Source organism: Rathayibacter sp. AY2B3, from assembly GCF_002931755.1.
In the GTDB taxonomy this organism is placed as follows: Bacteria; Actinomycetota; Actinomycetes; order Actinomycetales; family Microbacteriaceae; genus Rathayibacter.
In genome coordinates this window covers 1-41,152 of the sequence record NZ_PSUG01000034.1, presented here as the reverse complement: position 1 = coordinate 41,152, position 41,152 = coordinate 1, and the positions used below count along the sequence as shown (strand labels likewise).

Here is a 41,152-nt window from a genome sequence, read left to right as displayed (position 1 = left end):
CCTGCAGACGGCACACTCCCCTACGAATCGCGCACACCGCCCGTAGCGCACCCCTGCGAATCACACGGGCCACCTGCGAACCGCACGCCGCCCTGCGAATCGCGCGCGCATTCCCTGCGAACCGCACACCGCCCTGCGAACCACGCGCTCACTCCCCCTGACAACCGCGCACCCCCGGCGAACCGCAGACCGCCCCGCGCACCGCACGCGCACCGCATACCCCCTGCGAACCGCAGACCGCCCGGCGAACCGCACGCAGACCCCTGCGAACCGCACGCGCACCGCACAACCCCCTGCGCACAGCACGCCGCCCCGCGAACCGCACGCACACCCCTGCGAACCGCACGCGCACCGCACACCCCCCTGCGAACCGCACGCCGCCCCTGCGAACCGCACGCGCACCGCACCACCCCGCGCACCGCAGCCGCCGCGGACTGCCAGCCGCCTCCGGGCGTCCGCGCATCCCGCGTCGGTCATGCTGGAGGACCCGTCCCCGACACCGGCAGGAGTTCCGCGTGGGTGCATCCGTGATCGTCGACGTCATCGTCGTGCTGAGCCTCATCGGCGCGCTCGTCGACGGCCTGCGGCGCGGCCTGCTCCGGACCCTCGGCGGTCTCGCCGGGATCGTCGCGGGCGCGATCGGCGCCTCGTTCGCCGTGCCCGCCGTCTCGTCGTGGACGGCCGGCAGCGAGTGGCGCCTGCTCGCCGTGATCGGCACCGCCGTGCTGCTGCTGGGCGTCGGCTACGCGATCGGAGCGACGCTCGGCGCGGTCATCGGCCGGGGGGCCGACAGGGTCAAGCTCGGCCTGCTCGACCGGCTCGCGGGCGGCGTCGCCGGCGTCGCGATCTCCGGCCTGGTCTGGATCGCCGTCACCTCGGCCGTCTCCCTCCTCGGCGTCCCCCTCGTCACGACCTCGGTCGCCGGCTCGACCGTCATCCGCACGATCGACGACCTCACCCCCTCCCCCGTCCGCGCCTTCCTCGCGCAGCTGCAGTCGACGGTGGTCGACGAGGGCACCTCCTGGGTCGTCGAGGCGCTCGACGCTCCGACCCGGGCGCCCGCGATCCCGGACGTCTCGACCGACGACCCCGAGGTGGCCGCCGCCACCCGCTCGGTCGTGCGCGTCTCCGGCACGGCCTGGGCCTGCGACGTCGGAGTGACGGGCAGCGGCTTCGTCGTCTCGGACGACCGCGTGATCACCAACGCCCATGTGGTCGGCGGAGTCTCGCAGCCGGTCGTCGAGGCGCCGGGCGAAGCCCCGCGCACCGGCCGCGTCGTCTACCTGGATCCGGCCGCCGACCTCGCGGTGATCGCCGTCGACGGGCTCGACGCCTCCCCGCTCCCGCTCGACGACGCCGTCGCCGCCGGGGACGGCGCCGTGGTCGCGGGCTACCCCTTCGGCGGCCCGCTGACGCTCGGCTCGGCCGAGATCTCCTCCGACGCCACGGTCTCGCTGATGGTCGACGGAGCGCCGACCTCGCGCGAGGTGCTGACCCTCGCCGCCGTCGTCAACCAGGGCAACTCGGGGGGCCCGCTGCTCTCTCTCGAGGGGACCGTGTCGGGCGTCGTCTTCGGCAAGGCCGCCTCCGTCGACAACGTCGGCTACGCCATCCCGCTCTCGGTCCTCACTCCCGTGGTCGAGCAGGCCGCGTCGCTGACGGACGCCGTGGATCCGGGGGCCTGCCGCTCGAAGTGAGCGGTCACGGGAGCGGCCCGTCGACCAGCACGAGGGTGAGGTCGTCGAGCCGCACCGTCTCGGGCCGCGCCGACTCGAGATAGGCGGACACGCGCGGATCGACGGGGAAGCGCGCCGACCGCTCGATCGCGATGGCGACGATCCCGGCGGACGACGGATCGGTCGTCACCCGGTCGCCGATGTAGGGCACGTAGACGCCCGAGGACATGCCCTGAGCGAGGACCAGGCCGCCGTCGAGGCCGCGCTCGCGCAGCACGTCGGCCACCCGCGCGATCCCGGTCGGCCGCTCCTGGGCGATCCCCGCCGAGGTGGCGGTCGCGATCACGAGGGACGCGGCCAGCAGCACGGCGCCGGCGCCGCGGGCGAGGGGCGCGGGCAGCACGATCCCGCCGCGCAGCGCCTCCGCGATGCCGATGCCCGCCAGCGCGCAGAGCAGCCAGGCCCACGCCGCGTAGTAGTGCGGCAGCGCGACCGAGCTGATCGCCAGGTGGAACACGAGGAGGAGCAGCGTCGCGGCGCCCAGGTAGAGCACCAGCGCGCGGCGCCGCGGAGCGAGCAGGGCCAGCAGGGTCCCGAGGAGCAGCACGGCGAGCGCCGCCGGCCCGATGCCGACGAGCATGAACCACAGGTTCGCCCACCACGGCGGGAAGACGTACGCGGTCCCGGCGACCTCGATCAGGTGGCCGTCGGCGTTGTGCTCGGACTGGAACTCGAGCAGGTACCGGATCGCCTCGACCGGATGCACCGGCAGGTAGGCGAGCACCCCGGTGACGACGAACGCGACGGAGAGGGCGAGGCCGCCCCGCAGAGCCCGGGCCCTGCTCCCCGACCACAGCAGCGGCAGGAGGAGTACCGGCGCGAGGACCGCCGTGGTCAGCTTCGAGGTGACCGACAGCGCCAGCAGCGCCCCGGCCAGCGCGATCAGCCAACCGCTCCGCCTGCCCGGGGAGGCGCGCGACCAGGTCCACGCCGCGGCCATCGCCGCGACGGCGAAGAGCACCATGAACGGCTCCAGGAGCGCGAGGCGGTCGATCCGCGTGCCGGCTCCCACGGCGGTGCGCGGGAGGAGGAGGAACAGGCCGGCCGGGACGAGGGCGAGCGTCGGGCCGAGCTCGCGCCGGAACCAGAGCCAGAGCACCACCCCGGTGAGGAACGCGGCCGCGCCGGCGGCGATCCTGCCCGCGAGCAGCCCCTCGCCGAGCAGCACCTGCGCGAGCCCGATCAGGTACTTCGCCGTCGGCGGATGCTCGAGGTTCGCGCTCACGTCGCCGTGCAGGTAGTCCCACCCGGCGGCGAGGTACACGGGCTCGTCCGACGAGATGTTCGCCGCTCCGAGGTTCCCGAAGCACTGGTAGAGCCCCCACAGCACGGTCCCGATCAGAGCCGCCCGCTTCACCCGCCCGATCCTAGGCGCCGGTGCCCGCACCGCTCCACAGGATGGCCCGGGCCGCGGCGACGGCGGCGGGTAGGATCGACGCGCATCCCGTCCCCCTCCCCTGGAGCCTCCAGCACATGGCAGACAGCCGCACCGCCGTTCCCGACACCACTGCGAACGCGGAGGCGACGCCCGAGCGGGAGCAGCCCTACGCGGCCCTCGGACTCAAGCCCGACGAGTACGCGAGCATCCGCGAGATCCTCGGCCGCCGCCCCACGAGCGGCGAGCTCGCGATGTACTCGGTGATGTGGAGCGAGCACTGCTCCTACAAGTCGTCGAAGATGTACCTCCGCCAGTTCGGGCAGAAGGTCTCGCCCGCCATGAAGAAGAACCTCATGGTCGGCATGGGCGAGAACGCCGGAGTGGTCGACGTCGGCGAGGGCTGGGCCGTCACCTTCAAGATCGAGAGCCACAACCACCCGAGCTACATCGAGCCCTTCCAGGGCGCGGCGACGGGAGTGGGCGGCATCGTCCGCGACATCATCTCGATGGGCGCGCGGCCGGTCGCGGTCATGGACGCGCTGCGCTTCGGGGCGATCGACGACCCCGACACCGCGCGCGTCGTGCACGGAGTCGTCGCCGGCATCTCCTTCTACGGAAACTGCCTCGGCCTGCCGAACATCGGCGGCGAGACCTACTTCGACTCGGTCTACCAGGGCAACCCTCTCGTGAACGCGCTGGCCGTCGGCGTCCTCCGCCACGAGGACCTGCACCTCGCGAACGCCCGCGGCGTCGGCAACAAGGTCGTGCTCTTCGGGGCGCGCACCGGAGGCGACGGCATCGGCGGCGCGTCGATCCTCGCCTCCGACACCTTCGCCGACGGCGGACCGACCAAGCGCCCCGCGGTGCAGGTCGGCGACCCGTTCGCCGAGAAGGTGCTCATCGAGTGCTGTCTCGAGCTCTTCCGCAAGGACCTCGTCGAGGGCATCCAGGATCTGGGCGCCGCGGGCATCTCGTGCGCCACCTCGGAGCTGGCCTCCAACGGCGACGGCGGCATGTTCATCGAGCTCGACTCGGTGCTGCTGCGCGACCCCTCGCTCACGGCGGAGGAGATCCTCATGTCGGAGTCGCAGGAGCGGATGATGGCCGTCGTCACGCCCGAGAAGCTCGACGCGTTCCTCGAGGTCGTCGGCAAGTGGGACGTCGAGACCAGCGTCCTCGGCGAGGTCACCGACTCCGGCCGCCTGATCATCCACTGGCACGGCGAGGAGATCGTCAACGTCGACCCGCGCACCGTCGCGGTCGACGGCCCGGTCTACGAGCGCCCGATCGAGTACCCCTCCTGGCTCGACGCGCTGCAGGCCGACTCCTCCTCCCGCCTGCCCCGCTCGACCGGGGGCGACGCGCTGCGCGCCGAGACCCTGGCGCTCCTGGGCTCGGCGAACCTCGCGGACAAGAGCTGGATCACCTCGCAGTACGACCGCTACGTGCTCGGCAACACCGCCCTCAGCTACCCCGACGACGGCGGCATGGTCCGCGTCGACGAGGAGTCGGGCCTCGGCTTCGCGGTCGCGACCGACGCGAACGGCCGCTGGTGCCAGCTCGACCCGGCGCAGGGCGCCCGCCTGGCGCTGGCGGAGGCGTTCCGCAACGTCGCCGTCACCGGAGCGACCCCGGTCGCCGTCTCGGACTGCCTCAACTTCGGCAGCCCCGAGAACCCCGAGGTGATGTGGCAGTTCCGCGAGGCCGTGGGCGCGCTCGCCGACGCCTGCCTCGAGCTCGAGATCCCCGTCACCGGCGGCAACGTCTCGTTCTACAACCAGACCGGCGACGTGCCGATCTTCCCGACCCCCGTCGTCGGCGTCCTCGGCGTGATCGACGACGTCGCGCGCCGCATCCCCTCCGGCTGGCAGGACGAGGGCGACAACCTCTACCTCCTCGGCACCACCCGCGACGAGCTCGACGGCTCCGCGTGGGCCGGCACGATCCACGACCACCTCGGCGGGCTGCCCCCGCAGCTCGACCTGGCCGCCGAGCGCGCACTGGCCGAGCTGATCTCGGCGGGCGCGAAGGAGTCGCTCATCGCCTCCGCCCACGACCTCGCCGACGGCGGGCTCGTGGTGGCGCTGGCCGAGTCGGCCCTGCGCTTCGGTGTCGGGGCGCGCATCTGGCTCGACGAGCTGATGGAGCGCGACGGCGTCGACGCGACGGCCGCGCTGTTCTCGGAGTCGACCGGCCGCGTGCTCGTGTCGGTGCCGCGCGAGGACGACGTGAAGTTCCGCGGGCTCTGCGAGGGCCGGGGCTACCCGGTGCTGCGCATCGGCGTGACCGACGCGGCGACCCCCGCGGTCGAGGTGCAGGGCCTGTTCACGCTGCCGCTGGACGAGCTGCGCTCGGTGAACGGTGCCGTGCTGCCGCGCCACTTCGGCTGAGCCTCCGCACATCCCGAGACCGCAGGAGTCGCGGTGGTCGAGCCGGACCACCGCGACTCCTGCGTTCCCGGCGACGATCGCCGTTCGTGGAGTTCCGTGATTACGGAATGTTTGCAATAGTGGAGCATGACCTCCTCCCGAGACCTCGCCGGCGAGGTCGACGAGCTCCGAGCGCGGCTGGACCGCCTCGAGCGCGCTGACGCCCCCGCCGCGCCCGCCGCCGACGATCCGCTCTGGGCCCTGACCGCTCTCCGCGAGCGCCTGCCCTCTCCCGGCGGAGTCGTCTTCGCCGGCTCGGTCGCCACTCCGGCCGGCCCCGTCGAGTGGCAGTACGGCCTCAGCACCGATGCGTTCTTCGAGCGCGACTGGGGAGCGAGCCCCGGGCCGACCGCGCTCGCCGCCCTGGGAAGCCCTGTGCGCCTGCGGTTCCTGCAGGCGGTGGCCGGCGGAGTCGAGACCGTCGCCCAGCTCGCCGAGAGCGAGGGCGCGGGCACCACCGGGCAGGTCTACCACCACGTCAACCAGCTGGTCGCCGCCGGCTGGCTGGAGGCGCGCGGCCGCGGCCGCTACGGCATCCCGCCGGAGCGCCTCGTCCCCCTGCTCGTGATCCTGCTCGCCTCCGGAGGACCCCGATGATCCGCCGCCGCCTCGCCCTCGCCGCCGCCTCCGCCGCGGCCGTCGTCCTGCTCGGCGGAGTGCTGCTCCGCCCCTCCGCTCCCACCCTCTCGACCGAGGCGACCGGCGACGCCGAGATCGCCGAGTGGCTCCGGACGGATGTCGGGGACGGGGCTCGGAACCACCTCGTCGCCGCCGTGGTCACGCCCGACGGCGTGCGCTACGGCGGACTCGGAGCCGACGAGCGGACCGAGGTCGAGATCGGATCGGTCACCAAGACGATGACCGCGCTCCTCCTCGCCCGGAGCGCCGCCGAGGGGACGGTCGGGCTCGAGGACCCCGCCGCGGACCACGCCGACGTCGGCGGCTTCACCGGGACGCTCGAGGAGCTGGCGACCCACCGCTCCGGCCTGCCGCGCCTCCCCGCCGGTATCGGCGACCTCGCCTCGACGCTCGTCGCCCAGCTGCGCGGCACCGACCCCTACGCGGGCTGGTCGGCCGACGACGTCCTTCGGCAGGCCGCCGACGCGGACCAGGGCGAGCACGTGCACGCCTACTCGAACCTCGGCGCGGCGGTGCTCGGCCAGACGCTCGCCCGCGCCGAGGGCCGCGACTACGCCGACCTCCTCCGCGAGCGCGTCCTCGATCCGCTCGGGATGACCGCGACCTCCGCCACGGAGACCGCGGACGCCCTCCCCGCCGACGCGCCGACCGGCTTCTCGGCGAGCGGGCGGCCCGTCGACGCGTGGACGATGGCGGGCTACGCGCCCGCGGGCGGCGTCCGCTCCACGGCGGCGGACATGGCCCGCTACGCGCAGGCCCTCCTCACCGACGACCCCGCGCTAGGAGTGCCCGCGGCGAGCGTCCTGGATCCGCGGTTCGACGCCGACGGGGCGCGGATCGGCCTCGGCTGGTTCACCTCGGAGTCGGAGGACGGCGGATCCGTCACCTGGCACAACGGAGGGACCTCCGGCTACTCGACGATGCTCGCGATGGACCGCGAGCGCGGCGTCGCGGTGTTCGTCAACGGGGACACGGCGAGCTCGGTCGACGAGCTCGGCCTGCGCCTGCTGGAGCGCGCCGGGGAGGAGTCGTGATGATCGCCTCGGTCCTCGTCCTGCTCGTCGTCGCGTTCACCGTCGGCCGCTTCGCCCTGGGGAGCGTCCCCCGGCGCCGGGCGGCCGGGCTCCTCGACCGCGACCGCGTCCGGACACTCGCCCGCGGCGTCGAGGCCGTCGCCGTGCTGCTGCTCGGGCGGGCGCTCGTCGACTGGTCGTCGCTGACGCTGCTCCCCTGGGCCGCGCTCGTGGCCCTCACTGCGGCCGGGGCGGCCGGCGCGGTGCTGCGCTGGGGCGGGCTGCCGTGGTTCGAGGATCCGGCGCGCCGCCGCTCGCGGACGACCGGGCTCGCGGCGACCGTCGCCGTGTCGGCGGTCCTGATCGGCGTCCTGGGCTGAGCGCCGGCGCCGTCCGGTCCACGCCCTGCGGTGGTGGTCGCGTGCTGCGGTGACGTCGGAGGAGTGGGGTCCGCCCGGGAGGGAGCGGCGTCAGCCGATCTGCGCGGGGAGGTCGTCGGGCTCGGCGTTGTCGAGGACGCGGCCGTTCTGGTCGCCGACGCTCAGGACGGTCGTCGGGCGGAGGTTGAGGGTGTCGCCGCCGTAGAGGCTGTCGATGTCGACGCCGTCGCGGCGCACCGAGTTCAGCGCGGAGAGGTAGTCGGAGGTGATGCAGAACCGGTCCGCGATGCGCTCGCTGATGTCGCCGGCCGCCACCAGGTAGGAGGCAGGGGCGCCGTCGGAGGCGGTGCTCGCCGTTCCGGTCGCGCCGGCACGAGAGCCGCGGTCGCGTACGCGCTCGAGATCGACGCCGTCGAGCGTCCCCTCGTCGAGCGCCTGGACGACGCACTCGCCGGAGACGTCCTCGACGGGCGCGGGAGTGGTCGAGACGCTCGGCACCGGCCGCGGCGTGGACTCCGCTCCGGCGGCGGGCGGCGCCGTGGAGGCGGTCGGCTCGGCGGGTGCGGCGGCGGGGCTCGTCGCCTCCGCCGTGCAGCCGGCGAGCAGGACCGCGGCGGAGAGGGCGATCACGAGGCGCTGCGTCGTCCGGACCATTCCGCGACTCTAACCCGGCGCCCGCGCGGCCGGGTGCCACCGCGCCCAGCGGGGTGCGGGCGATCCCGCCGAGACCGGAGCAGCCGACCGGCGGGCAGCCCCGACCGAGGCGCGGCTCGGACGGCCCCTGGACAGCGCGCCCCCGATTGACCTCCCCCGTCGATCGGACCCATGCCGAGCACCTGTTGGACACGCGGCGGGAACCGGAGTCGACTGGGACCATGCAGTACACGCACCTCGGCCGCACCGGCCTGTCCGTCTCCCGCACCGTCCTCGGCACCATGAACTTCGGCATGCAGACCGAGGAGTCCGACTCGTTCGCGATCATGGACCGGGCGCACGAGCTCGGCGTCAACTTCTTCGACACGGCCGACGTGTACGGAGGCGAGGCCGGCCGCGGTGCCACCGAGGAGATCGTGGGCCGCTGGTTCGCGCAGGGCGGCGAGCGCCGCGAGCGCACCGTCCTCGCGACCAAGGTCTTCGGCGACATGGGCGAGTTCGCCGCTCCCGGAGCCGAGCGCGGCCGCGACTCCTGGCCCAACGGCGGCCGGCTCTCGGCGCTCACCCTGCGCCGCGCGCTCGACGAGAGCCTCCGCCGCCTGCAGACCGACCACATCGACCTGTACCAGTTCCACCACGTCGACCGGACGACGCCCTGGGACGAGATCTGGCAGGCGATGGAGGTCGCCGTGCAGCAGGGCAAGGTCCTCTACGTCGGCTCCAGCAACTTCGCCGGCTGGCACCTCGCCCAGGCGCAGGAGGCGGCGCGCGCCCGCCACTTCACCGGCCTCGCCTCCGAGCAGTCGATCTACAACCTGCTCGTCCGCGACGTCGAGCGCGAGGTCCTGCCCGCGGCGCTGCACTACGGACTCGGCGTCATCCCCTGGTCGCCGCTGCAGGGCGGGCTGCTGGGCGGCGTGCTCGAGAAGACCGCGGAGGGCGGGCGACGCTCCTCCGAGCGCACTCTCGCCGCGATCGAGGAGCACCGCCCCGCGCTGGAGCAGTGGGAGGCGTTCGCCCGCGAGCGCGGCGAGGCGCCCGGCGAGCTGGCGCTGGCGTGGCTCCTCCACCAGCCCGCCGTCACCGGTCCGATCACCGGGCCGCGGACGCTCGAGCAGCTCGAGAGCGCCGTCGCCGCCGTCGACATCACCCTCGACTCCGAGGCCCTCGCGCGCCTCGACGAGATCTTCCCCGGCCACCGGACCGCCCCCGAGGACTACGCCTGGTGACCACCCACCCCACTGCGAAGGAGCATTCATGAAGCAGCGCACTCTCGGCGACCTCCAGGTCGGCGCGATCGGACTCGGCGGCATGCCGATGTCGATCGAGGGCCGCCCGGACCGCGAGCGCTCGATCGCCACGATCCACGCGGCCCTCGACGCCGGCGTGACCCTGATCGACACGGCCGACGCCTACCACCTCGCCACCCAGGACGACCTCGGCCACAACGAACTGCTCATCGCGGAGGCGCTGCGCAGCTACGGCGGCGACACCTCCGCCGTGCTCGTCGCCACCAAGGGCGGACACCTGCGGCGCGAGCCCGGCCCCTGGGACCAGGACGGCCGCCCCGAGTACCTCAAGGAGGCGGCTCGTGCGTCCGCGAAGCGCCTGGGCGTCGACGCGATCGGCCTCTACCAGTACCACCGGCCCGACCCGGCGGTCCCCTACGCCGACTCGATCGGCGCGCTGGCCGAGCTGCTCGACGAGGGCGTCGTCCTGCGCGCGGGCATCTCGAACGCCGACCCGGATCAGATCCGCGAGGCGCACGGCATCCTCGGCGAGCGCCTGGTCTCGGTGCAGAACCAGTTCTCGCCGTCGTTCCGCTCCAGCGAGCCGGAGCTCGAGCTCTGCGCCGAGCTGGGACTGGCGTTCCTGCCGTGGAGCCCGCTCGGCGGCATCTCCTCGGCGGGCGAGCTCGGCTCGCGCTACTCCGCGTTCGCGGCGGTCGCCGAGGCCCGCGGAGTGACGCCGCAGGTCGTCTGCCTCGCCTGGGAGCTGGCGAAGGCCCCGGTCGTGCTGCCGATCCCGGGCGCCTCCCGCCCCGAGAGCATCCGCGACTCCGCCACGGCGGCCGACCTGGAGCTCACGGCCGAGGAGCTGGCCTCGCTCGACTGATTCCGTTCGCAACGGAGGAAGGATCGTGCCTCGGTACCCGTCCGACGCGGATCGCGGGGGCCCGGCGCCGATCCTTCCTCCGTGACGAACACGATCCGGCTCAGACCGCGTCCTGCAGCGGCTGCGGGAGGGCCGAGACGAACGCCCGGGCCGCGGCGCTCGGCCGCTCCGGCACCGCCACCATCGTCCGCCACACCAGCAGCGGATCGGCGAGCGCCACCGCCCGCAGCCCGGCCGGGCGCTTCTCGGCGAAGTGCGCCGGCACGACCGCGATCCCCATGCCGTACTCGACCAGGTCGAGCAGCGTGTGCACGTCGTTCACCTCGAGCTCGACCTCGAACGCGAAACCGTGCGCCGCGAACGCCCGCGCCGCGAGGTGGCTCGCCGCCCAGTGCTCCTGCAGCCCCACGATCGTCTCGCCCGCCAGGTCCGGGATGCGGCAGCCGACGCGGCTCGCGAGCGGGTGACCCGGGCGCACGAGCACCGCGAATCCCTCGCTCGCCAGCGGCATCGTCCGCACGCCGCCCGGCACTGCTCCGATGTCGGCCACCAGCGCCAGGTCGAGGCGGCCGGCGGCGACGGAGTCGAGCAGCGTGCCGGACCCCTCGTGGATCAGCCGCAGCGCGACTCCCGGGTGCTGCTCGCGGAAGGTCGCGAGCTCGCGCGGCAGGTGCACGCCGCCGAGGCACTCCTCCGTGCCCACCGCGAGGCTCCCGCGGAGCACCCCCTGGACGGCGAGCACCGCGTCGCGGGCGGCGAGCGCGCTGGCGACCGAGCGCTCCGACTCCGCGAGCATCGCCCGGCCGGCCGGCGTCAGCTCGACCCGGCGCGTGCTGCGGGTGAAGAGGGGGCTGCCCAGCTCGCTCTCGAGCGCGCGGATCGACGCCGAGAGCCCCGACTGCGAGATCTGCAGGGCGCTCGCGGCGCGGGTGAAGTGCTGCTCCTTCGCGACGGCGAGGAAGTGTTCGAGCTGACGCAGTTCCATGGGTCCATCCTCGTCGCGCGGGCGGAGGAGCGGGGACCGGACGCGGCAGTCCGCAGCGGCTGCTCGGCCGCCGGGTGCGGAGGCGTCCGGCGGGCACGGCGGCAGCAGGAGGGAGCCGCCGGCTCGGCTCAGGCGTCGGCGGACGAGATCGCGAGGACGATCGCCGTCAGCGTCGTCCGGAGGCGCTCGAGCGACTCGGCCTCCGATTCGTCCTCGAGGATCGACTGCTTGACCGCGTCGTCGTAGCCCGCGACCAGCAGGCGCACGGCCGTCGTCGGCTCGAGCGAGAACTCGCGGCGCACCTGGCGCAGCGCCCCGTGCACGATCTGGACGAGCGAGGCGTCGAAGCCGGCCCGGAAGTCGCGGTACTGCGGAGCGATCCGCGGGTCGCGCAGCGCGAGCAGCTCGAACTCCGACTCGACCACGCACCAGCGGCGGTTGTCGGTGGCCGGCCCCTGGAGGAAGTCGAGGATGACCACGGCCAGCGTCTCGGCCGTCAGCGGCTCGTCGGCCGAGACGACGCGCGGGATCGTGCGGTCCATCTGCTCGACGAGGGCGGTCACCCGGGCGCCGTTCTCCCGCTCCATCAGCGCGAAGAACAGCTCCTCCTTGGTGGAGAAGTTGGAGTAGAAGGCGCCGCGCGAGAAGCCGGCGCGCTCGCAGATCTGCTCGACGGACGCGCTGTGCACGCCCGTCTCGGCGAAGACGTCGTAGGCCGCGTCGAGCAGGCGCTCGCGGGTGCGGCCGCGGCGGGAGGTCTCGGGAGGGGTGGAGTCGATCGCCGTCATCGCCAGCCTCCTGCCCGTCCTGTCAACACCTTCGACGCTGTTCACCTTATCCGATACATTCACGTATCGAATACGGTCCTGTATCGGATACGCTCGTGTATCGGAGCCCGGCTCCGCCCTGGTACAGAGACGTATCGCCATCCTCCCCACCCATCGTCAGGAGACCGCGTGTCGTCGCTGCTCTACCGTCTCGGTCGTCGCGTGTACCGCGCCCACCGCCTCGTCGCCGTCCTGTGGCTGCTGATCGTGGTGGCGGGCGGAGGAGGAGCGCTGCTGCTCAACCAGGGCACCGACAACACGTTCTCCATCCCGGGCACGCAGTCGCAGACCGCCCTCGACCAGCTCGAGCGCACCTTCCCCCAGGTCAGCGGCACGTCCGCGCGGTACGTGGTCGTCGCGCCCGACGGAGGCAGCGTCCAGGACGCCGACGTGAAGGGCCCGGTCGCCGACGCGGTCGCCGCGCTCGGCGACGTCGACGAGGTCGCGGCCGTCACCGACCCCTACTCCGACAGCGTCTCCGGCACGATCTCCGACGCCGGGAACGCCCTCGTCATCACCGCGCAGATGGACGGCTCCGCCACCACCACGAGCCCCGAGAGCCGCGACGCGCTGAAGGCCGAGGCGACGACCCTCCAGGACGCGCTGCCCGCCGGCTCCGTGGTCTCGCTCGGCGGCGACCTCTTCGCCCAGAACCTCCCCGGCGTGACCATCACCGAGGCCATCGGCCTGGTGGTCGCCCTCATCGTCCTCGTGCTCACCTTCGGCTCGTTCCTGGCCGCCGGCATGCCGCTGGTCACCGCGCTGCTCGGCGTCGCCCTGTCGATGTCGGCGATCTTCATCGCCACCCGCTTCGCCTCGATCTCCTCGACCACGCCGCTCCTGGCGCTGATGCTGGGCCTGGCGGTCGGCATCGACTACGCCCTCTTCATCATCAGCCGCCACCAGGACCAGCTGAAGCAGGGCATGGACCCGGAGGAGTCGACCGCGCGAGCGACCGCGACCGCGGGCTCCGCCGTCGTCTTCGCGGGCCTGACCGTGATCATCGCGCTCGTCGGCCTCTCGGTCGCGGGCATCCCGTTCCTCACCACGATGGGCGTCGCGGCGGCGGGCGGAGTCGCGATCGCCGTGGTCATCGCGCTCACCCTGACCCCCGCCCTCCTCGGCTTCGCCGGGGTGCGGCTGCGCCCCAAGGAGCGCCGCGCGAAGAAGAGGGCCGCGAAGGCCGCCGCTGCCGCGGGCACCCACGTCGACACCGAGGCTCACGAGGAGGCGGCCACCGCCTCCCCCGGCGGCCACGTGCACGCCGAGGTCCCGCGCGGGTTCTTCCGCGGCTGGGTCCGGGTCGTCACGCGGTTCCCGATCGTGACGATCATCGCGGTGATCGGCGTGCTCGGCGTCGCGAGCATCCCGGCGCTCAGCCTCCGCCTCGCCCTGCCGGACGCGGGCTACCAGGCCGAGGGCACGCCCGCGCGCACCACCTACGACCTGCTCGCCGAGAACTTCGGCGCCGGCTACAACGGCCCGCTCATCGTCACCGGGACGATCATCGGCTCGACCGATCCGCTCGGCCTCATGGACGACCTCAAGGGCGAGATCGAGAAGCTCGACGGAGTCGCCTCGGTGCCGCTCGCGACGCCCAACGAGACCGCCGACACCGGCATCATCCAGGTGATCCCCGAGGGCGGCCCCGACTCCGAGGCCACCAAGGCGCTGGTCGCCGAGATCCGCGACAAGCACGACTACTTCCAGCAGGAGTACGGCGTCGACCTCGCGGTGACCGGCCAGACCGCGGTCGGGATCGACATCTCGGACACGCTCGCCAAGGCCCTCCTGCCGTTCGGCCTGCTCGTCGTGGGCCTGTCGCTGGTGCTGCTGACGATGGTGTTCCGCTCGCTCTGGGTGCCGATCAAGGCGACGCTGGGCTACCTGCTGTCCGTCGGCGCGTCCTTCGGCGCCGTGGCGGCGGTGTTCGAGTGGGGATGGTTCTCGGACGCGCTGCACGTCGACAAGACGGGCCCGATCATCAGCTTCATGCCGATCATCCTGATGGGCGTGCTCTTCGGCCTCGCGATGGACTACGAGGTGTTCCTGGTCTCGCGGATGCGCGAGGACTACGTGCACGGGAGGCCGGCGCGCGCCGCCGTCGAGTCGGGCTTCGTCGGCTCGGCCAAGGTGGTCACGGCCGCCGCGGTCATCATGTTCTCGGTCTTCGCCGCCTTCGTGCCGGAGGGGGACACCAACATCAAGCCGATCGCGCTCGGGCTCGCCGTGGGCGTCTTCGTCGACGCGTTCATCGTGCGGATGACGCTGGTGCCCGCCGTGCTGCACCTGCTCGGCGACCGCGCCTGGCACATGCCGCGCTGGCTCGACCGCGTCCTGCCGTCCTTCGACGTCGAGGGCGAGGGCCTCACGAAGGAGCTCGCGCTGGCCGACTGGCCGGAGCCCGGATCCACCGACGTGATCGCGGCGGAGGACCTCCGCCTCGACGGACCCGACGGCCCCGTCTACAGCGGCGTCTCGCTGCGGGTCGCGCCCGGCTCCTCCCTCGTGGTCCACGGGCCGCACCGCTCCGGCCGCACCGCGCTGCTGCTGAGCATCGCCGGCCGGCTCGCCCCCGACTCCGGGCGCCTGAAGGTCGCGGGCCTGGTCGTGCCGATCCGCTCCGCCGCCGTGCGCGGCCGAGTCGGGCTGGTGCGCCTCGCCGGAGCCGCCGACCCCGTCGCCGACGTCCGGTCGGCCCTGGAGTCGGCCCCGCCGATCCTGGTGCTCGACGACCTCGACACGGTCACCGACCCGCAGCTGCGCAGTGCGATCCGGGCCGAGCTCGACGCCGCCCGCGCCGCCGACGACGCGTTCACCGTGGTCGCCTCGTCCGTCGACGCCGAGGCGCTCGACGACCTCCTCCCCTCCGACCGCGGCGTGCTCGCGGTCTCGCCCGCGGCCGAGCGCCGCGCGATCGCAAAGGTCCTCTGACAGATGGCTCTCCTCTCCCTCGAACGCCCCCGCGGCGTCAAGAAGGTGTCCTGGCTGACCCTTCTCGGGATCGTCCTGGTCCCCCTCGTCATCGGCGGCCTCCTGGTGTGGGCGCTCTGGAACCCGACCGAGCGCCTCGACACGATCACGGCCGCCGTGGTCAACGAGGACACTCCGGTCGAGATCAACGGGCAGACCGTGCCGCTCGGCCGCCAGCTCGCGGCCGGCCTCGTGACGGGCGGCACCGACTCCGCGAGCTCGGACGCCCCCTCCGCCACCCCCTCGGCGAGCGCGACCCCGTCGGCGAGCGCGACCCCGGTGCCCAACGTCTCCGGCTCGGACTCGACGGGCAACTTCACCTGGGTCCTCACCGACAAGGACGACGCCGCGAAGGGCCTCGCCGACGGCAGCTACGCGACCGTCGTGACGATCCCCTCGTCCTTCTCCGCCGCCGCCACCTCGTACTCGGGCGACGCCGCGGAGGCGACGAAGGCGACCATCGACATCGCCACCAGCGAGAAGGCCAAGCTCGTCGACGACGCCATCTCGGCGACCGTCACCAGCACCGCGACCTCACTGCTCAACACGCAGCTGACCACGGCCTACCTCGAGAACGTCTACGTCGGCTTCAACACCCTCAACGAGCAGATCGGCCAGGCGGCCGAGGGCGCGGGCACGCTCGCCGACGGCGCCGACCAGCTCGGCACCGGCGCCTCCACCCTCGCCGACGGCACGAGCAGCCTCGCCGACGGGATCGACGAGCTCGCCACCGGCGCCTCCTCGCTCTCGGACGGCGTCGGGCAGATCGGCACCGGAGCCTCGTCCCTCGCCGACGGCGTGGGGCAGCTCGGCACCGGGGCCTCCGACCTCTCCGGCGGAGTCGCGCAGCTGGCCACCGGCGCGCGCGGCGTCGCCGGCGGAGTGGGACAGCTCGCGACGGGCGCCCGCGACTCGGCGACCGGCGCGACCGCGCTGCAGGGCGGCGCCTCCGACCTGGCCGACGGGCTCGACCAGCTGCGGGAGGGAGTGGTGAGGACCGGCGACGGGACTCAGCAGGTCGCCGCCCTCAGCGCCGGCGCCGCCGCCGCCACCGCGCAGACGTTCGCCGGCCTCTCGACCGTCCTCGAGTCCTGCACGACCGCGGAGTGCATCGCGGCGAAGGCGGTCCTCGCCTCGACGAGCGGGCCCACCGGAGCCGTGACCCTCACCGAGCAGACCGCGGGAGCCGTCGCCGGGATCGACGCGGGCATCCGCCTCGGAGGCGACGGGCAGCCCTCGCTGATCGACGGGGTCGGGCAGTCCGCCACCGGCGCGCGCACTCTCTCGGGAGGCATCGGACAGCTGTCCGCCGGCCTGACGCAGCTCGCCGACGGCGCGGACACCGCCGCGGGGGGCGCGTCTCAGCTCGCCGACGGCGCCGACACCACGGCGGCGGGAGCGGCGCAGCTCGCGACCGGCGCGACCACCGCCGCGGGCGGCGCCCGCGACCTCGCGACCGGAGCGACCACCGCCGCGGGGGGCGCCGCCGACCTCGCCACGGGAGCCTCCTCCGCCGCCGACGGAGCCGACCAGCTCGCCGACGGCGCGAGCGGGGTCTCGGACGGCGCCGTGCAGCTCGCCGACGGCACCCGCACGCTCGCCACCGGGCTCGACGCGGCCGTCGCTCAGCTCCCGACCTACACCGAGTCGGAGTCGACCAACCTGGCCGACGTCGTCTCGGACCCGGTCGAGAACGCGAGCAGCGCGACCGACCTGTTCGGAGCCTCCAGCGTCCCGTTCTTCGCGACCATCGCCCTCTGGCTCGGCGCCCTCGCGACGTTCCTGGTGCTCGCCGTGTTCTCGCACCGCGCGCTCTCCTCGACCCGCTCCTCCGCGGCGCTCGCCCTCTCCTCCTACGTGCCGGCGCTCGTGATCGGCGTGGTGCAGGGGCTCGCGGTCGCGATCGTGATGAGCGGGGTCGCGGGGCTGGAGCCGGGCCGCTGGGTCGGCTTCGCCCTCCTGGCGATGCTCACCGGCGCCTCGTTCGCCGCAGTGAACCAGGGGCTGGTCGCCCTGCTCGGCGGGATCGGCCGCTTCCTCGCGATGGTCGCGGCGGTGATCGGGCTCGGCGCGGGCATCATCTCGACGGTGCCCGGGCTGTTCGACGACGTGCTCGGGTTCCTGCCGCTCTCGGCGGCGCAGAACGCGCTGTCCGGAGTGGTCGAGGGCACCGACGGCACGGCCGGCGCCGTCGTCGGCCTGGTGATCTGGCTGCTGTTCGGCCTGCTGCTCACGGTCGCCGCGATCGCCCGCCGCAGGGTCGTCTCGGTCCGCGCCCTGCACCGCACCGCCGAGGCGTAGGCCGCGCCTCGCGCCACTCCTCTCCCGAACCGGGGACGGGTGGCGCGAGGATCGCGCCACCGACGCGCCTGTCCGGGCGACCGGCCCCGGCCGGGGCTAGCCTGACGCGATGGAGTCGGAACCGATGGCGATCCGGACGCGACGGGTGCACGGCCCGTCGGTCCTGCGGCGCCTCCGCGCCCTCCTCCTGCGGCTCCTCGGCGCCGGCCTCGCGGCCGTGCTCATCCCGTTCGCCGTCCTCGCGGACCGCCGCGGCATCCTCGACGAGTCGGTGCTCGCGCTCGGGCTCCTCGCCCTCACCGTCGTCATCGGGCTGGTCTCGGCGGTCTCGCTCTTCGTCGTCTCCCCCACCCGCGTGATGACGACCGAGACGCAGGTCGTGCTGATGCGCGGCCGCCGCCGCCGCGAGCAGTGGCCCCGCCGGTCGGTCCGCTTCCTCGAGTCCGCCGACGGCGACGGCTTCGTCGCCTGGTGCCGCGGCGACGGAGTCGAGGTCCGCTGCGCGCACTTCCGCCCGGAGGACCTCGCCGCCCTGCTCGCCGACCTCGGCGCCGCCGCCCGCGTCCGCGACGCTCTGCCGCCCGCTCTGGCCGGGCCCGCCTCGGCCGTCCGCTTCCGGCCGCACCGTGCTCCGCTCCGGCGCCGGGCGGTCGCCCTGGTCGTCGTCGCCACGGAGGCGTTCGCCGCCGGCGTCCTGGCCGTCGCCCTCGCGGGATCCCCGTCGGGCGACCGCGCGCAGATCGCGCTGGGGGCGGTCGTCGTGGCGCTCTCCCTCCCGCTCGGGCTGGTCGCCGCGCGGCTGGCGCTGAGGCCCGGGCTGCCCGGCTCGATCGTGGTGTCGGAGTCGGCCATCCAGATCGACGGGCTGATCTTCCCGCTCGAGGCCCTGCGCTCGGTCGTCGCCTCGAGCCCGACGGGGAGCCGGGGCCTCCGGCTGACCCTCACCGAGACCAACGGCCGCATCACGGAGGTCCCCCTCGGGCTCCGGGTGCCGACGCTGCGGCGCGACCAGCTCTTCCCCGACTACCCGCTGCTGCTCGGCGTGCTGCGCGAGCGCACGGCGGGGCTGCTGCGGATCGAGGGCTGAGGCTCAGTCCTCGGCGCCGTCGGCGATGCGCTGGTGGTGGTGGATGACCTCCGCGACGATGAAGCCGAGGAACTTCTCGGCGAACGCCGGGTCGAGGTGGGACTCCTCGGCGAGCGCCCGCAGCCGCGCGATCTGGCGGGCCTCGCGCTCGAGGTCCGCGGCGGGCAGCCCGTGCGCGGCCTTCAACCGGCCGACCTTCTGCGTGAACTTGAAGCGCTCGGCGAGCAGGTGGATCAGCGCCGCGTCGATGTTGTCGATGCTCTGACGGATCTGCACGAGTTCGGCCCGCGCCTGGGACTCCTCGTGCGACGGCTCCTCGTGCGACAGCTCCTCGGTCATGCCCCGACCCTAACGGACCGCCCCCGGACGCGACGACGGCCCCTGCCCGGAGTCCGGGAGGGGCCGTCGAGAGGGCTCGGTCAGTCGACCAGGTTGATCTGCACAGGGATGTTGCCGCGGGTGGCGTTGGAGTACGGGCAGAGCTGGTGCGCCGCATCGGCGACCTTCTGCGCGTCCTCGGAGCTCGCCTTCGGCACGTAGACGTCGAGCTCGACCGAGAGGCCGAAGCCGTCGGAGTCGTTCTTCCCGATCGAGACGCTGGCCGAGACGGCCGCGTCGGTCGTGTCGATCTTCAGCTGGCGACCGGCGCCGTGCAGGGCGCTGAGGAAGCAGGCGGAGTAGCCGGCCGCGAACAGCTGCTCGGGGTTGGTCCCCTCGCCGGAGCCGCCGAGCTCCTGCGGGGCGCGGGTGTCGAGGTCGAGACGGTCGTCCTCGGTTCGGACGTGGCCGTCGCGTCCTCCACCGGAGGCGTGGGCGATGGCGGTGTAGAGAGCATCCATCCCCCCATCCCACCACTCGGCCGCCGTGAGTCGGGTGAACGCGGGATGCACGTCCGTGCGTTCTCCCGGGAATCCCCCTCGGGAACGCTCCGGGGAGCGTCAAGCCCCTCCCCCTCGGCGCCCTCCGGGTGTGCGGTGGAGGGACACCGACCCCGACCGGCGCGAGCCGGAGAACGGACACGAGCATGCGAGCACTCACCTGGCAGGGCATCGAGAAGGTCTCGGTCGAGACCGTCCCCGACCCCCGCATCCAGCAGCCGACCGACGCCATCGTGCAGATCACCTCGACGGCGATCTGCGGGTCAGACCTGCACCTCTACCGCCTCCTGGGCCCCTACCTCGACAAGGGCGACGTGCTCGGCCACGAGCCGATGGGCGTCGTCGTCGAGGTCGGATCGGCCGTCTCGAAGCTCTCGGTGGGCGACCGCGTCGTCGTCCCCTTCAACATCTCCTGCGGCGAGTGCTTCATGTGCCGCAACGGACTGCAGTCGCAGTGCGAGACCACGCAGGTCACCGAGTACCAGTCGGGAGCGGCGCTCTTCGGCTACACGAAGATGTACGGGCAGGTCCCCGGCGGCCAGGCCGAGCTGCTGCGCGTGCCGCTCGCCGACTACAACACCGTCGTCGTCGGCACCGACCTCCCCGACGAGCGCTACCTCTTCCTCAGCGACATCGTGCCGACCGCCTGGCAGGGCGTCGACTACGCGCAGGTGCCGGACGGCGGCTCGCTCGTCGTCTTCGGGCTCGGCCCCGTCGGCCAGTTCGCCGCGCGCATCGGCGTCCACAAGGGCTACCGCGTCATGGCGATCGACCCGGTGGCGGAGCGCCGCGAGATGGCCGCGCGCCACGGCGTCGAGGTCTTCGACCTCTCGGACGACGTGACCGACCGCCTCCGCGACCTCACCGACGGGCGCGGTCCCGACTCGGTCCTGGACGCGGTCGGAATGGAGGCGCACGGCTCGCCGGTCGGCTCCTTCGCGCAGACGATGGCGGGGCTCCTGCCCGACCCGATCGCCCGCAAGGCGATGGACACGGTCGGCGTCGACCGGCTCGCGGCCGTGCACGCCTCCCTCGACCTGGTGCGCCGCGGCGGCACGGTCTCGCTGAGCGGAGTCTACGGAGGCGAGGCCGACCCGATGCCGCTGAAGTCGATGTTCGACAAGCAGGTCACGATGAAGATGGGCCAGTGCAATGTGAAGCACTGGATCGACGAGCTGCTGCCGCTGGTGGAGGACCCGTCCGATCCGCTCGGCGTGATGGACCTGGTGACGCACCGCGCACCGCTCGAGGACGCTCCCGGCCTCTACGAGACGTTCCAGAAGAAGGAGGACGGCTGCATCAAGGTCGTCCTGCGGCCCTAGCGGCGAACGACGAAGGCGGCGCCCCCCGAGGGGAGCGCCGCCTTCGTCGTTCGACTGAGACCTACTTGAAGACGTCCTTGACGTCCTCGCCGGCCTTCTTGGCCGAGGCCGCAGCCTGGTCCTTCTGGCCTTCGGCCTTCAGGCTGTCGTCGTTCTTGTGGTCGCCCAGGGCTTCCTTCGCCTTGCCGGCGATGTCCTGAGCGGCGTTCTTGATCTTGTCATCGAGCCCCATGGTGGTGCCTCCTTCGCTGATCGTTGGCACGACCGTAGGACCGGGAACTGCCCGCTTCCTGGGAGCGGGAAGGGGCTTGCCCGAGCGCCCGCTGGACTGCCATGATTCGCGCCCTCGAGCGGGGCCGGCCGGTCGAGGGCGCGGGATCAGGTCGCGGGAGTGGCGGACTCCGACGGGGCCGACTGGGAGGGCGCGTTCGTGGGCGTCTGCGACGATCCGTCGTCGGCGCTGGTGGGCACCGCGCTCCCCGACTGGTTCGGCGTCTGGGCGTCACCGCTGCAGCCGGCCAGCAGGCCGATCAGCAGAGCGGAGGCTCCGAGGGCGCCGAGCACGCGGGCGCGCGAGGAGCGGGACGGGGAGAGCGGGGATGCCTGGCGGGAGGAGAGCATGACTGGTTGTGCCTTTCCGGGGAGCTGAGCGGATCCGGGTGCGGACGTCCGATGTCTCCTTCGACAGTAGGCAGACCCGGCGCAGGCCAGGAGGGCTTGACTGCTCCCACGGCCGGACGAGGCCGTGACCACGCACCGTCTCGGGGGCGCGGGATGCTAGCCCTTTCCGGGGGTCAACCGCTACGCCCTTCCTGCTTCCGGGACGCCCCGCCCAGACTTGCGGCACCCCACTCGACTACTGGAAGGGCAGACGATGTCGAACATCGATCCCGCTTCACCTCCTTTCGGAGACGGCGCCGCGAACTTCGGCGCGACCGACACCCCGACCGGCACCACCGGTTATGAGACCGGCGCTCACGCCGCCTCCACCGACACGACCGACTCCGGCTCCGGCGCGGTCGACTCCGCGAAGGAGAAGGCGAGCGCCGCCGCAGGCACCGCCAAGGACCAGGCCGGCGCCGTCGCCGGCGATGCCAAGCAGGCCGCGGGCGAGGTGCTCTCGACCGGCAAGGACGAGGCCGCCAACGTGGTCCAGGAGGCCAGGGTCCAGGTCCGCGACCTCTACGAGCAGGGTCGCACCCAGTTCACCGAGCAGGCCCACGCGCAGAAGGAGAACGCTGCCAAGGGCGCCCGCGCCTTCAGCGACGACCTGACCGCGCTGGCCAACGGCGAGGGCGGCAGCGACAACGCCGCATCGAACCTCGTCTCGCAGGCGGCCACCCGCGTGCAGGGCGTGGCGACGTGGCTCGAAAACCGCGACCCGTCCGAGCTCCTCGACGACGTGCGCGCGTTCGCCCGCCGCCGTCCGGGCGCCTTCATCCTCATCGCCGCCGCGACCGGCCTCGTCGGCGGGCGCCTCATCCGCGCCCTGACCGCGGACGCGAAGGACGAGAAGGAGGCGGCGACCACCCGCACCGACGGGCCCGAGTTCGACGCCCCCGTCTCGACCACCCCGGCGTCCACGTACGACGCTCCCGTCGCGTCCGCCTACGGCACCGTCGGCTCGAGCTCCCTCGAGCGCGACTATGCACCGACCGAGCCCGTCGCCGACCCGCTCGACGGCGGCTTCCCGAACGGCTCCCGGCTGTGAGCGACCTCTCCGGCGCGCACCGCTCGACGGAGCCCACGCCCGACCAGCGGGCCGGGTCGACGTCGCTGGGCGATCTGCTCGGCGAGGTCTCGCGCGACCTCTCCACCCTGATCCGTCAGGAGATGGCCCTCGCGAAGGCCGAGCTCAAGGAGTCCGCCGGCAAGGCGGGCAAGGGAGCGGGCCTCCTCGGCGGGGCGGGCTACGCCGCGCTGATGGCCGTGCTCTTCCTCTCGATCGCCCTCTGGTGGGGCCTGGGCACTCTGATCGGCAACGGCTGGTCCGGAGTGGTCGTGGCCGTCATCTGGGCGATCGTGGCCGCGATCCTCTACGCGGTGGGCCGCAAGAGCCTGAAGCAGGTCGACGGCGCTCCCGAGACGGTCGACTCCCTCAAGAAGATTCCCGACACCCTCAAGCCGAACGGGGCAGGACGATGACGTACGACGCAGGACAGAACAAGACACCCGAGGAGATCCGGGCGGACATCGAGCGCACGCGCCTCGAGCTCGGCGGCGACGTCGACGCGCTGGCCGAGAAGGTCAGCCCGTCCGCCATCGCGCAGCGTCAGACCGACAAGGTCAAGTCGGCCGTGGGCTCCGTCCGCGACCGCGTGATGGGCTCGGCGCACGACGCGTCCGACTCGCTCTCGAGCGGTGCGGGCTCGGCGAAGGCCAAGGCGGAGGGCAACCCGTTCGCCGTGGGGCTCATCGCCCTCGGCGCCGGACTCCTCGTCGCCTCGCTCATCCCCGCCTCCAGCAAGGAGAAGGAGGCGGCGAGCCGCGTCAAGGAGCAGGCCCAGCCGGTCGTCGACAAGGTGACCGACGCGGCCAAGGAGGCGGCGAGCGAGCTCCGCGAGCCCGCGCAGCAGGCCTTCGCCTCCGTCAAGGAGACCGCGGCCGACGCCGCGCAGAACGTCAAGGAGGCGGGCACCTCCGCCACCGACGACGTGAAGGACTCGGCCCGCGAGGCCAAGCACGCCGTCCAGGAGGACGTGCAGCACTGATCCGTCGGCGCTGACAGGGCGGTGGGCCTCCGGGCCCGCCGCCCTTCGTCGTGCCGCCGGGAATACGCCGCCGCCCGCGCTCCTTGCCCTCCGTATGCGATCGATCATCTACTCCCGCACCGGCGACTCCTCCGTCCTCTCCCTCGTCGACCGGGAGGAGCGGGCGCCGGGCGCCGGCGAGGTCCGCGTCCGCGTCCTGGCCTCGGGCGTGAATCCGACCGACTGGAAGGCGCGCGCCGACGGCGACCTCGCGTTCGACGAGGTCGTGCCGAACCAGGACGGCGCCGGAGTCGTCGACGCCGTCGGCGAGGGCGTCGAGGGCCTGACGGTCGGCGACCGGGTCTGGATGTACCTCTCCGCGCACCGCCGCCCCACCGGCACCGCGCAGGAGTCGGCGGTGCTCGCCGCCGAGCACGTCGTGCGCCTGCCCGAGGGCGTGGGCACCGACGTCGCCGCGAGCCTCGGCGTCCCCGCGATGACCGCCCACCGCGCCCTCACCGTGCACGAGCACGGCCCCTCCCGCCTCGCACCCGGCGCCCTCGCCGGCCGCACCGTCCTGGTCCAGGGCGGCGCCGGAGCCGTCGGGCACGCCGCCGTCCAGCTCGCGGTCTGGGCCGGCGCGACCGTCATCGCGACGGTGAGCAGCGACTCCAAGGAGCGGCTCGCCCGTGCGGCCGGCGCGCAGCACGTGCTGCAGTACCCGGACGCCGCGCTCGCCGACCGGATCCGCGAGCTCGCCCCCGAGGGCGTCGAGCACGTGGTCGAGGTGGCCCCGGCCCAGAACGCCGCGCTCGACGTCGAGGTGCTCGCCAACCACGGCAGCATCGGCTACTACGCGAACAACAACGGCGACGAGTTCACCGTGCCGATCGTCGCGAGCTTCGCGAAGAACGCCCGCTGGCAGGGCCTGCTGCTCTACACCGTGGGCGAGGAGGCGCTGCAGGCCGCGGCCGAGGACATCACCGCGGCGCTCGTCGACGGCGCCCTCCCGGTGGGCGAGGAGGCGGGACTCCCGTTGACCTGGTTCCCGCTCGAGGAGACCGCGGCCGCCCACGACGCGGTCGAGCAGGGCGCGACGGGCAAGGTGCTCATCCGCGTCGCGGAGTGACCGGGCGGGCGCGCCTCGGCTGCGCGCCCGGCCGGATCAGCCCCGGAGCGGGGGCGAGCCCGGGACGGTCGAGCGGTCGGCCAGGCCGGCCACGAGCTCGGCGAGCGCCTCCTCCGCCGTGCGGGTCGGCGCCCAGCCGAGCTCCGCGCGGGCGCGCTCGGTCGACATGACCGGGATGTTGCCCGCGATGTCGAGCCAGCCCGCGTCCGTGCGCTGGAGGCGCAGGTGCCAGGTCGCGGTGACGACGGAGCGGAGCAGCCCGAACGGCACCGTGACCAGGCGGGCGCCGAAGGCGCGTGCCAGCCGCTCCGGAGTGAGGACCGGCTCGGCCGCGATGTTGAAGGCTCCGCCGGCGCGCCGGTCGAGCACGCGCCAGAAGGCGTCGGCCACGTCGTCGGCGTGCACGCCCTGGAAGACGATGCTCCTCGGAAGCGGCAGGACCGGGATCCGGACCGCCTTCAGCCACCGCGTCGGGTAGTGGGGGCCCGCGAACAGCCCGGCGATCTCGGTCGCCGCTCCGCGCTGGAAGACGAGCCCCGGGCGCAGGCGCGTGACGACGATCTCGGGGTGCTGCTCCTCGAAGACGTCGAGCTGCCGTTCGTTCGCGGCCTTGTGGCGGCTGTAGGTCGAGGTGTGCAGGCCTCCGGTGGGCCAGTCCTCGGTCACCCGGATCGACTTCGGCGCCGCGCTGTAGGCGCCCACGGACGAGGCGACGGCGACGTGGCCGACTCCCGCGGCGGCGACGGCCTCGAGCACGGCCGCGGTGCCTCCGACGTCGACCAGCCGCTGGAACGGCTCGTCGTGGCTGGGCTGCAGCGCCCAGGCCAGGTGCACGACGGCGTCGACGCCGGCGAAGGCCTCGCGGAGCCGCCGCGGTGCGACGCTCGACGCGAGGTCGATCTCGACCCAGCGCACCTCGCGGTACTCCTCCGAGCGGAGCCGAGGGGCCCGGCGGGCGATGCCCACGATCTCCTCCACCCCGGCCTCGCCGTGCAGGCGCCGCAGCAGCGCCGTCCCCAGGTTGCCGGTCGCTCCGACGATCGCGATCCGCATGGCGTCATCCCTCCGGGAGCGGCGCACGCCGGCCCCCTCCTCCGAGGCTAGGCAGGGGCGCCGCCGGGGAGGAGCCGCTTGACAGCGGGGACGACGGGACGCTCGACGGCGGCCGGCGGAGGGAACGCTCCTCCCCAGGCCGGATCCGGCCTAGACCACGGCGGGAGCGGGCGCATCCCCCCGCGCGCCCGGCCACCGGTCCCTAGCCTGGGACGATGCTGCCGACACCGCCCCGCCGCGTCCTCCCCGTGCGACACGAGGTCGAGGGCGTCACGCTGCGGACGGTCGACACCGGTCCGGCCGGAGCGGGCGCCGTGTTCGTCCTGATCCACGGGATCGGGATGTCGCACCACACCTTCTCGCCGCTCGCCGCCCGCCTGAAGCGGCACGGCCGGGTGATCGGCGTCGACCTCGCCGGCTTCGGCGCGAACGGGCGCCCGCGGCGGAGGGTCGGCCTCGAGGACCACGCGCGGCAGGTCGAGCAGGTCCTCCGCGGACTGGGCGTCTCGCGCGCGGTCGTCGTCGGGCACTCGATGGGGTCGCAGGTGGCGGTCGAGCTGGGGCTGCGCGCGCCCGGGCTGGTCGACGGCGCGGTGCTCATCGGGCCGGTGGTGGATCCGCAGCGGCCGGGAACGGTCCGCCAGGGGCTCGCGCTGCTGCGCGACTGCCTCGGCGAGCCGGTGGGCGTCGACGCGATCCTGCTGGCCGACTACCTGCGCGGCGGCCTGCGCTGGTACCTGCGCCAGCTGCCCGAGATGCTGCGGCATCCGGTGCAGGAGCGAGTCGCCCGGCTGGAGGTGCCGGTCCTCGTCGCCCGCGGCCGCAACGATCCGATCGCCACCCGGGACTGGTGCGAGCGGCTCACGGCCCGCGCGCGCGAGGGGCGGCTCGTCGAGTTCGCCGGCTCGCGCCACGTCGTCCCCCGCACCGAGCCGGGAGCGCTCGCCCGCGAGATCCTCCGCTTCGCCGCCGCCCTCGGCGAGAGTCCCGTCGCCCCGCTCCCCCTGCGGTCGGAGCCGGCCGCATGAGCCGGCTCCGACGCCTGCTGCGCGACGCCGTCTGGTGGATCCGCGACTACGCCTACGCCGTCGCCTGGCAGGTGCGGGGCGTCCTCTCGCGCCGCGCCCCGGACGACTACCTCGACGGCGACCGGCGGCCCGTCGTGGTCCTCCCGGGGATCTGGGAGACCTGGTCCTTCCTCCGCCCGATCATCGACCCTCTGCACGAGCGCGGGCACCCGCTGCACGTGCTGACGAGCCTCGGCCGGAACGGCCGCCCGGTCGCCCGGACCGCGGAGGACGTGGCCGCCTACCTCGCCGAGCACGGGCTCCGCGACGTGGTGATCGTCGCCCACAGCAAGGGCGGGCTGATCGGCAAGTACGTGATGACCGAGCTGGACCCGGACGGCCGGGTCGACCGGATGGTCGCCGTGGCGACCCCGTTCGGCGGCTCCCGCTACGCGCCCTACCTGGTCCTCCGGAGCCTGCGCGCCTTCTCGCCGAGGGACGCCACGACCCTGCTGCTGTCGAGCCGCTCCGGAGCGAACGCGCGGATCACCTCCGTGTTCGGCCTCTTCGATCCGCACATCCCCGAGGGCAGCATGCTCGAGGGCGCGGTCAACGTCCGGATCGAGACCGGCGGGCACTTCCGCATCCTGAGCGACCCCGAGACGCTCACCGCGGTCGTCACGGCGGTCTCGGCGGAGGAGCGCGCCGACGGAGAGGCGCCCTGACGCCCCCGTAGCAATCCGCGTCGCCGCGGCGGAACCCCCTGGCGGCTCCGGCCCGCGAGGCGGAGCGTGGAGCCATGCCCGACTCCTCCACCGGCCCGACCGAGCTCCTCCTCGTCCGCCACGGCGAGAGCCTCGCCAACATCGCGGCGAGCGCCGCCGAGGCCTCGGGGGCGCACGAGATCGCCGTCGACCGCCGCGACCCCGACGTCGAGCTCTCCCCCTCCGGCGAAGAGCAGGCCCGCGCGCTCGGCCGGTGGCTGGCGGAGGAGGCGCGACCCGCCTCCGCCTGGACCTCGCCCTACCGCCGCGCCTCCGCGACCGCGCGTCTCGCCCTCGGCGAGGCCGGCATCGACCTGCGGCTGCGCCCCGACGAGCGCCTGCGCGACCGTGATCTCGGCGTGACCGACCGCCTCACGTCCGCCGGCGTGCGGGCCCGGATGCCCGAGGAGGCGGCTCGGCGCGAGTGGCTCGGCAAGTTCTACTACCGCCCGCCGGGCGGGGAGGCCTGGACGGATCTCGCGCTCCGCGTCCGCGCGTTCGTCGACCACCTCGCTGTCGCCGCGCCTCCCGGGCCGGCGATCCTCTTCTGCCACGACGCGGTCGTCCTCGTCCTCCGCTACGTCCTCGAGGGCCTCTCCGAGCGCGAGCTGCTCGACATCGGCGCCTCGACGCCCGTCGCCAACGGCTCCGTCACCCGTCTCGTCCGCGACGGCGATGCGTGGCGTCTCGAGCGCTTCAACCGCACGTCCCACCTCGAGCGCTCCGGCGCCCCCGTCACCCGGCACGACGACCGCGCGGCCGGAGAAGGAGACCCCCGTGAGTGACCTCGTCTCCCGCGCCCTGCTCGAGCAGCGCTGGCCACTCCCCGAGCCCGGAGGCTCGAAGCACTCCCGCGGCGACGTGGTCGTCGTCGGCGGCGCCCGCAAGACGCCCGGAGCCGCGATCCTCGCGGGGATCGCCGCGCTGCGGACCGGCGCGGGGCGCATCACGCTCTGCGTCGCCGAGTCGGTCGCGTCGGCCACCGCGGTCGCGCTGCCGGAGTGCGGAGTGGTCCCGCTCGCGGAGACGCGGACCGGCTCCGTCGCGGGCCGGGGGCTCGACGTCCTGGCCGGCGAGCTCGCCTCCGCCGACGTCGCCCTGATCGGGCCCGGCCTGGACGACCCGCGCGCGACCGCCGCGACCCTGCGGGCCCTCGCTCCGCTCCTCGACGACGTGCCGGCCGTCCACCTCGACGCCTTCCCGCTCGGGGTCCTGCCCGGGCAGCGCCGTCTCGCGCGGAGGCTCGCGGGCCGGCTCCTGCTGACCCCGAACTCGGAGGAGGCGTCCCGGCTCCTCGGCGAGGAGGTCGACGACGTCGAGCGGGCCGCTCTCGCGGTCGCCGAGCGCTACGGCGCGGTGGTGAGCCTGTTCAACACGATCGCCTCGCCCGACGGCGACGCGGTGCGGATCGAGGGCGAGCATCCCGGTCTGGCCACCGCGGGCAGCGGCGACGTGCTCGCCGGAGCGACGGCGGGCCTGCGCGGGCGCGGCGTCGACCCGATGGGCGCGGCCGCGTGGGGCGCTTTCCTGCACACGGAGGCGGACACGCGCCTCACCGCGCGGATCGGCCCGGCCGGCTATCTCGCGAGCGAGATCCCGGGCGAGTTCCCGCGCGTGCTGGCGGGCTGAGCGGGGCGGGTGCGCCTGCCACGGCAGCCGTTCGGAGCCGGGCCGGCGGCGCGAGCGCCCCGGACCGAGCCGGCGGCGCGAGCCCCGGCGGTCACCGGGACCGCGGCACGAGCCTCAGTGCGCGACGTCCGCGACCGAGAACGCCACTCCCGGCGTGATCAGGATCGAGGTCTCGCGAGGCTCGCCCTCGCCCTGGTTCACCGTGATCCAGCGCGACGCGGAGCCGTCCAGGGCGCGGTCGATGCTCTCGCGCACCTCCGCGGCACTCGTCTCGCTCAGGCTGAACGGCGCTCCGCCGTAGATGATCTCGACGCGCTTCACAGCATGCTCTCCTCGCTCTGACGGGCGGTCCCGTGGGGCTCCTCGCTGATCCGCAGCCCGTGCGCCGTGTGCGAGTCGGCGAGCAGCTGGCGGATCCAGTCCGGGTTGATGTTCGGTGCGCGGCCGCCGTGGTACTTGAAGCGCAACGGGATGGCGGGGTGCAGCCAGATCGAGGTGCGTCCGTCGCCGACCGCCTGGGAGTCCTTCCAGGAGAAGTAGAAGGACTCGTTGCGCGCGAGCTTCGAGCCGATCACGATCTGCAGGTGCGCCAGCAGACGGTCGTCGAAGTCGGCCTCGAGGGTCGAGTCGTAGATCAGTCGCCCCATCAGGCGGTTCTCCGTTCGGGAAGTCGCCCGTCCGCGAAGGGTCGGGCGCAGTCGTGGGTGTCGATACTACCGGCGCCCCGGATGCTCACCAGGAGTCGTCCTCGCCGTGGAAGTGCGGGATCTCGGTGTCGACGGCGGAGAGGGGCCCGGCGCCGCCGTCCTCCTCGGCCACGGGGTGCGAGACGCCCAGGCGGGCCGTCTCGCGGGTGAAGCGCTCGACGAGCTCCTCGTCGAGCAGCTCCTCGGCTCCGTCGTCCTCGGACTCCGAGAACAGCTGGCTCGCCGGTCCGATCAGCAGCGCCGCCCGTCCGGGCAGGCCGGACTCCTGGCGGATCGGGATGTCGACCGTGATCGACCCCTTGGTGAGCGCCAGCGCTTCCGCGTAGGCCAGCAGCGACCGCGCGATGGCGGTACCCGTCAGCACGGAGCTGCCGGCGTAGTGGATGCGTTCCATGCCTCCTTCCTACTCCTCGGGCGCCCGGTCGGTCAGCGGTTGCGCGGCCGAGGGAGAGAGCGCTAGCGCCGCGTCGATCCGACGGTCGAGCGCGTCGCGGACGGCCGGCCACTCGGCCGCGAGGATCGAGTGGACGGCCGTGTCGCGCCACGAGCCGTCGGCCCGCCGCTGGTCGTGGCGGAGCACCCCCTCGAACACGGCGCCGAGGCGGAGGATCGCGGCCCGCGAGCGCGCGTTCACCGCATCCGCCTGGAGCTTCACCCGCTCGTAGCCGCTGTCGAAGGCGAGAGCGAGCACCAGCCGCTTCGCCTCCGGGTTCACGACGGTGCCCCACGTCTCGGGCGCGTAGGCTGTCCAGCCGAGGTGGGCCGCCTCGCGCGTCTCGTCGAAGTCGGCCAGCGAGGTCGTGCCGACGACGCGCCCCTCCTGCAGCACGGCGAACGGCAGGCCCGTGCCCCACGGGTAGTAGCGGTCGACGAAGGCGCGGAACTCCTCCGGTCCGCCGGGGAGGCCGGCGGGTCCTCCTCCGTAGCCGCCGGCGAACACCTCCGGACGCCCGATCGCCCGCCGGAGCGGCTCGACGTGCTCGGCGGCGAGCGGCTCGAGGACGATCGAGCGGCCGACGAGTGTGACGGGACCGGGGCGGCGGGGACTGCTCATGCGATCAGTGTGGGGCACCGTGCCAGCATGGCTCCATGAGCACCGCCGCACTGTTCGAGTCCGCCGCCGCCGCCCTCGTCGGCCTGCTCGCTCAGGTGCGGGACGACCAGTGGGAGCAGCCGGGGCTCGGCGTCTGGGACGTCCGAGGCCTCGCGGGCCACGCCTCCCGGGCCGTGCTGACGGTCGAGGCGTACCTCCTCGCTCCGGAGCCGCCCCAGCCGACCATCGAGGACGCGCTCGACTACTACGCCGCGCTGGCCGGGAACGTCGCCGACCCCGTGGCGGTGGCGCAGCGGGGGGTCGAGGCGGGACTGCTGCTCGGCGACAGGCCGGCTCAGGCGCTGGCGGAGGCGGCGGGCCGCGCGGTCGAGCTGGTCGCCGCCCAGCGTCCCGGCCGCCTCGTCGCCGTGGGCGGCCACGCGATCGAGCTGGGCGAGTACCTCCGGACCCGGCTGCTCGAGCTGGTCGTGCACACGCTCGACCTCTCGCGCGCCACCGGGATCCGGCACGTGCTGCCCGCCGAGGCCGTCGAGGCGTGCTGCGCGCTGACCGGCGGGCTGGCTGCTCGAGCCGGACGCGGCGAGGAGCTCCTGCTCGCGCTCAGCGGGCGGGAGCCCCTCGCCGCGGGGTTCTCGGTGGTGTGAGGGCGCCGCCTTTCAGGCCGCGGGTTCTGCGTGGTGCCTGCCTCCGGGTCCTCCGCGGGACGGCGCCTGTCCTCACGCCGCGGGCTCTCCTCGATCCGGCGGCGCCGGCCCTCAGGCCACCGCGAGAGCGGCGACCGGCGACACCGTCGTGGCGCGGCGGGCGGGCAGCACGGCCGAGACGACCGTGATCACGACGCCCACCACGAGCACCCCCACCAGGATCGGCACCGGGACGGTCGGCGGGATCAGTCCGATGCCCGGCAGCGAGCCGAACACCGAGATCGCGCCGCACCAGCCGTAGACGACGCCGAGCACGATGCCGAGGACCGCGGCAGCGATGATCATCTGCGCCGCCTCGAGCACCACCATCGACCGCACCTGCGAGCCGGTGAAGCCGAGCGCGCGGAGCAGGCCCAGCTCCCGCCGGCGCTGCAGCACGCTGAGCGACAGCGTGTTGACCATGCCGACGGCGGCCAGGACGACCGAGAAGCCGAGCAGGACGCTCATCACCGCGGTGCTCACCTGGATGAACTGCTCGAACGCCGCGATCACCTCGGGGTTCGTCTCGCCCGATCGCTCCATGATCGAGCCGAAGGTGGCGGCGGCGACCGCGAACATCGTGACCAGCGACACTCCGATGACCAGGCCGATGACGGCGCGCGCACTGCGCGCCGGGTTGCGGACGGCGTTGGCGGACGCCAGACGCGCGACGGGGCCCCGGCCGAAAGCGCGGCCCACGAGGGCGGTGAGCGGAGGGAGCAGGACGGGCGCCCCGAGGATCACGCCGGTGAAGGATGCCATGCCTCCGACGAGCCCGAGCAGGACTCCGCCGGGGTTGGTGAGCCCGAGGACCACGCCGGCGGCGAGCAGCAGCGCGCCGACCACGACGAAGACGATCGCCGTGACATTGCGGGCGGTGCGGCCGCGCAGCTCCTCGTAGCGGGGCTCGGCGGACGATCCGGCGGCCTGCGACGGCGCCACCGCGAGCACGCGGCGCGATCCGGACCACGAGGCGATGACCGTCGAGGCGACCACGGCGATCAGCGGCAGCACGAGGCCGGGCGAGACGAGCGGGTAGTCGAAGCGCGGGAGGGTGCCGCTCCGGATGGCGAGCTCCGCGGCGAGCGCCACGAGAGCGACGCCGGCGACCACGCCGATCGCCGCTCCGAGGAGCCCCTGCAGGAGGCCCGTGCGGACGATCCCGCCGCGCAGCGACCGGCCGGAGGCGCCGAGCAGGCGCAGCAGCGCGATCTCGCGGGTGCGCCCGGCGATGACGGTCGAGACGGCGTTGGCCGTGACGATCCCGCCCACGAACACCGCGATGCCGAAGAAGACGGCGCCGACCATCCCGAGCATGAGGGCGACCTGGCCGATGCCGTCGATCCCCGCTGCCGCGAAGGCCGCGACCATGTCGGCGATGACCTGCACCAGCACGGCGCCGAACGCCGCGGCGAGTGCGGCGACGGTGACGACGGCGCCCCCGCCCTGGGCCGAGCCCGTGCGCACGCCGCTCACGCCGCGCCCTCCATCGTGAGCATCGCGCGCGAGATCTCCTCGGCGCTCATCCCGCGGCGGTCGTCGACGACGGCCCCGTCGCGGAGGAAGACGATGCGGTCGGCGTAGGCCGCCGCGATCGGGTCGTGGGTGACCATCGCGATCGACTGGCCGTACTCGCGGGTGGAGGCCCGGAGCAGGCTGAGGACCTCGCGGCCGGTGCGGGAGTCGAGGTTGCCGGTCGGCTCGTCGGCGAAGATCAGCTGCGGCCGGGTGGCGAGGGCGCGGGCGATCGCCACGCGCTGCTGCTGCCCGCCCGAGAGCTCGTGGGGCCGGTGCGTGAGGCGCTCGCGGAGCCCGAGGGACTCGATCAGCCGGGCGATCCACTGCTCCTCGTCGCCGGTCACGGAGCGGCCGTCGAGCTCGAACGGGAGGCGGATGTTGCCGCGCACGTCGAGCGTGGGGACGAGGTTGAAGGCCTGGAAGACGAAGCCGACGCTGCGGCGGCGGAGCACCGTCAGCTCGGCGTCGCTCATCGAGGTGATCTCGGCGTCGCCCAGGAACACGCGGCCGGAGGAGGCGGTGTCGAGGCCGGCGAGGACGTGCATGAGCGTCGACTTGCCGGATCCGCTGGGGCCCATCACCGCGGTGAACTCGCCCCGTTCGATCGAGAGGGTGACGTCGTCGAGGGCGACGACGGGCGGCGTGCTGCCGTAGAGCTTGCGCACGCCCTCGACGCGCGCCACGACGGAGGAGGTCTGGTTCTGCATGTCCCCGACGCTACGGAGGCACCCGTGTCGCCGGCGTCGTCCGCAGTGGCTCGCGGCGTCATCCCTCCGGCGGACCCGCGGTGGTCCTCCGGGGTCAGCGCGGCCGGAGCCCCGCCCGGCGGAGGGCGAGGGCCGCCAGAGCGGCGGTGACGGCCGGGTCGCCGGTCCGCCAGCCCGCGGCGGCGTCCGGGTGCGCGGCGAGGACCTCGCGGGGGGACGCCTGGGTGAGCGCGCGCAGGGCCAGCAGCTCGGTTCCGCCGCCGGTCGAGCCCAGGGCGCGCAGCTCGGCGGTCCGGCGGGCGAAACGGAGCCGGGGCCGGAGCCAGAGCACGGCCAGGAGCAGGAGCGGGAGGCCCCCGACGGCGAGCCCGGCGACCACGGCCAGGGCGCTCGCGAGCTGCTGCTGGTCGCGTCCGGCGGCGGCCAGCACGGAGCCGGCCCCGCTCGCCTCGTCGAAGGGCGCGCGCACGGCGTCGCCGAGCAGCGGGATGCCGCCGAGGGTGGTCCCGGCGTCGCTCATGGTCGAGCCGAAGCCGCTGCCGGCGCTCTCGAGCCGACGGCCGATCTCGGCCAGGCCGGCGATCAGCGAGCCGACCGCGATCCCGGCGGCGATCGCCACGACGGCCACGCCGAGAGCGAGGGCGTCGGCCAGGATCTGACGTGCGCGGACGGCCGGGAGGTCGGCGTAGATCTGCATGGGCCGATTATCCGGCGCGCTCGGCAGCGGTCGTGTTCACAACTCAGGAAGAATTCGTTCGGACCCGGCCGGATCCGCATGAATCCGACGGCCCGAGGACGTTCGTCCTGAGTTGTGAACACGATCGCCGGTCGTAGAGGCTTGCGACGTCCCTCCACAGTCGAATCGGACGGCCCGGTCGTCGCGGCAGAGGCAGGAGGCCCTCCCCGAACGGCGGTCGGGCGCCAGGCTCGCCGTGTGGATCTCGATCGCCTCATGTCCCTCCACGGTGGAATCTCCTCGCGGCCGGTCCTGCTCGCCGCCGGCGCGACTGCTCGCGGCCTCACTGCAGCGGTCGCGGACGGCCGCTTGGTCCGTGGCCGGAGCGGCCGGTACGCCTCGCCGAACCTTCCTCCGGAGGCCCTCACCGCCTTCCGGCTCGGCGGCCGCCTCGCCGCGACCGATGCGGCTCGCTCCCACGGACTCTGGGTTCTGCGCTCGCCTCGGCTGCACGTGCACGTCGGGCCGAACGCCGGTCGGTTCACCGTTCCCCGCGGTGTCCGCCTGCACTGGGACCCGGCCCGGCCCGACGACGAGCCCCTGCGGGTGTCCGTCCCGCACGCACTGCTGCAGCTGGGCCGCACCCTCGGCGCCGAGGACATGCTGGTCGCGCTCGAGTCGGCGCTCGAGAAGCGCCTGCTCGGACCCGACGACCTCGCCGAGCTGCGGGCGGCCTGCCCGCAGCGGCTCCAGGCGCTCCTCGCGTTCGCCCGCGACGACTCGGGCAGCGGCGTCGAGACCCTGGCCCGGTGGCGCCTGCACTCGATCGGGGTCGAGTGCTCGACCCAGGCCCGGATCCCCGGCGTCGGCCGCGTCGATCTGCTGATCGGCCGCACGCTGATCGTCGAGATCGACGGCAGGTCGACCCACGACTTCGAGAACGACCGCCGCCGCGATCTGTTCGCCGCGGTCGACGGCTACGTCACCCTCCGCTTCTCGGCGACCCAGGTGCTCACGCAGTGGGACGACGTCGAGCGGGCCGTGCTGTCGGCGATCGGCCGCGGCCTGCACCGGCTGTGACGAGACGCGGCGCGCACCGGCGTGCAGTCGGCCGCGGCCTGCACCGGCTGTGACGAGACGCGGCGCGCACCGGCGTGCAGTCGGCCGCGGCGCGCACCGGCGTGCGGTCGGCGAAAGGCTCTAGTCGAGCAGGTCGTGCAGCACGACGACCTGCTCGCGCTCCGGGCCGACGCCGATCGCCGAGAACCGGGCGCCGCTCATCGCCTCGAGCGCGCGCACGTAGTCCTGCGCGGTCTGCGGCAGGTCCGAGAACTCGCGGCAGCCGGAGATGTCCTCCTGCCAGCCGGGGAACTCCTCGTAGATCGGCTTCGCGTGGTGGAAGTCGCTCTGCGAGACCGGGACCTCGTCGTGGCGCACACCGTCGACGTCGTAGGCGACGCAGACGGGGATGGTCTCGAGGCCCGAGAGCACGTCGAGCTTGGTGAGGACGAAGTCGGTGACCCCGTTGATCCGCGCCGAGTAGCGGGCGATCGGGGCGTCGTACCAGCCGCAACGCCGCGGGCGGCCGGTCGTGGTGCCGAACTCGAAGCCCTGCCGGCGGAGGTACTCGCCCCACTCGTCGAAGAGCTCGGTCGGGAACGGACCGGCCCCGACGCGGGTCGTGTACGCCTTGATGACCGCGATGACGCGGTCGATGCGGTTCGGCGCGACTCCGGAGCCGGTGGCCGCTCCTCCCGAGGTCGCGTTGGAGGAGGTGACGAACGGGTAGGTGCCGTGGTCGACGTCGAGCATCGTGGCCTGGCCCGCCTCGAACAGCACCGTCCTGCCCGCGTCGAGCGCCTGAGAGAGCACGAGCGACGTGTCGGCGACCATCGGGCGCAGGCGCTCGGTGTACTGCAGCAGGTCCTCGAGCACCTGCTCGACCAGGATCGCGCGGCGGTTGTAGACCTTCACCAGCAGGTGGTTCTTCTGGTCGAGGGCGCCCTCGACCTTCTGACGGAGGATGTTCTCGTCGAACAGGTCCTGGATGCGGATGCCGACGCGGTTGATCTTGTCGGCGTAGGCCGGGCCGATGCCGCGGCCCGTGGTGCCGATCTGGCGCTTGCCGAGGAAGCGCTCCGTGACCTTGTCGAGGGTGCGGTGGTAGCTGGTGATGACGTGCGCGTTGGCGCTGACGAGCAGCTTCGACACGTCGACGCCGCGGGCGCTCAGCGCCTCGAGCTCGTGGAAGAGCACCTCGATGTCGACGACGACGCCGTTCGCGATCACCGGGACGACGCCCGGGGTGAGGATGCCGGAGGGGAGGAGGTGCAGGGCGTACTTCTCGTCGCCCACGACGACGGTGTGCCCGGCGTTGTTGCCGCCGTTGAACTTCACGACGTAGTCGACGCGGCTGCCGAGGAGGTCGGTGGCGCGTCCCTTGCCCTCGTCGCCCCACTGGGCGCCGGTGATGACGATTGCTGGCATGGCGGTGTCCTTCTCGACGGGAGGGGCGGGGGTGGGCGGGTGCGGCGCGGCAGTCGTGCCGCCTCCGCGCGACCAGCCGCTCGATTCTAGCGGAGGGGCCGGAGGACGCCTCCAGCCGCGAGGCCGGTGCGGCGGACGCCCTCGCCGCGAGGCCGGCCCGGCGGACGCGCCGACGCGGGCCGGCCCTGCGGACGCCCCCGGCGACGGCCGGCCCGGCGGACGCCCCGGCACCGGAGCCGCACCGCGGACGCATCGCCGAGCAATGCTCTCGATCCCGTCATGCGCAGTTCACACGCGCCGCATAGATTCGAGGACGTTCACACTCCACTCATCACGCGAACAGGACCACGATGCGCAGACTCCGCGCCGCAAGCCTCCTCGCCGTCGTCGCACTCGGAGCCGCCACCGCCGCTCCGATCGCCTCGGCCGCCCCTCTCGACGACGGCGTCGAGCTCACCCTGGTGTCGACGACCGACACGCACGGGCACGTCTACGACTGGGACTACTTCGCGAACGCGCCGTACCCGGCCGCCGGCACGCTCGGCCTCACCCGCGTCGCGACCGAGGTCGACCGCCTCCGCGCCGAGAAGGGCGAGGAGTCCGTGCTCGTCATGGACAACGGCGACGCGATCCAGGGCACGCCGCTCACCTACTACTACGGCCTCGGCGACGGCGCCGCGGGCGTCCTCTCCGGCGAGACGACGCACCCGATGGCCACCGCGTTCAACACCATCGGCTACGACGCGCAGGTCGTCGGCAACCACGAGTACAACTACGGGCTCGACATGCTCAGCGCGTACGAGGGCGATCTCAACGCCCCGCTGCTGGGTGCGAACGTCGTCGACGTCGCCACCGGCAAGCCGTACCACGACCCCTACACGCTGATCGAGCGCGAGATCGACGGGAAGACGGTCACCGTCGGCGTCCTCGGCCTCGTCACCCCCGGCGTCCGCGTCTGGGACAAGCAGTACGTCGACGGCGTCCTCGAGTTCCAGGACATGGTCGCCGCCGCGAAGCAGTGGGTCCCGATCGTGCAGGAGCAGGCCGACGTGGTCGTCGTCCTCGCGCACACCGGCCAGGGCACGGTCCCGGACGCCGAGTACGACGCCGCCGACCTCAACGAGGACGTCGTCAACAACATCGCGACGCAGGTCCCCGGGATCGACGTGGTCGTCGCCGGCCACAGCCACAAGGACCTGCCGCAGACGCTGTTCACCAACGTCGCCGGCGAGCAGGTGCTGGTCACCCAGCCGAAGTTCTGGGCGCAGGGCCTCACCGAGGTCACCCTGAACCTGGTGCCGGACGCCGCGGGCGGCCTCGAGGTCGACTGGTCGGCCGGGAGCGCGCCGGTCGCGAAGCCCGTCTACGCGACGGACATCGCCGAGGAGTCGCCCGCACTGGTCGACGCCCTCGCCGAGCAGCACGCCGCCACGATCGAGTACGTCAACACCCCCGTCGCGGACTCGGTCGAGGAGCTCTCGGCCGCGACCTCGCGCTACGAGGACACCCCGATCATCGACTTCATCAACACCGTCCAGGCCGAGACCGTCGAGACGGCGCTCGAGGGCACCGAGTGGGCCGACCTGCCGGTGATCTCGCAGGCGTCGCCGTTCTCGCGCACCGCCGTCTTCCCGAAGGGGCAGGTCAGCATCCGCGACATCGCCGGCCTGTACATCTACGAGAACACCCTCCGCGGAGTGGAGCTGACCGGAGCCGAGGTGCGCGACTACCTCGAGTTCTCGGCCCGCTACTTCGTGCAGACCGCCGAGGGCGCCGTGTTCGACCCCGAGACCGGCACCAACGCGACGACCGAGGACCGCCCCGACGGCATCCCGGACTACAACTACGACGCGATCTCGGGCCTGGACTACGTGATCGACGTCTCGCAGCCCGCCGGCTCGCGGATCCGCGGTCTCGCCCACGCCGACGGGACCCCGGTCGCCGACGACGAGCGCTTCGTGATGGCGGTCAACAACTACCGCCAGAGCGGCGGAGGCGCCTACCCGGCCGTCGCGCAGGCCCCCCTCGTCTACGACGAGCGCCTCGAGATCCGCCAGCTGCTCATCGACTGGTCGACCGCCCGCGGCGTGATCGACCAGGCCGACTTCTTCGACCCCAACTGGTCGCTGACGACGGTGCCCGCCGCTGAGGTGCCGGTCACGCCGGTGCCGACCGAGCCCGGCACCCCGACCGAGCAGCCCACCGCCGCTCCGTCGCCGCACCCCACCACCACGGCAGCCCCCGTCGCGGGAGGCTCCGGCCCGGGCTCGCTCGCGAACACCGGCGCCGACGCGGCCGGCCTGATCGGCGGAGCCCTCGTGCTGCTGCTGTCGGGCCTCGCGCTGGTCGTCGCGCGACGCCGCCTCGCGGCCTAGCCGAGGAGGGCACGGGCGGCGGTCGGCGGGGTCTCCCGCCGGCCGCCGTTCGTCGTTCCGGAGGATCGCGGGACGATCGGGCCGCGGACCGGCGGCTCAGTCGTCGCGGCTGCGCGTCCGGCGGGCCCGCCAGGCCGAGAACGCTCCCGTGGACCAGAGCGCCCAGATCACCAGGAGGGGCTGGAAGGCGAGCCGCACCGCTCGCGCCGCGTCCGTCTCGAGGCCGAACGCCGGCGTCCGCGTCACCAGCTGCGAGATGTTCCCGGGGAAGACCGCGACGAAGAACGCGGCCACCACGACACCCACGATCACGCGCCACCGCACGAGCACGACGAGCGCGAGCCCGAGCGCGATCTCGACGACGCCCGACGCGACGACCACCAGGTCCGGGTCGGCCGGCAGCCATGGCGGGACCTGCGCCTGGAACGCCTGACGAGCGACCGTCAGGTGCGCCGTGCCGGCCGTGGCGAGCACCAGGCCCAGGAGGATGCGGGCGAGAGTGCGCGGGAGGGAGCGGCGTCCTCCGTCGGGCGCTGTGGCGGCGGTCATGCCCTCAGTCTGCGCTCGGAGCCCGCCCGCGCCGACCGCGCGCGCGTTCCGGCGGCGCCCCGTATCCTCGTTACCGCCCCGTCCGCAGACCGTGAAACGAGTTCCATGAGCACCCTGCCCCGCCTGATGGCCTTCGACCTCGACGACACCCTCGCCGCCTCGAAGTCCCCCGTCGACCCGGCGATGGCCGACCTCTTCGTGAAGCTGCTCCAGGCCACCGAGGTGTGCATCATCTCGGGCGGCCAGATCGGCCAGTTCCGGATGCAGGTGCTCGACCGCCTCGAGGGCGCCGACCCCGAGGTCCTCGCGAAGCTGCACCTCATGCCCACCTGCGGCACGCAGTACTACCGGTACGAGAACGGCGACTGGGCGCAGATCTACGCCGAGAACCTCACCGAGGACGAGAAGTCGCGCGCCCTCGCCGCCGTCGAGGAGAAGGCGAAGGAGCTCGGCTACTGGGAGTCCGAGACCTGGGGCCCGATCCTCGAGGACCGCGACTCGCAGATCACCTTCTCGGCCCTCGGCCAGTCCGCGCCCGTCGAGGTCAAGCAGGCCTGGGACCCGGACGGCGAGAAGAAGAACACCCTCCGCGAGGCCGTGCAGGCCGTGCTCCCCGACCTCGAGGTCCGCTCCGGCGGCTCGACCTCCGTCGACATCACCCGCAAGGGCATCGACAAGGCGTACGGGATGAACAAGCTCACCGAGCTGACGGGCATCCCCCTCGACGACATGATCTTCGTCGGCGACCGCCTCGACCCGGACGGCAACGACTACCCCGTCAAGGCGATGGGCGTCGAGTGCTTCGCCGTCGAGGGCTGGCACGACACCGCCGCGTACCTCCGCTCCTACGGCCTGTAGTCGGGCCGCTCCGCGCGACCCCGGGATCCCCTGCTGCGGCGGGGGATCCCGTGTGTCCGGGTGCCGTGGGCGGGCCGACCGTCCGGGTCAGGCGTCCTCGTTCAGCGATCCGGAGGCGGTGCCGTCGAGGCCGAGGCGGAGCCGTTTCGGCAGCTTCGCGACCACGATCGCGTGCGACTCCTCGATGAGCTCCAGCACCAGCTCGGGCTCCACGGTCCCGCCGGCGTCGACCGTCACCCAGTGCTTCTTGTTCAGGTGGTAGCCGGGCTCGATCCCGTCGACTCCCGCGACCAGGTGCACCACGTTCTCGGGCAGCGCCTTCACGCTCACCACCGGCCGCCCGAACCGCTCCGACTCGAGCGCGAACACCTTCCCCGCGACCTTCCACACCCGGGTCCCCTCGCCGAACGGGAATCCCGCCTCCGCTCCGGGAAGCCCCTCGAGGAGCGCCTCCACCACCGCGCCGTCCATCCCCCCATCCTGCCGCAGCCCCCGACGGCGAAGCACTCGACGCCCATCGCCTTGACGGGGTAGTCGTTGCCGTCCGGG

General features: G+C 73.7%; 42 protein-coding genes. 23 read left to right on the top strand and 19 right to left on the bottom strand.

Annotated features, from left to right (window positions below; all coding sequences use genetic code 11):
• The first annotated feature begins 515 nt into the window (after positions 1-515).
• Entirely contained in the window at positions 516-1,697 is a 1,182-nt protein-coding gene (locus C5C24_RS12215; protein ID WP_258065207.1) for a MarP family serine protease, read from the top strand.
• A 4-nt stretch (positions 1,698-1,701) separates the two neighbouring features.
• Here C5C24_RS12215 and C5C24_RS12210 read toward each other — a convergent pair whose 3' ends face one another.
• The gene (locus C5C24_RS12210) at positions 1,702-3,093 is read right to left on the bottom strand and encodes a glycosyltransferase family 39 protein (RefSeq protein ID WP_181118495.1); all 1,392 of its coding nucleotides are present in this window, start codon (positions 3,091-3,093) and stop codon (positions 1,702-1,704) included.
• Between the two features lie 116 nt (positions 3,094-3,209).
• Here C5C24_RS12210 and purL point away from each other — a divergent pair, with 116 nt between their 5' ends.
• The 4 genes from purL to C5C24_RS12190 all read left to right on the top strand — a co-directional run bounded on the left by purL (position 3,210) and on the right by C5C24_RS12190 (position 7,575).
• A complete protein-coding gene (gene purL, locus C5C24_RS12205; RefSeq protein ID WP_104277569.1) occupies positions 3,210-5,504 on the top strand; it encodes a phosphoribosylformylglycinamidine synthase subunit PurL in 2,295 nt (764 codons plus the stop codon).
• Between the two features lie 126 nt (positions 5,505-5,630).
• Positions 5,631-6,140, top strand: a complete 510-nt coding sequence (locus C5C24_RS12200) for a winged helix-turn-helix domain-containing protein (RefSeq protein WP_104305081.1) — start codon at positions 5,631-5,633, stop codon at positions 6,138-6,140.
• Positions 6,137-7,216 (top strand): serine hydrolase, encoded by a 1,080-nt coding sequence (locus C5C24_RS12195; protein WP_104305080.1) that lies wholly within the window; start codon positions 6,137-6,139, stop codon positions 7,214-7,216. Before C5C24_RS12200 ends, C5C24_RS12195 begins: the two co-directional genes overlap by 4 nt.
• Positions 7,216-7,575, top strand: a complete 360-nt coding sequence (locus C5C24_RS12190; RefSeq protein ID WP_104281689.1) for a hypothetical protein — start codon at positions 7,216-7,218, stop codon at positions 7,573-7,575. Before C5C24_RS12195 ends, C5C24_RS12190 begins: the two co-directional genes overlap by 1 nt.
• 90 nt (positions 7,576-7,665) lie before the next feature.
• Here the strand turns inward: C5C24_RS12190 and C5C24_RS12185 are convergent, their stop codons facing one another.
• Positions 7,666-8,229: a hypothetical protein gene (locus tag C5C24_RS12185; RefSeq protein ID WP_104305079.1), complete on the bottom strand. Its 564-nt coding sequence runs from the start codon at positions 8,227-8,229 to the stop codon at positions 7,666-7,668.
• 221 nt (positions 8,230-8,450) lie between these two features.
• Between C5C24_RS12185 and C5C24_RS12180 the strand changes: the two genes are divergently transcribed.
• Both C5C24_RS12180 and C5C24_RS12175 read left to right on the top strand, forming a co-directional pair.
• Positions 8,451-9,458 (top strand): aldo/keto reductase, encoded by a 1,008-nt coding sequence (locus C5C24_RS12180; protein ID WP_104277564.1) that lies wholly within the window; start codon positions 8,451-8,453, stop codon positions 9,456-9,458.
• A 28-nt stretch (positions 9,459-9,486) separates the two neighbouring features.
• The gene (locus C5C24_RS12175) at positions 9,487-10,344 is read left to right on the top strand and encodes an aldo/keto reductase (protein ID WP_104281687.1); all 858 of its coding nucleotides are present in this window, start codon (positions 9,487-9,489) and stop codon (positions 10,342-10,344) included.
• A gap of 100 nt (positions 10,345-10,444) precedes the next feature.
• Here the strand turns inward: C5C24_RS12175 and C5C24_RS12170 are convergent, their stop codons facing one another.
• Together C5C24_RS12170 and C5C24_RS12165 are read right to left on the bottom strand one after the other, a co-directional pair.
• A complete protein-coding gene (locus C5C24_RS12170) occupies positions 10,445-11,329 on the bottom strand; it encodes a LysR family transcriptional regulator (protein ID WP_104305078.1) in 885 nt (294 codons plus the stop codon).
• 128 nt (positions 11,330-11,457) lie between these two features.
• Positions 11,458-12,117, bottom strand: coding sequence for a TetR/AcrR family transcriptional regulator (locus C5C24_RS12165; protein ID WP_104277561.1), 660 nt, complete (start codon positions 12,115-12,117; stop codon positions 11,458-11,460).
• A gap of 168 nt (positions 12,118-12,285) precedes the next feature.
• On the opposite strand from C5C24_RS12165, the gene C5C24_RS12160 reads away from it, so the two are divergent.
• The 3 genes from C5C24_RS12160 to C5C24_RS12150 all read left to right on the top strand — a co-directional run bounded on the left by C5C24_RS12160 (position 12,286) and on the right by C5C24_RS12150 (position 18,517).
• The gene (locus tag C5C24_RS12160; RefSeq protein ID WP_104305076.1) at positions 12,286-15,090 is read left to right on the top strand and encodes an MMPL family transporter; all 2,805 of its coding nucleotides are present in this window, start codon (positions 12,286-12,288) and stop codon (positions 15,088-15,090) included.
• A gap of 3 nt (positions 15,091-15,093) precedes the next feature.
• A complete protein-coding gene (locus C5C24_RS12155; RefSeq protein ID WP_104305075.1) occupies positions 15,094-17,430 on the top strand; it encodes a YhgE/Pip domain-containing protein in 2,337 nt (778 codons plus the stop codon).
• Positions 17,431-17,539: 109 nt separating this feature from the next.
• A complete protein-coding gene (locus C5C24_RS12150; protein ID WP_146082613.1) occupies positions 17,540-18,517 on the top strand; it encodes a hypothetical protein in 978 nt (325 codons plus the stop codon).
• Between the two features lie 3 nt (positions 18,518-18,520).
• On the opposite strand, the gene C5C24_RS12145 is transcribed toward C5C24_RS12150, so the two are convergent.
• Positions 18,521-18,856 carry a chorismate mutase gene (locus tag C5C24_RS12145; RefSeq protein ID WP_104277557.1) on the bottom strand — a complete coding sequence of 112 codons (336 nt, stop codon included), beginning with the start codon at positions 18,854-18,856 and terminating at the stop codon, positions 18,521-18,523.
• Positions 18,857-18,936: 80 nt separating this feature from the next.
• Entirely contained in the window at positions 18,937-19,356 is a 420-nt protein-coding gene (locus C5C24_RS12140) for an organic hydroperoxide resistance protein (protein WP_104222761.1), read from the bottom strand.
• Positions 19,357-19,541: 185 nt separating this feature from the next.
• Between C5C24_RS12140 and C5C24_RS12135 the strand changes: the two genes are divergently transcribed.
• Positions 19,542-20,717, top strand: a complete 1,176-nt coding sequence (locus C5C24_RS12135) for a zinc-dependent alcohol dehydrogenase (protein WP_104305073.1) — start codon at positions 19,542-19,544, stop codon at positions 20,715-20,717.
• 61 nt (positions 20,718-20,778) lie between these two features.
• Here the strand turns inward: C5C24_RS12135 and C5C24_RS12130 are convergent, their stop codons facing one another.
• Positions 20,779-20,949, bottom strand: coding sequence for a CsbD family protein (locus tag C5C24_RS12130; RefSeq protein ID WP_104222763.1), 171 nt, complete (start codon positions 20,947-20,949; stop codon positions 20,779-20,781).
• Between the two features lie 146 nt (positions 20,950-21,095).
• Positions 21,096-21,338: a hypothetical protein gene (locus C5C24_RS12125; RefSeq protein WP_104277554.1), complete on the bottom strand. Its 243-nt coding sequence runs from the start codon at positions 21,336-21,338 to the stop codon at positions 21,096-21,098.
• A 253-nt stretch (positions 21,339-21,591) separates the two neighbouring features.
• On the opposite strand from C5C24_RS12125, the gene C5C24_RS12120 reads away from it, so the two are divergent.
• The 4 genes from C5C24_RS12120 (at position 21,592) to C5C24_RS12105 (ending at position 24,536) form a co-directional block, all read left to right on the top strand.
• A complete protein-coding gene (locus C5C24_RS12120) occupies positions 21,592-22,428 on the top strand; it encodes a hypothetical protein (protein ID WP_104305072.1) in 837 nt (278 codons plus the stop codon).
• A complete protein-coding gene (locus tag C5C24_RS12115; RefSeq protein ID WP_104305071.1) occupies positions 22,425-22,862 on the top strand; it encodes a phage holin family protein in 438 nt (145 codons plus the stop codon). The genes C5C24_RS12120 and C5C24_RS12115 overlap by 4 nt, the downstream gene beginning before the upstream one ends.
• Complete coding sequence (locus C5C24_RS12110; protein WP_104255991.1) at positions 22,859-23,428, top strand: DUF3618 domain-containing protein; 570 nt, start codon at positions 22,859-22,861, stop codon at positions 23,426-23,428. Before C5C24_RS12115 ends, C5C24_RS12110 begins: the two co-directional genes overlap by 4 nt.
• A gap of 94 nt (positions 23,429-23,522) precedes the next feature.
• On the top strand, positions 23,523-24,536 hold the full coding sequence (locus tag C5C24_RS12105; RefSeq protein ID WP_104305070.1) for an NADPH:quinone reductase: 1,014 nt from the start codon (positions 23,523-23,525) through the stop codon (positions 24,534-24,536).
• Positions 24,537-24,572: 36 nt separating this feature from the next.
• On the opposite strand, the gene C5C24_RS12100 is transcribed toward C5C24_RS12105, so the two are convergent.
• Positions 24,573-25,589 carry an NAD-dependent epimerase/dehydratase family protein gene (locus C5C24_RS12100; protein WP_104305069.1) on the bottom strand — a complete coding sequence of 339 codons (1,017 nt, stop codon included), beginning with the start codon at positions 25,587-25,589 and terminating at the stop codon, positions 24,573-24,575.
• 215 nt (positions 25,590-25,804) lie between these two features.
• Between C5C24_RS12100 and C5C24_RS12095 the strand changes: the two genes are divergently transcribed.
• From C5C24_RS12095 to C5C24_RS12080, 4 genes are all read left to right on the top strand, one after another.
• Complete coding sequence (locus tag C5C24_RS12095; RefSeq protein WP_104305068.1) at positions 25,805-26,617, top strand: alpha/beta fold hydrolase; 813 nt, start codon at positions 25,805-25,807, stop codon at positions 26,615-26,617.
• Positions 26,614-27,321 (top strand): triacylglycerol lipase, encoded by a 708-nt coding sequence (locus C5C24_RS12090; RefSeq protein ID WP_104277548.1) that lies wholly within the window; start codon positions 26,614-26,616, stop codon positions 27,319-27,321. The genes C5C24_RS12095 and C5C24_RS12090 overlap by 4 nt, the downstream gene beginning before the upstream one ends.
• A 74-nt stretch (positions 27,322-27,395) precedes the next feature.
• The gene (locus C5C24_RS12085) at positions 27,396-28,145 is read left to right on the top strand and encodes a histidine phosphatase family protein (protein WP_104305067.1); all 750 of its coding nucleotides are present in this window, start codon (positions 27,396-27,398) and stop codon (positions 28,143-28,145) included.
• On the top strand, positions 28,138-28,989 hold the full coding sequence (locus tag C5C24_RS12080; RefSeq protein ID WP_258065205.1) for an NAD(P)H-hydrate dehydratase: 852 nt from the start codon (positions 28,138-28,140) through the stop codon (positions 28,987-28,989). The genes C5C24_RS12085 and C5C24_RS12080 overlap by 8 nt, the downstream gene beginning before the upstream one ends.
• Before the next feature lie 114 nt (positions 28,990-29,103).
• On the opposite strand, the gene C5C24_RS12075 is transcribed toward C5C24_RS12080, so the two are convergent.
• The 4 genes from C5C24_RS12075 to C5C24_RS12060 all read right to left on the bottom strand — a co-directional run bounded on the left by C5C24_RS12075 (position 29,104) and on the right by C5C24_RS12060 (position 30,750).
• Positions 29,104-29,310 carry a hypothetical protein gene (locus C5C24_RS12075; protein WP_104222775.1) on the bottom strand — a complete coding sequence of 69 codons (207 nt, stop codon included), beginning with the start codon at positions 29,308-29,310 and terminating at the stop codon, positions 29,104-29,106.
• Entirely contained in the window at positions 29,307-29,636 is a 330-nt protein-coding gene (locus C5C24_RS12070) for an ATP-dependent DNA ligase (RefSeq protein WP_104222776.1), read from the bottom strand. The genes C5C24_RS12075 and C5C24_RS12070 overlap by 4 nt, the downstream gene beginning before the upstream one ends.
• A gap of 85 nt (positions 29,637-29,721) precedes the next feature.
• Entirely contained in the window at positions 29,722-30,090 is a 369-nt protein-coding gene (locus C5C24_RS12065; protein ID WP_104305065.1) for a hypothetical protein, read from the bottom strand.
• Between the two features lie 9 nt (positions 30,091-30,099).
• Positions 30,100-30,750 carry a GNAT family N-acetyltransferase gene (locus tag C5C24_RS12060; RefSeq protein WP_104305064.1) on the bottom strand — a complete coding sequence of 217 codons (651 nt, stop codon included), beginning with the start codon at positions 30,748-30,750 and terminating at the stop codon, positions 30,100-30,102.
• 35 nt (positions 30,751-30,785) lie between these two features.
• Between C5C24_RS12060 and C5C24_RS12055 the strand changes: the two genes are divergently transcribed.
• Positions 30,786-31,394 carry a maleylpyruvate isomerase N-terminal domain-containing protein gene (locus C5C24_RS12055; RefSeq protein WP_104281670.1) on the top strand — a complete coding sequence of 203 codons (609 nt, stop codon included), beginning with the start codon at positions 30,786-30,788 and terminating at the stop codon, positions 31,392-31,394.
• A 111-nt stretch (positions 31,395-31,505) separates the two neighbouring features.
• On the opposite strand, the gene C5C24_RS12050 is transcribed toward C5C24_RS12055, so the two are convergent.
• From C5C24_RS12050 to C5C24_RS12040, 3 genes are all read right to left on the bottom strand, one after another.
• On the bottom strand, positions 31,506-32,909 hold the full coding sequence (locus C5C24_RS12050) for an FtsX-like permease family protein (protein ID WP_104305063.1): 1,404 nt from the start codon (positions 32,907-32,909) through the stop codon (positions 31,506-31,508).
• Positions 32,906-33,658: an ABC transporter ATP-binding protein gene (locus tag C5C24_RS12045; RefSeq protein WP_104222781.1), complete on the bottom strand. Its 753-nt coding sequence runs from the start codon at positions 33,656-33,658 to the stop codon at positions 32,906-32,908. The genes C5C24_RS12050 and C5C24_RS12045 overlap by 4 nt, the downstream gene beginning before the upstream one ends.
• Positions 33,659-33,752: 94 nt before the next feature.
• Positions 33,753-34,355, bottom strand: a complete 603-nt coding sequence (locus tag C5C24_RS12040; RefSeq protein WP_104277542.1) for a hypothetical protein — start codon at positions 34,353-34,355, stop codon at positions 33,753-33,755.
• A gap of 237 nt (positions 34,356-34,592) precedes the next feature.
• Between C5C24_RS12040 and C5C24_RS12035 the strand changes: the two genes are divergently transcribed.
• On the top strand, positions 34,593-35,414 hold the full coding sequence (locus tag C5C24_RS12035) for a DUF559 domain-containing protein (protein WP_146082612.1): 822 nt from the start codon (positions 34,593-34,595) through the stop codon (positions 35,412-35,414).
• A 120-nt stretch (positions 35,415-35,534) separates the two neighbouring features.
• Here the strand turns inward: C5C24_RS12035 and C5C24_RS12030 are convergent, their stop codons facing one another.
• On the bottom strand, positions 35,535-36,821 hold the full coding sequence (locus C5C24_RS12030; protein ID WP_104222783.1) for an adenylosuccinate synthase: 1,287 nt from the start codon (positions 36,819-36,821) through the stop codon (positions 35,535-35,537).
• Between the two features lie 350 nt (positions 36,822-37,171).
• On the opposite strand from C5C24_RS12030, the gene C5C24_RS12025 reads away from it, so the two are divergent.
• The gene (locus C5C24_RS12025; protein WP_104305061.1) at positions 37,172-39,196 is read left to right on the top strand and encodes a bifunctional UDP-sugar hydrolase/5'-nucleotidase; all 2,025 of its coding nucleotides are present in this window, start codon (positions 37,172-37,174) and stop codon (positions 39,194-39,196) included.
• Positions 39,197-39,292: 96 nt separating this feature from the next.
• Here C5C24_RS12025 and C5C24_RS12020 read toward each other — a convergent pair whose 3' ends face one another.
• Entirely contained in the window at positions 39,293-39,745 is a 453-nt protein-coding gene (locus C5C24_RS12020; protein WP_104305060.1) for a hypothetical protein, read from the bottom strand.
• A gap of 105 nt (positions 39,746-39,850) precedes the next feature.
• Between C5C24_RS12020 and C5C24_RS12015 the strand changes: the two genes are divergently transcribed.
• A complete protein-coding gene (locus tag C5C24_RS12015; RefSeq protein WP_104222786.1) occupies positions 39,851-40,603 on the top strand; it encodes an HAD-IIB family hydrolase in 753 nt (250 codons plus the stop codon).
• 87 nt (positions 40,604-40,690) lie between these two features.
• Here the strand turns inward: C5C24_RS12015 and C5C24_RS12010 are convergent, their stop codons facing one another.
• Positions 40,691-41,074 carry an MmcQ/YjbR family DNA-binding protein gene (locus C5C24_RS12010; RefSeq protein WP_104305059.1) on the bottom strand — a complete coding sequence of 128 codons (384 nt, stop codon included), beginning with the start codon at positions 41,072-41,074 and terminating at the stop codon, positions 40,691-40,693.
• Positions 41,075-41,152: the final 78 nt, after the last annotated feature.

Bases quoted from the DNA above. Each gene is read 5' to 3' on its own strand.
- C5C24_RS12015 (WP_104222786.1), top strand. From the start codon at position 39,851: ATGAGCACCCTGCCCCGCCTGATGGCCTTCGACCTCGACGACACCCTC.
- C5C24_RS12110 (WP_104255991.1), top strand. From the start codon at position 22,859: ATGACGTACGACGCAGGACAGAACAAGACACCCGAGGAGATCCGGGCG.
- C5C24_RS12150 (WP_146082613.1), top strand. From the start codon at position 17,540: ATGGAGTCGGAACCGATGGCGATCCGGACGCGACGGGTGCACGGCCCG.
- C5C24_RS12020 (WP_104305060.1), bottom strand. From the start codon at position 39,745: ATGACCGCCGCCACAGCGCCCGACGGAGGACGCCGCTCCCTCCCGCGC.
- C5C24_RS12030 (WP_104222783.1), bottom strand. From the start codon at position 36,821: ATGCCAGCAATCGTCATCACCGGCGCCCAGTGGGGCGACGAGGGCAAG.
- C5C24_RS12055 (WP_104281670.1), top strand. From the start codon at position 30,786: ATGAGCACCGCCGCACTGTTCGAGTCCGCCGCCGCCGCCCTCGTCGGC.
- C5C24_RS12010 (WP_104305059.1), bottom strand. From the start codon at position 41,074: ATGGACGGCGCGGTGGTGGAGGCGCTCCTCGAGGGGCTTCCCGGAGCG.
- C5C24_RS12145 (WP_104277557.1), bottom strand. From the start codon at position 18,856: ATGACCGAGGAGCTGTCGCACGAGGAGCCGTCGCACGAGGAGTCCCAG.
- C5C24_RS12140 (WP_104222761.1), bottom strand. From the start codon at position 19,356: ATGGATGCTCTCTACACCGCCATCGCCCACGCCTCCGGTGGAGGACGC.
- C5C24_RS12125 (WP_104277554.1), bottom strand. From the start codon at position 21,338: ATGCTCTCCTCCCGCCAGGCATCCCCGCTCTCCCCGTCCCGCTCCTCG.
- C5C24_RS12100 (WP_104305069.1), bottom strand. From the start codon at position 25,589: ATGCGGATCGCGATCGTCGGAGCGACCGGCAACCTGGGGACGGCGCTG.
- C5C24_RS12090 (WP_104277548.1), top strand. From the start codon at position 26,614: ATGAGCCGGCTCCGACGCCTGCTGCGCGACGCCGTCTGGTGGATCCGC.
- C5C24_RS12070 (WP_104222776.1), bottom strand. From the start codon at position 29,636: ATGGGGCGACTGATCTACGACTCGACCCTCGAGGCCGACTTCGACGAC.
- C5C24_RS12065 (WP_104305065.1), bottom strand. From the start codon at position 30,090: ATGGAACGCATCCACTACGCCGGCAGCTCCGTGCTGACGGGTACCGCC.
- C5C24_RS12155 (WP_104305075.1), top strand. From the start codon at position 15,094: ATGGCTCTCCTCTCCCTCGAACGCCCCCGCGGCGTCAAGAAGGTGTCC.
- C5C24_RS12095 (WP_104305068.1), top strand. From the start codon at position 25,805: ATGCTGCCGACACCGCCCCGCCGCGTCCTCCCCGTGCGACACGAGGTC.
- C5C24_RS12130 (WP_104222763.1), bottom strand. From the start codon at position 20,949: ATGGGGCTCGATGACAAGATCAAGAACGCCGCTCAGGACATCGCCGGC.
- C5C24_RS12135 (WP_104305073.1), top strand. From the start codon at position 19,542: ATGCGAGCACTCACCTGGCAGGGCATCGAGAAGGTCTCGGTCGAGACC.
- purL (WP_104277569.1), top strand. From the start codon at position 3,210: ATGGCAGACAGCCGCACCGCCGTTCCCGACACCACTGCGAACGCGGAG.
- C5C24_RS12175 (WP_104281687.1), top strand. From the start codon at position 9,487: ATGAAGCAGCGCACTCTCGGCGACCTCCAGGTCGGCGCGATCGGACTC.
- C5C24_RS12165 (WP_104277561.1), bottom strand. From the start codon at position 12,117: ATGACGGCGATCGACTCCACCCCTCCCGAGACCTCCCGCCGCGGCCGC.
- C5C24_RS12190 (WP_104281689.1), top strand. From the start codon at position 7,216: ATGATCGCCTCGGTCCTCGTCCTGCTCGTCGTCGCGTTCACCGTCGGC.
- C5C24_RS12180 (WP_104277564.1), top strand. From the start codon at position 8,451: ATGCAGTACACGCACCTCGGCCGCACCGGCCTGTCCGTCTCCCGCACC.
- C5C24_RS12040 (WP_104277542.1), bottom strand. From the start codon at position 34,355: ATGCAGATCTACGCCGACCTCCCGGCCGTCCGCGCACGTCAGATCCTG.
- C5C24_RS12025 (WP_104305061.1), top strand. From the start codon at position 37,172: ATGCGCAGACTCCGCGCCGCAAGCCTCCTCGCCGTCGTCGCACTCGGA.
- C5C24_RS12060 (WP_104305064.1), bottom strand. From the start codon at position 30,750: ATGAGCAGTCCCCGCCGCCCCGGTCCCGTCACACTCGTCGGCCGCTCG.
- C5C24_RS12170 (WP_104305078.1), bottom strand. From the start codon at position 11,329: ATGGAACTGCGTCAGCTCGAACACTTCCTCGCCGTCGCGAAGGAGCAG.
- C5C24_RS12195 (WP_104305080.1), top strand. From the start codon at position 6,137: ATGATCCGCCGCCGCCTCGCCCTCGCCGCCGCCTCCGCCGCGGCCGTC.
- C5C24_RS12200 (WP_104305081.1), top strand. From the start codon at position 5,631: ATGACCTCCTCCCGAGACCTCGCCGGCGAGGTCGACGAGCTCCGAGCG.
- C5C24_RS12045 (WP_104222781.1), bottom strand. From the start codon at position 33,658: ATGCAGAACCAGACCTCCTCCGTCGTGGCGCGCGTCGAGGGCGTGCGC.
- C5C24_RS12085 (WP_104305067.1), top strand. From the start codon at position 27,396: ATGCCCGACTCCTCCACCGGCCCGACCGAGCTCCTCCTCGTCCGCCAC.
- C5C24_RS12105 (WP_104305070.1), top strand. From the start codon at position 23,523: ATGCGATCGATCATCTACTCCCGCACCGGCGACTCCTCCGTCCTCTCC.
- C5C24_RS12185 (WP_104305079.1), bottom strand. From the start codon at position 8,229: ATGGTCCGGACGACGCAGCGCCTCGTGATCGCCCTCTCCGCCGCGGTC.
- C5C24_RS12120 (WP_104305072.1), top strand. From the start codon at position 21,592: ATGTCGAACATCGATCCCGCTTCACCTCCTTTCGGAGACGGCGCCGCG.